Source organism: Limosilactobacillus antri DSM 16041, assembly GCF_000160835.1.
In the GTDB taxonomy this organism is placed as follows: domain Bacteria; phylum Bacillota; class Bacilli; order Lactobacillales; family Lactobacillaceae; genus Limosilactobacillus; species Limosilactobacillus antri.
In genome coordinates this window covers 1-57,215 of record NZ_GG700737.1, presented here as the reverse complement: position 1 = coordinate 57,215, position 57,215 = coordinate 1, and the positions used below count along the sequence as shown (strand labels likewise).

Below are 57,215 nucleotides of genomic sequence, written 5' to 3'. Positions count from 1 at the left end.
GTTAGCAACCCGGACCTTATTCATCAGTTCCATCATGCTGTCTGGGTGGTCAGCAAGCCATTTCTTGGCATTCTCCCGACCCTGGCCAATCCGTTCGTTGCCGTATGAGTACCAGGCACCACTCTTCTTGACTAAGTCCTGTTCGACTGCCATGTCGAGCAGTTCCCCGGTCTTAGAAATGCCTTCCCCGTACATAATGTCAACTTCGCACCGCTTAAACGGTGGCGCCACCTTATTCTTGACAATTTTGACCTTAGCCTTGCTCCCCACCACGTCGGTGCCGTTTTTAATCTGCTCCGCCCGGCGGATTTCCATCCGGATGGTGGAATAGAACTTGAGGGCCCGGCCACCGGTAGTCGTTTCGGGGTTGCCGAACATGACCCCGACCTTTTCCCGAATCTGGTTGATAAAGATCGCAATCGTCTTGGTCTTGTTAATTTCACCGGAAAGCTTCCGCAATGCTTGGGACATTAGCCGCGCCTGCAAGCCAACGTGGTGGTCCCCCATATCGCCATCGATTTCAGCCTGGGGAACCAGGGCGGCAACGGAGTCAATGACGACGAGATCAATTGCGCTGGTGGCAATCAGGGCATCGGCAATTGCCAGCCCTTCTTCACCGGTATCCGGTTGGGAAAGCAGGAGGTTGTCGACATCCACGCCGAGGGCCTCCGCATACTGCGGGTCTAAGGCGTTTTCGGCATCAATATAAGCAACGGTCCCGCCCTGACGTTGAACTTCCGCCACGGCATGGAGGGCCACCGTCGTCTTCCCCGAACTTTCCGGACCATAAATTTCTACAATTCGGCCGCGCGGATAACCACCAACACCAAGGGCCTTGTCGATCGCCAGTGAACCACTGGAAATCGTGGCGATCTTCATGTCGGCGGCATCACCCATCCGCATAATCGAACCCTTACCAAAGTCCTTTTCGATCTTTTGAAGTGCTTTATCTAATGCTGCTTTACGCTGGTCTGCCAAATTACTTCCTCCTTTATCGGACTTAATCTCTGTCAATTAACGATACCAGTTTTCCCCACAAAACTCAAGAAAAATGCGAACAGCGGTTCGCCTAGCCCTGTAACGCCCGGAAAGCCATTTGCAGGCCGTACTGGACACTCAAATTTCTGATTTCCTGGCGGCCCAGGTAAGCAGCGAGGTGGAGCTCCCTCGTTTGGCTTGGCTGGCCCCGCCGTGCCAGGCCGAGCCAAACCGTTCCTGCCGGTTGGCCCTCCAGGTCGTCTGGTCCGGCCACCCCGGTAAAGGACAGGCCGAAGTCGGCATCGAGCCGCTCCCGGCTCTTTTCTGCCATTTGCGCTGCGGTCTGGGCACTCACAACCCCGTGGCCGGCAATCACGGCCGGGTCAATTCCTAGAAGCCGTTCCTTAGCACTCGCCGCATAGGTTACAAACCCGCCCCTAAACACCGCGGAGGCTCCCGGGACTGAGCACACCGTGCTTTGGAAAAGTCCGCCCGTCAAGCTTTCGGCTCCGGTAATGGTTTTCCCCTGGGCCGTTAGCAGCTTCACGACTTCCCCCACCAGGGTACACTTATCACCAAAGCCAAAGAAGTATGGGCGCTCGACGGCCAAGATCGCAGCCGTCACCTTCTCCAGGAGGTCATTAGCCTGGGCGAGCGGCAGGTCATAAACGTTAATCCGTACCTGGATCTGGCTCGGCTGAACATAGGAGGTCACCGTCATATCCGAAAATTGCGCCGTTGCGGCCTCAATTTCGGCCATTAACTGCGTCTCGGGCCGCCCTAAAAAGTTGAGGGTCCGGCTGCTAATTCTCCTTCCGGTGCCGTACTTAGCAACTAGGCGCGGTTTGACACTTTTCTCCAGCATCGCCCGAAATTCCGCTGGGGGCCCCGGAAGAACCACCAGCTGTAAACCATCATGTTCGTACCAGCTTCCCAAAGCCAGGCCAACCGGGTTTGCCAACGGGGACCCGCCGGTCAGGTAGCGAGCCTGCTGAATGTTGTCCGGGAGCATTTTAATCCGGCGGGCCTTGAACGTTTCCTTAATCCACTCCCAGTGCTGGTCATCCGTCGTCAGGCCCGTTCCTAGCGCAATAGCGGTACTCTTTAAGGTAACGTCGTCGGTCGTGGGTCCCAGCCCGCCACAGACGAAAATAAGCGACGCCCGTTGTCGTGCGCTGTTAATCGCGGCAACAATCTGTTCCTGGTCATCCATGACGGTCACCTGGTGGGGCGCCTTGATATCCATCGCTGACAGCGTCCGGGCCAACAGCGGACCGTTGGTATTCGTCACCTGCCCTAAAACTAACTCCGTTCCGACCGCAATAATCTCTGCATCCATGTCAGGACCCTCCTATTATTTAAACACGGCTTTGCGCCGCAATTGCACGAAGAATTTCAGCAAAGGCAAAAAAGGAGTGGGCCAGAACTAGCCGTCCTAGTTCGGTATCCCGCTCCCGTCAGCGTCCGCTCAAGTCAGCAAGACGCGTCATTACATTAATTTGATTACTTAAAGCCGTCCGAGAAAACGCCCCGTCCCTGGACGAAGTAGTCGATCCCAGAGTAGACGGTGAAGAACAGGCAGATGTACAGCATAATCTGACCAAACGGGATGTTCCAGATGGCAAAAATAACGTTGTTTAGCAGTAAGAAAATGATCGCAATAAACTGTGTCGTGGTCTTAATCTTCCCCGGCATCTTAGCGGCGAGCACCGTTCCATCCTGTTCCACCAGCAACAGTCGTAAGCCGGTAACGGAAAGTTCCCGCCAGATGATAATCGTTGTGACCCAGGCCGGCACCACTTGACTACCGGTTAAGACAATAAAAGCGGTCATTACAAGCAGCTTATCTGCCAAGGGGTCGGTAAATTTACCGAAGTTGGTCACCAGGTGGTGCTTCCGGGCAATCCGGCCATCTAAATTATCGGTGATGGTGGCCGCGATAAATAAAATGGCCGCAATCAGCTGGGCCACCGGAATGGTTGCCCCCCAGAAGGTCACACTCCCCCAGCTAAAGGGAACTACCATCAGAATTAGGAAGAAGGGAATAATGATTAACCGAACAACGGTTAGCTTATTAGGTAAATTCAAAGTCTTATCCTCCCCGTATTAGCGCGTGCTTGTTTGCTGACCACCGTTAGTCGCAGCGGCTCCCTGATTGCTGGTCGTAGGGGCCGTCGTCTGCTGACGGTTAGTCGTCGTGGTATTCGTCGTCCCCGCGGTGGTAGTATTTGTCGTTGCCGACCGGTTTACCGAGCTGGCCGGATTATTCGTGGTCGTCCGCTGGCCATTATTTACGGTCGAATTGCCGGTGCTTGAAGAACTAGCGGTCTGACTGCCGAAGTTGATCGTAATCGTCCGGGTCGTTTGGGCCTTGCCGTTATTGGTAAAGTTAACCGTCCGGCCACCGAGTTTGATCGTCGTAACCGCCGGGTTGGTGACGGTAATTACCAGGGAAGTCGTCCCCTTGGCAACCTTAACGCTGGTCTTAGCATTAGCGGCCAGGGTCCGGTTTAAGAGGGTATTGGTGTTGTTGGCCACCGCCCGGACCGTTGAACTGCCGCTCGTCTGAATGTCTAAGGCCACTTCCTTGTTCAGCTTGCCCGCCGTGTAGGTAACGGCAGTGGCAGTCCGGCTCTGCTCCGTTAGCTTGACCTTGGCCGGACTAGTTTTGGCTGAGGCCTTCTTAGCAGAGGATGACTTCTTCCGGCTTTCCCCGGAAACGGAGACGGAACTGTTATCAATCCGGGTTGAAGAATCGCGGTGACTCCGGGCAATCGCGGTAATCCAGATTGCCGCCAGGACCACCACAATCACACAGGCGATGATAATCGTTGGCAGGTATTGGCGCGCCTTAGAAACACTATTGCTGACGGTCTTGCGCTGACTAGCCCGGGTTTCCACCGCCTGGGAGATATGGTCAGAATACTCTGCCGTCTTTGCCTCGGGCAGGTCATCATCATATTCCCGCAACAGTTCCTTGCCATCCAAGCCAACCGTGTCAGCATACTGCTTAATAAAGGCACGGACGTAAAAATCGCCCGGCAGTTCATCGAACTTTTCGTCCTCGATGGCGATCAGGTACCGCTTTTGAATCTTCGTGATTTGTTGAAGGTCGTCTAAAGTGTAACCCTTGGCTTGGCGGGCCTCCCGCAGCTTTTTGCCAATTTGAATTTGTTGTTCGCTGTCGTTTTCACTCATTATCTTATCTCCATTAATTGCTTAGTTTTACTCACTGGATAATTATATCATGCTAGCCGCAGGCTGAAAGTTAAGAAAAGGTTTCGTTACTGGTGCTGGGGAACGACTTGGTACACCGACATCGCTTGGGGTGCAAGCAGGTCATTCGCCGCCTGATGCAAATCAGCTAATTCAATTTCCCGCAAGAGCCGGATTTCATCCATCAGGTTGGCATTGTCGTACAAGCGGCCGGCATAGCGGTTGCCCACTGCTTCTGGAGAATCAAGCAGGCTAATCAGCCGGCCTAGTTCAGCCCGCTTGATCCCCGCAAAGCGCTCGGCTGCCTGGTTCAGTTCCTGGTCAGCCTTTTCCAAAATCGCCATGATTTCATCAGCAAAATCCTCCAAGCGGTCGGTATTGGTGCTGATTGCCGCAAAAGCAAAACCCCGTTGCAGGTCATAGCTATACCCGAAGGAATCGTCAATAATCCCCTGGTCATACAGACGCAGATAATTTGCTGAAGTGTCGTCCAATAATAGATCCAGCAGCAGGTCGACCGCCAGCTTATGTTTCAGGCGCTCGTGGCCGGTGGTAAAGACTTTCGTGCCCCGCACCCCGACCATGATTTTGGGCCGGGAAACGTTCATCGTCAACGACCGGAACGGAATCACATCGTGACCGGTGGCGTCATTCAGCTCGAACAGCCGCTGCGGCGCTTTTTGCGGCACGAACGACCGCCGCTCCTGGTTGGTCTTGACCCATGCCATCACCTGTGCTGGATTTAGCTTCCCCGCCAGCAGCAGGGTCATATTGCTCGGCTGATAAAAGGTCTGGTAGCATTCCATTAACGTGGCCGGCGTAATTTGACTGATTGACTCCACGGTGCCGGCAATATCAACCCGCATCGGGTCGTGCGGATAGAGGTTACCCAGCATTCCCAAATAGAGGCGCCAGCTCGGGTCGTCATTGTACATTTGAATTTCCTGGCCAATAATCCCCTGTTCCTTTGCCACCATCTGCTCCGTGAAGTACGGTTCCTGCACAAAGTCAAGGAGCACATCCAGGTTTTCGTGCAGGTGACTTGTCGTCGAAAAAAGGTAACTGGTCTGGGTAAAGCTGGTAAAGGCGTTGGAATCCGCGCCCAGCTCGCCAAAGAGGTCAAAGGCATCGTAATCCCGCTTTTCAAAGAGCTTATGCTCCAAGAAATGGGCCGTCCCGTCTGGCACCCACACCGGCTCATCCCCCTGGTAGGGAATAAAGTGATTGTCGATCGAGCCAAAATCGGTGGTCATGATCGCGTAGGTCTTGTTAAAGCCGGTCATGGGCATCAGCTCCACCCGCAAGCCGTTAGCCAGCGTTTCCCGGTAGACGGCCCGGTTAAATTCACGATAAAGATAGTTCTCCATTTAGTTTAATTCTCACCACTTAATAAGTATACCGCTTGCTTTTTCATCATCTTCGCCACCTTAACTACCTGGTCGCGAGTTACCGCATGGATCGCGGCTGCTTCGTCCTGGTTGGGCAGGCCTAGCAACCGGTTGGTCAGCCGTCGACCAAGGATGTTTCCGGCCAGGTCATTGCTCGACAGGTACTGGTTGGCTAGGCCGTTTTGCACTTCCGCAAACCGTTCAGCACTAAACCGGCCCGCTTGCAAGTCTGCCAACTGCTCATCAATCAGTTCCTCTACCTGGGCCGCCCGTCTTGAGTCAATCCCTGACTGCACGCTCACCAGGCCGTTAAACGGCATCAAGCGACTGGCCGCGTAATAGGCCAGGCCAGCCTGTTCACGAATATTCATGTACAGTTTAGAAAACGGACTGCCCCCAAAGAGGTCGTTAAAGACGAGCCCGGCATAGTACAGTTTCTCACCGCTATACACTGGCAGCTGGTAGCCAATGTTGAGCTTGGCCTGGCTGACCGGCTGGTATTCCACCTGCCGTTGGACCTGCCGGTAGAGCGGCTGCTGGTATAGAATCTCGGGCTGCTCCGCGGCATTTGGCCGGGGCGTAAACGGCAACTGGGCCAGCGCCCGCTCCACCTGGCCTTCATCAACGTTTCCCAGGAAGAAAATATCCACCCGGTCGTGGGCCATCATCTGCTGGTATGTCTGGTAGACGCTGGCGGGCGTGAGCTGGCTGATTGCCTGGGAGCGGCCAAAGCTCGGGACCTTCATTACCGAATTATCACGGTAGTAAAGGTCCAGCAGCCGGCGGGCAGCCCAAAATTGTTTATCATCGTAGTAGCCCTTAATGGTGCTCCGCAGGTTAATCGCCTGCCGGTTAAAGGTCGGCTCGTCAAAACGGCCGTTATCGGCAAGCGGGTTAAACAGCATTTCCTGGATCACCGCCACCAGTTGCTGGAACAGGTCCTCGTTTGCCAGCTCATTATTGACAAAGCTGGCTTTCAGGCGGACGCAGTGCAGCCGGCCGACCCGGCTGACCCCCATGTTGACGTATGCACCATACAAATTCGCTAACCGGTCGGCCAGCGCGGTTTGCGTCGGGTACTTCTTCGTACTGGTTTCGAGTAAATTGGCTAACAAGTTCCGCGCCGTAGCATTCTCCGCCGTTTGCGGCGTGGCAAAGTTAATTAGGAGCTGGTTCATATTAAATTTGTTCGTGGGAATTACTTCTAAATTGACCCCCGTGGTTAATTGATACCGCATCAAGATCATCCTTCCTGTCCAAAACACTCAATTCCATCCGGATTTAATGATACGTTATCTGTTCAGCAAATTCAAACCAGCGGTTACAGGCGCAGAAAGCGGCCTCCAGGATCAGTGGTTGCTGAGCGCTGGAGGTCGCCATTTAAAACCGGTGCGTTGTTATTCGCTATCTGGTCCGAGGAAGTTGCTGTCCCTCCCGAACCACTTCTCATTAATCTTGCGGAGCTGGCCATCTTTTTGCAGCCGGCCCAAGCCCTGGTTGATTTTCTTCTGGAGGGTTTTGTCACCCTTCCGCATCCCAACGCCGAAGTATTCGACCGGCAGTTGCTTGCTCTCATATACCTTGTAGGCGTTTTTATCCTTCTGGTGGTCAACATAGTAGTCGGCGTACACCTGGTCCATTAAGATTCCCTGAATCCGGTTGGCGTTTAGGTCGATAAAGGCGTCCGGGAAGGTATCGTAGAGGACCGCGGACTTGTTCTTAATCTTATCCTTTAATAACTTGGGTTTCGCGTCCAACACTGCCGCCCCGGTGGACCCATTCTGCACACCGAGCGACTTCCCAGCCATCCCGTTTAGGCCGTCAATGTGACTGCTCTTCTTCGTTACCAGGACCTGCCGGTTCTCCAAATACGGCCGGCTAAAGGCCACCTTCTTCTTCCGGCTCGGGTTCATGGAGTAACCATTCCACAGCAGGTCAATCGTACCGTTTTTCAACTCGGTTTCCTTCATTGACCAGTCGATCGTCTGAAAGTCAACCTTAATCCCGTACTGCTTAAAAACTGCCCGTGCCAAGTCGACGTCATAGCCGACCAGCTTACCGCTCTTTTCACGAAAGCCCATCGGCACAAAGCTGTCGTCGAGGCCAATCACCACTTTTTTGCGGCGTTCAATCCGCGACCAGGTATCCTGGGTATTTGCCCGGGTCGTGACGCTCTCGCAGCCCGCCAGCAAAACCGCGGGAACAAGCAGAAGCAGCAGTAGCCAGATTGCTTTAATCTTTTTCATATGCCTCTTCCCCTTTTCTTATTACGCGTTCTTCCCTAAATCTTCCACCTGGTCAACGGCCTTATCGAGGGCCTTCACCTTCAAAATATCGTCGGCAATCGTGTCGGCAAAGTCAAAGTCGTGGGTAACGACCAGTTGCGTCATCCCATCCTTTTTCAGCCCCAGGATAATTTTGGCAACCTCCTGGCGCAGGTTGGGGTCAAGGGCCGAAGTCGGTTCATCATAGCACAGGATTTTCGGCTTCATCGCTAGTGCCCGGGCAATTGCCACCCGCTGCTTTTGCCCCCCAGATAGCTGGTAGGGATAAAGGGCACCCTTGGTACTGAGGCCGAGTTCCTCCAGGAGCACCTTGGCGTCCTTGACCGCCGCCGCAGTATCCTTTTTCAGCACCATCGTCGGGGCCAGGGTGATGTTGTCCATCACTGACAGGTTGGGAAAGAGGTTGTAATCCTGGAAAACTACGCCGATTACCCGGTCGGTGTCCTCACTCCCCTGGGGATCAAAGGGCTGACCATCAATCAAGAATTGACCACTGTCCGCCCTTTCCAAGCCGGTGATGCACCGCAGCAGGGTGGTTTTCCCGGCACCGGAGGGACCAACAATGCTTAAAATTTCGCCATCCTTAACCGTTAAGTTAACGTTATCCAAGATGACCCGGTTGCCAAAACTCTTCGTTAAATTCTTAACTTCTAACATTGCAATTCCTCCTACTTAAAGTATGCGTAGCGTTGTTCAACCTTCCGCAGGATCAGCGTGCAGATCCCAACCAAAATCAGGTAAATCAAGCCGACTAAGAGCAGCGGCAACAGGGTGACGTCCCGTGAGGTAGCGACATTCCCGGCCCGGAGCAGGTCGCCCAGTCCGATCACATAGACCAGTGACGAGTCCTTTACCAGGTTAATTACTTCGTTCCCAATCGACGGGATCACAATTTTGACCACTTGGGGAATCACAATCTTGCGCAAGGTCTGCCAGTAGCTTAGCCGAAGTACCCGGGCAGCTTCAAATTGTCCCTCATCAATGGCCTGGAAGCCGCCCCGGAAGATTTCCGCAAAGTAGGCCGCGTAGTTTAAGATGAAGGCGACCAGCGCCGCGTCGTACCGCTGGAAAACGATGCCGATAATCGGCAAGCCATAGAAAACAAAGATTAATTGCAGCAGCAGCGGTGTGCCCCGCATCAGCCAAACGTAAATTTCCAAAATCCACTTGAGGGGGCGGATCTTAGAAATCAGCCCCAAGCTGACGAGGATTCCCAGCGGTAAAGAACCGATCAGCGTCCAAAAGAAGATCTGCAGGGTTAAGGACGCCCCCTGGAATAATGACGGTAAAATCGATGAAATATAAGACATATAGTTATCCTCCTTCTCGTGTTCAGCAAATGGCCCTAAACAAAAAGTCCTCTAGGATCCAGCTGGATCCTAGAGGACGAATCAATCGTGGTACCACCTCTGTTTGCGGCCGCTTCACAGCACCCGCCTCGGTAAGTTCATCAGTCTCGCACTCACAACGCTAGGTAAATAAAAACACCCCCGAGCCAAATTGGCTACGAGGGCGTTTCCGCGGTTCCACCTCATCTTGTCAACCCCTCACGGCAGCTGACCTTTGTGAGTTCATCTTGATAAACTCCGTGCTGTAACGGGCGACCCCGGACCAACCTACTAGGCTTCAGAAGGTCAACTCACAGATGTGATTCAGGTGCTTCAACAGGTCCTTTTCCACCAATGCGGACTCTCTTTGCTATTAAAAACACCTTACTAGTCTGTTCATTGTCATTTGCTTTATTGATTGTAAATGATACTACACTCATTGGATTTTAATGTCAAGCCAATTTAGACAGTTTTTTCCGTCGTCGCCCAGGAATAGAGGGCCCGGATCGGCCAGTAGAGGACGACAAAGTAAACGAGGTTTAACGCTAAGGTCGGGGCTAGTGAGAAGGCCAGGTAGTCCCCAAAGCCGACACTGGTAATTCCGACCAGCGAGTAGGCCCAGTAGTTGACCGTCGCAAACACCACGATATCAATAAAGAAGATCATGATGTTGGTCAAAAAAGACGGGTTAAAGTAGTGGGCCAGCAGCCGGGTTAAAGCGACAATGCAGGGGAAGAGGACCATGTACAAACCCAGGATCCCTGAAATGTAGACATCCGCGACCACGCCCGCCGCAATGGCAAACGGGATTAATGGAATCTCGATCCCGTTTTCAAAAAAGTAGGACAGCACCAGCCACAGAATTACCAGTTCGCTAGCCATCGAATACGGGTACCGGAAAAACAGCGGTGCCCAGACGTGACTAAGCGAACCATCCAGAAACAGGCAGACAAACAGGCCAATTGGGAAGACATACTTTAAGCGTGATAATCGATACATAGTAATCACTCCTGAGCAGTGCTTTCCGCAACGGTCACAATGTTGATGTCATTGAAGTTGCTAGCGGGGGTAATGTAGACCTTTTGGGCCAGGCCGTAATCATCCTTGCCAATCCGGGCCACTTTGCCGACATAGAGGCCCTTGGGGGTAACGCCGCCCATTCCACTGGTAACGACCTTCGTCCCCTTCTTGATCTTTGCCTTGGAACTGACCTGCCCCATCACTAGCTCGTTGCGGTCGGCATTATAACCGGTAATAATACCGTTTACCAGCTGGTCGTTGCTGCCGCCAATGGAAATCGCAAACCGGCTTGAAGCCTCATTAGTGTCACTGAGCAATTCAACCTTGCTGTTTGTCTTGTTGACTTCCACGATCCGGCCGACCAGCCCGCCGTCACTCATCACCGGCATATTCTTTTTGATCCCACTGGACTGGCCCTTGTTAATTACCAATTGCTGCTGCCATGAAGATGGTGTCCGCGTTAACACGGCGGCCGTCACGGTATCATAATCAGTCATCGATTTTCCCAGTTTGAGTTCCCGCTTTAATTGCTGGTTCTCGTGGGCCAGCGTCTGGTCCCGAACCTTCGTCTGTGCCAATTCCGTCACTTGCTGCTTTAATTCACGGTTCTCCGAGTAGGTATTCATTAAATCGTTCACCGAGCTGAAGCTGGTTTGCAGCCAGTTAACCGGCAACGCAACCGCACTATCAGCAAAGCCAACGATATCGTTGCCAAACTGCTGAATCAATGGCGGCGTATTCCGCCGGTTGCGGAGGGTAACTGATCCTGCCATAAGGCCAAAACAAACAACCAGAATTACCACAATGATCACCAACCGACGATTGGAAAAGAATTTTTGCATGCTAATCCTCCATTGTGGGCAAGATAATAAAAGGGGGCTAGACAAAACAAATCGTTTTGCGACCAGCCCCGCCTATCACTAGCCAAATCTAATGATATATATTTGACTGTCAATCGACAGCTATCTAAAAATCATTTCTCTTTGCTTACTTCTTCATTACGTCAATGCTCTTCAGCGATTCACCGGTCCCGATGGCAACACAATCCAGCGGGTCGTTGGCGATAAACACTGGCACCTTGGTAGCGTCCGCAATGACGTCTGGCAGGTGCTTCAACAGTGCCCCACCACCAGTGAGCACAATCCCGTGGTCAATCACGTCCGCAGCAATTTCTGGAGAAGTCTCTTCAAGCGTGCCCTTGATAGCATTAATAATGTTTTCCACAACGTCCTGAAGGGCGGTTGAAACATCCACGGCGGAGACCTCCATCGTCTTTGGCAGGCCCGTTACCAGGTCCCGGCCCCGCACTTCTGTCGTCCCCATTTCTTTGGCGGATTCAACGGAAGCAGAACCAACATCCCACTTCAGCTTTTCGGCCGTCCGTTCACCAATCAGTAGGTTCATGTTCTGCCGAACGTATTGGGCGATGGCATCGTTCATCTTGTCACCCGCCATCCGAATCGACCGGCTGGAAACAATCCCGCCCAGCGAAATGGTGGCAACGTCAGTCGTCCCACCACCAATATCAACAACCATACTCCCGGTTGGGTCCATTACTGGCAGGCCGGCACCGATTGCGGCCGCAAAGGGTTCTTCAATTACGTAGGCATCCCGGGCACCCGCAACCCGCGTAGCGTCGATTACGGCCCGCTTTTCCACTTCCGTAATCCCGCTTGGGACGCAGACCATCACGTATGGTTTGCCGTTCCCATTACCGAGGGCCTTGTTGATGTAATACTTCATCATCGCAACGGTGGTATCGTAATCGGCAATTACCCCGTCCTTCATCGGCCGAATTGCAACAATACTTTCTGGGGTCCGGCCGATCATGTCGCGGGCGTCGCTCCCAACAGAAATCACTTCGTTGGACTTCGCATTCCGTGCAACAACTGACGGCTCCCGGAGCACGATTCCCTTCCCCTCAAGGTAGACAATCGTGTTCGCGGTTCCCAGGTCGATTCCCAAATTTTTGGTTCCGATTCCTAGCACTCTGTTTCTTCCCTTCGTTTTCAAGACTAATAATCTTTTGAATTCAATATCGTGGATATTATACCATAGCCACGGATTACATACGAACATAAATATACATTATTAGCCGTCAGGGGTAAAACCCCACCAGGGAAATTAATTATTTCTTTACCTTTCGCCGTTGCTCTGCTGGCTTTCCCGCCAGCTAAAGTACCGTTCCTGGCCAACAATCAGGAAGTCCAGCAGCTGGATCCCCAGAATTCGGCTGCCCCGCTCAAGCCGCTTTGCAAAACGCAGGTCCTGGTCCGAAGGTTTGACGTCCCCGGACGGGTGGTTATGGACCATTGCAATGCCGGTCGCTGACTGCCGCAGCGCATAGGCGAAGATTTGGTCAGGGTACAGCAGGCACTCGCTATGCCCGCCCTTAAAAACCGTCTTATAGTCAATAACGTCATTATGCACATCGGTACAGGCAATCACCACGCTCTCCTGCTCGTCCCCCGCAAAGTAGTCAATCATCTGCTGGCCAAGGGTAACGCTGGAGTAGGCGTGACCGCAAATTTCCGGGTGGCTCTTCCCCACCAGTTGGCCTAGTTCAATTCCGGCAATCAAGGCCCGCATCTCTGGGCCCCACTCCAGGACCTGGGCCCGCTGTGTCCTTGACATCTGCTTGACCGCCACCGGGTTGGGAAACTGCTCCAAAAACTTCAGAAAGAGTTCCTCCCCCCGCTTGATCGTGGCAGCGGGAATACTCCGGACTAGCAAGTTAACGTACTGATCTTCCACTGAGTTAGTCATACTTATCATTCTCCTTTTCGGCTCTAAAGAATAAATACGACCAATCCCCTAATTTGCATCAAATAAGTGGCGAACTTCTGAAATAAAGTAGAGTGACCCGGTGACAATCATTACGTCCTCACTGCTCAATTCGCTGGCCACTTGCTGGAAGCCCGCTTGCCACTGCGCGGCGGTTTGAATCGGGTAGCGAGCCCGAATCTGGCGGGCTGCCGCGGCCAGGTCGGCACTCGGCCGCTTGGGGCCCGGGCCGGCAAAGTGGGTAACCGTAATGTGGACATTACCCAGGCTCGCCAGCTCGCCGAGCATCAGCTCGTATTGCTTATCAGCTAAGATCGCCACCAGCAGGTAGACGTCCCGGTCGGCAAAATCGTCACGGATGGTCTTGACGAGCGCCTGGACCCCGGGAAGGTTATGCGCCCCGTCCAATAGGACCAGCGGTTCCGTATTTACAACTTCCAGCCGGCCCGGCCAGTGTGTTTCCGCCAGTCCGGCAATTAAGGCGTGTCGGTCCAGGGGGTAGTGGCCCGCCTCAAGAAACAGTTGAACGGCCGTTAACGCCACCGCGGCATTTTCTACCTGGTAATCACCGCCAAGGCCCAAGCGTGCCCGGAGCCGGTGGACGGCCAGCCCAGAATAAATGATGGGAGCGAAGAAGCGGTGAGCGGCGGTCTTCTTAACCGTAAAGTCGCGGTCCAGCGCGTACAAGCGGGCGTCCTTGGCCGCCGCCGTCTGTTCAACCACGGTTGTGGCACTGGCCGGCAGGCGGCCAATTACTACCGGCCGTCCCTGCTTGATAATCCCCGCCTTCTGCTCGGCAATTGCCGCCAGGGTGTCGCCAAGGTATTTCATATGGTCCCAACCAACCGTAGTGATCACGCTTACTTCAGGAACGATAACGTTTGTCGAATCATAGAGGCCGCCGATTCCAACTTCCAAGAGGACCACGTCGGGCCGTTTTTCCGCCATGTATAAGAACATGATGGCCGTGTCAATTTCAAATTCTGTCGGCCCCCCTTCCGGCAAGAGCTGGTCGAGTTTCGCCACCACCCCCGCTACCTGGTCCGTTAACCGGACCAGGTCTTCGTCGCTAATCGGCTCGCCATCAAGCTCAATCCGCTCATTAAAGCGGGTGATGAAGGGCGAAGTAAAGCTGCCGACCGTTAGCCCGCTGGCAAGCAGCATCGACCGCATCATCGCCAGCGTCGACCCCTTCCCGTTGGTCCCGGTGACGTGGATGTACTCCAACCCTTCTTGGGGGTCGCCAAGCTCCTTTAGGAAGCGCCGCATCCGCTTGAGCGTTGGGATTTTCTTGAATTTCGTCCGCCCATGGATAAATGCCAGGGCCTCATCATACGTTGTAATCATCCTTGTTCTCCTTTAGTTAAAAGGGGCGGCCGCCAAGCCATTTGCTAGCTGGACGACCGCCCCTTGGGACAGCTCAATTCAGGTTAAGCATCTTGCAACGATGCCAAGCGGTCTTTTGCTGCCGCGAGTTTCTGCTGCCACTCAACCGCCTTTTGCTTTTCAGCTTCGACGACCTTGGCTGGCGCATTGTCAACAAATCTTTGGTTGCCGAGCTTCTTTTGGGAACGCTCAACTTCCTTTTCCAGCTTGGCAATCTCCTTTTCCATCTTAGCCCGTTCTTCATCCAGGTCGACCAACTCGGCCATCGGGATAAAGACTTCTGCTCCGGCGAGAATGCTGGACATTGCCAGCTTTGGTGCTGCCACGTCGGCACCGATCTTCAATTCTGCCGGGTGGCAGAAGCGGTCGATGTAGTCACGGTTGGCATTGAGCATTGCGGTGAGGTGGGTGTCCTTGGTCTTAACCAGAATGTCCACTGGCTTCGACATCGGCGCATTTGCCTCATTCCGAATGTTCCGCACCGCCTTGATCATTTCGATCAGGCTATCCATCTGTTCCGTCGCGGTTGGGTCGTTCAGGTCTGCGTTAGCCGTTGGGTATGCGGCCACCATGATCGACTCGCCATCGTGCGGCATCGACTGCCAGAGCTTTTCGGTCACGAACGGCATGATCGGGTGAAGGAGCTTCAGGGTTTGGTCCAGGACGTAGCCAAGGATGTTCTTAGTGTCGGCCTTTTCCTCGTCCGTTCCGTTATTCAGCTTCTCCTTAGTCATTTCGATGTACCAGTCACAGAAGTCGTTCCAGATGAAGTTGTAGAGGGCCCGGCCCACTTCACCAAATTCAAACTTCTCGGACATCTCGGTTACCTGCTCGATGGTGGCGTTCAGGCGGCTCAAAATCCACCGGTCGGCCAAGTCCCACTTGTCCTTGGCCGGCAACTGCGGTGCTGGCATCTCGCCAAGGTTCATAATTACGTAGCGGCTGGCATTCCAGATCTTGTTAATAAAGTTCCAGGCCGCGTCCATCTTGGTGTAGGAGAAACGAATGTCCTGCCCCGGTGTCGAGCCCGTAATCAAGAACCAGCGGAGGGCGTCGACCCCGTACTTCTTGATGACGTCCATCGGGTCAATCCCGTTCCCTAGGGACTTGCTCATCTTCCGCCCCTGTTCATCCCGGATCAAACCATGCAGGAGGACGTTCTTAAACGGTGCCTTGCCGGTAAATTCGAGTGACTGGAAAATCATCCGGGAAACCCAGAAGAAGATGATGTCGTAACCAGTAACCAGGGTGTTGGTCGGGAAGTAGCGCTTAAAGTCCGCGGAGTCGGTGTCCGGCCAGCCCATCGTGGAGAATGGCCAGAGGGCACTGGAGAACCAGGTATCAAGCACGTCGCTGTCCTGCTCCCAGTTCTCGGCGTCCTGTGGCGCTTCCATGCCCACGTAGACTTCCCCAGTCTGCTTGTTGTACCAGGCCGGAATCCGGTGACCCCACCAGAGCTGCCGGGAGATTACCCAGTCATGGATATTTTCCATCCACTGGGTAAAGGTATGCTCAAACCGTTCCGGAATGAAGTTGACCCGGTCGTCCGTCTGTTGGTTCTTGAGTGCCATTTCCGCTAACGGCTTCATCTTGACAAACCACTGGGTCGACAGGCGGGCTTCCACCTGAACCCCGGTCCGTTCGGAATGGCCAACCGAGTGGGTGATTGGTACGACCTTGAGCATGTAGCCCTGGTCTTCCAGGTCCTTAACGATTGCCTTCCGCGCTTCAAAGCGGTCCATGCCTTCATACTTGCCGGCGTTTTCGTTCATCGAGGCGTCCTCGTTCATCGTGTTCAGTTCCGGCAAATTGTGGCGTTTTCCGACCTTAAAGTCATTCGGGTCGTGGGCTGGCGTAATCTTCACCATCCCAGTCCCGAAGTCCGGCGTTACGTATTCGTCAGCGATGATTTCGATTTCCCGGTCAACCAGCGGAACCTTGACCTTTTTGCCGACCAATTCCTTGTAACGTTCGTCGTCAGGGTGGACAGCGACTGCTTCATCCCCAAACATCGTTTCCGGACGGGTCGTCGCAATTTCAATGTAGTCCTTGCCGTTGAAGGTCGTGCCATCGGTGAACGGGTACTTAACGTGGTAGAAAGCCCCCTGGTCGTCTTTGTGGACAACCTCGATGTCGGACAGGGCCGTCCGGGCTTGCGGGTCCCAGTTGATAATGTAGGTTCCCCGGTAGATCAAGCCCTTCTTGTACAGGTCAACGAAGACCTTCCGAACCGCCTTATTCAGCCCTTCATCCAGGGTAAACCGTTCCCGGTCATAGTCAACGGAAATCCCCAGCTTTGCCCACTGTTGGTGGATAATGTCGGCGTATTCGTCCTTCCAGTCCCAGACCTGTTGGACAAACTTTTCCCGGCCCAGATCATAACGGGAAATGCCCTGCTTGCGCAAGCGGGCTTCGACCTTTGCCTGGGTGGCAATCCCGGCGTGGTCCATCCCCGGTACCCAGAGGACGTCATAGCCCTGCATCCGCTTCTGCCGGATAATAATATCCTGCAGGGTCGTGTCCCAAGCGTGTCCCAGGTGCAGCTTCCCGGTAACGTTCGGCGGCGGAATCACGATCGAATATGGGTGGGCCTTCTTATCGCCACTGGGCTTAAAGAGGCCCTGGTCAATCCACCATTGGTAGCGGCCAGTTTCAACTGCCGCTGGATCATACTTAGTTGACATCTCTTTTGTCATCGTATAATCGCTCCTTTCACATTTTGTCCATTCCATCATCTTCGTAAGCACGACTAATAAAAAAATCGCCCCATCATTTCTGATAGGACGATTGCTCGCGTTACCACCTAAATTGAGCCAAGTGCCTTGACTCCCCTCGTTCATTGGGTAACGGTGATGAACCGGACCAGCCTACTATCAGTTCAGCCAGCCTGCTCCCGAGCTACGTTCGTCAGTCGGCAGCCGGACCCTTTCACCAACCGGCCCTCGCTAGGCACTGCTCAACTCACTACTCTTTCGGTCATTGCTTATTATGCTTGTATCATAGCTAAATAATTTTGCGGCGTCAAGCAGGAATTTACAGAAGTTCCGCGAAAACATCCTCGTTCTGGTTTAAAAAGTCTTCTCCCGGGTGAATTTCAGTAATCTTAATGCCCTCCAGGGAACGCTGAACCAGGCCCGCAATGTCGAGCCTCTGCTCGTACAGCCGGGCCTTCTTCACGCTCGGCTTGGTCTTCGGCGACGGCGGCGTGAAGACCGTGCAGCAGTCCTCATACGGCAGGATTGAGAGGTCATAGGTGTCGATGTCTTCGGCGATTTTGATAATTTCCGTCTTGTCGAAGGAGAGGACCGGCCGCAAGACGGGATAGTTGGTCACGTCTTCAATCGCCAGCATACTTTCCATAGTCTGGGAAGCAACCTGGCCGAGCGACTCACCATTAAAGATCGCTAGTCCGTGGCGCTTTTCCATAATCGCCGTTGCCAGCCGCAGCATCATCCGCCGCTGGACCGTCATCAGGTAGCCTTCCGGCACCTTTTCCTTCACGGTTTCCTGAATTTCGGTAAATGGTACCTGGATAAACCGAATGCTGCCGGAGTACTTAGCCAGCTTTTCCGTTAACTGTTTGGCCTTCGCAAGGGCCTGCGGACTGGTGTACGGCGGACTAAAGAAGTGGACCATTTCCATCGAAACGCCCCGCTTCATCCCCAGGTAGGCGGCCACTGGCGAGTCGATTCCACCGGAAAGCATCATCATTCCCTTACCAGCCGTTCCCACCGGCAAGCCGCCAGCACCCTTGATGGTTTCGCTGGAAAGGTAAATGCCGTCCAAACGGATTTCAACCCGGATCGTCAGGTCGGGGTGGTGGACGTCAACCTTCAGCTGATCCGGAAACTTATCCAAAAGGTCGCCACCCAGCCGGTTGTTCATCGCAAAGGTGTCAATTGGAAAGTGGTGGTCCGCCCGCTTGGTTTCGATTTTAAAGGTGACCGGCTTCGTCACCTGTTCCGCCACCATCGCTTCGGCCGCTTGAGCAACCGCTGCAAAGTCTTTGGCAACCTTAATTGACGGGGAAAAGGTTTGAATCCCGAAAACATCTTTCAAACGGGCCATCACGGCATCATAGTCGGCCCCGTTCAGTTGAACGTGGAGCCGGTCCTGCTGCGCGTGGACCTTAACTTGGCTAAATTGATGGAGGGCGTGGCGGACGTTCATCCCCAAGCGGTCAATAAATGATTTCTTATTGTGCCCCTTCGTGGAAAGTTCGCCGTAACGCACCATAATTTCAGTGTATTGCAAGTGGTTTCCTCCTTCGCTGCTAATCAATAATTTTTTGGAAGCCGGCATAGAGCTGGTCAAAGACGCGGTTAAATTCATCCGCGTCCGCCAGGGTATTCTGGTCACCGAGACTAATCCGGACCGCACTGGTGGCTTCGTTTTCCGGCACCTTCATGGCAGCCAGAGTCCCGGCTTCCGCATGCTTCTTGGAAGCGCATGCGCTGGTGGTTGAGATGTAGATTCCCTGTTCTTCAAAGGCGTGGACAATCGTTTCTCCCCGAACACCGACAATCGCAAAGCAGAGAACGTGCGGCGCAAAGCCAGTATCCCGGCCAGAGAAGATCCGGACATGGTCAAACTGCTTGAGGTGGTCGTATATCCGTTCCTTAATCGCCTGCTCGCTTTGCACGGTCGCCGCTTCCTTTTCCTTAACTAGGCGGATTGCCCGGGCCAGTGCCACATCACCAGGCGTGTTTTCGGTCCCGCTCCGCAGGGTCCGTTCCTGGCCACCACCGTCAATCAGCGGCGAGAGCTTCCGGCCACTCTTAACATAGACAAAACCGGTCCCCCGGGGAGCATGGAACTTATGCCCGGAGAAGGTTGCAAAGTCAACCCGGTCGCTGAAGACAAGGTCATCTAAGCCCTTGCCGATTGCTTGCACTGCGTCAACCATGTAGTGGACGTTGGGGTAATCCTTGAGAATTTCGCCAACCTCTTTAATCGGCTGGATGGTACCAATTTCGTTATTAACGGCCATGATGGATACTAAGATGGTATCGGAACGTAGGGCCGCCTCGACGTCTGCCGGATCAATCCGCCCCTCCTTGTCCACGGGGAGGTAGGTAACTTCAAAGCCCAGTTCTTCCAATTGGGCCATTGCATTCCGAACCGCCGCGTGTTCTACAGAAGTCGTAATAATGTGTTTGCCAAAGCGGTGCTTCGCCAGGGCGGTTCCCTTGATCACCCAGTTGTCACCCTCTGAGCCACCACTGGTGAAAATAATTTCACCCGGCTTGACACCCATTAGCTTGGCGATTTGCTGCCGGGCCTGTTCCAATAGGTTCCAGGCCTCTTCACCAAAGTTGTGCAGGCTGCTTGGGTTCCCCCAGATTTTTTGGCTAACCGTATCATAAGTAGCCAATACTTCGGGGGATACTTTTGTCGTCGCGCTATTATCAAAATAGATCATTGCATTTGCTCCTCTGATAATTTCATCTGACGGTCATCAACCGGTTTGCCCACCGGCAGGGTTGGTTCGACCCATTCTTAAAGCAACTTCATATTATAACAAAAAACAGCTGGGGAGCAAGCCTCCCAACTGCTAAGCACTCATTCTCAATTCTCGTACTATCCCTGCTGCCGGTGGCTTAGGAGCATCAAACTCTCTGACTGATGTACGTCTAGCAAATATGGATAAAGAAAAAGCCCGGTAAAGTAATCTTTACCGGACTAACCATATGCCCCAAACAGGATTCGAACCTGTACATGGAAACCCATACAACGACCTGAACGTTGCGCGTCTGCCAATTCCGCCACTGGGGCATCGCTATTTAGTTGTTATCAACCAGACAACAATAATTATTATACTGATTCCCAGAAAAATTGCAAGCATAATTTAGGATTAATTTATTATTTTTGCAAATTCCCCCTTTTAGTGGCTTCCTGCCGCCCCATTCAATCGCCATTTCGTAACCAGTTCGTGCTAAAACCGCGCGGGGCTCCTCCACCTGCTTCAGCAACTGCCACTTACCTTATATAGAATCAAAAAAGGGACGAGAACTTAAATCCTCGTCCCTTACTTATACGGAAGGAATCTCGCTACTTTGCACTGGAACTGATTAATTAACTATCTTTGATTCTAAACTTCCGCAAAGTCGCTTTTTAACCGCCCCATCAGCGCACCCCGGTGACCACGATGGTTAGATCTAAACCTTAAGCGATGTTTCTGGTCACACTTACGTTGCTTCTGCCTACTCCTTAACTTCCTTCGGCACTGAATCGGGTGGGAGAACTTCATGACGAATCATGGACTCATTTACTTTTCCTTCCACACCCATAATATACCATATTTTGTAAGCGATTACAATATTGAGCTAAAAAAATCAGCTCACTTCATATCCCAATCATGCGCGCTTAACTGGCTTGAATAATCTCCAGCATTTTTCGCCTACTCCGTCCCATTGCACTTTGCACCTGACGCTTTGTACACCGCAGCCGTTCTGCCACCTCGTCTGTTGAGTATCCCTGGTTATAGCTAATCAGTACCTGACGTTCAAAAGGCGAGCAGGCCGCGATTAATTGCCGCAAGCAGAAATGCCCATGAACCAGTTCCTCAGGCTGACGCCATGGCTGCTCTTGCAGCATTTCTTCAGATTCCGGCGTTAACGCCCCAATTTTTTCTGCCGGAATCCGCTTGTGAGCCTGCCGGGCCCGGTATAAGTCTAAGATGCGGTTAACTAAGCTCTGCTTTAAGAAGCCGCTAAACTGATCCTTACCGTCACCCCGGTACAGCTCCAAAACCCGAAGAATTACCGGTCTTGCTTCCTGTTCCCAGTCGGCTAGCTCAAGTCCGGAAACATAATATCGTTGCCAAAGCTTGATGATTAGCGGTCGATACCGCTGAAAAATCTCTTCTTGCTTTCCGTTACCGCCATCACGTCCCTGTGGTCCTTGTTTCAAACGCATTAATAAAAACTCCCTGATATTGTCTATTGACTCGTCACGATTTTTGATCTCCTTTATTTTTATTGATCCCCCCACCATGGTATTTGCCTTCCCCATGGTCTGGTGCGTAATTCACGCAAAATCCACGTGTCTGTTAACAATTTAGCAAAATCAAAGTGGATTAACAATCCTCTGCAAAACTTTGGCAAACCGCTAATCGAACGCTCCCCAGCCGGTTCCCATTCCAGCGCACTTCCTGTTTGCCAAATCCACGGCAAAAAATCGAAAGCGCTTTTATCGATTGGCCGATTGATAAGTGACCGCGAAAAAATCCCCGCTAAAGTGCAATTAAGGCCTTCTCCCGTATATTTAATAACAGGGATAAAAAATGGCAAGCAAGGCGCTCAGCCTCACTTGCCATTTCTAAGCGATCAATTACCGGCTAGCGACATCACCATCATCAGCATCGCCAGCAAATTATTAATCCCGTGAACCAAGATACTATTTTTTAAATTGCCAGACTGTCGGTAAACGTACGTCAGGACCATCCCCATGAAGCAATAAAGCAGGAAGCTGACAATCGTCGTACTCGTATGGGCTGCCGAAAAGACCAATCCCGATAAGACCATTTTAGACCAGAGAGCATTCCGGCGAAAAAAGAGGTTCGTCAGGATGCCGCGAAAAATTAGCTCCTCCGCAATCGGGGTCAGGGTAAACGACGATATAACAAACACCACCGTAATAATCCGGTTGTGGTTAAGCAGCTGCCGGATAATCTCATTATTCGCCGTGCTCGTCTGATGAAAAAGCCACTGGTTTAACCAGCCAAAAATCATCATCCCAACCAGCAAAGCAGCATAGCCGCCAACCACCAGGCGCCAATTAATCCCCTTTGTCACCGGCAGCTGGTTACAACGCCGGTAGACCCGGCGGGCCCCAGCAATGATGGCTAAAAACAGCACTACAAAGATGACGGCTAGGGTAATCGCCAGTTCCTGATTAGCCGGGTACCGGTTGGCAATTACCACTGCCATCGGCGGCACCTGGATCAGCAGGAAGAACACCGCAACAATGCCCACCCGATAAAACCAGTTGCCCAGCCTACTTGTCCGTATTTTTTGCATTTTTCTGTTCTTCCTTCATCCGCAGTTCACGCCGCCGCTGGTAACTCCACTTTGCCGTAATCTTTGTGACAATGAGGTTGGCAACCACAAAGCCGCCAATCCACAGTACATACATCAGCCAGCCGGAGATCAGCTTAGCAATCGTCAGGGCCACCAGGACCGCAAAAATAATAAACGGCGGTAAAATCACCTTGATTAGGTATTCTGCTTTCATTAGTCATTAACCTCGCTTAAAAACTAAGGAGACGTGGCATTAACTGCCGCATCCCCCATTGCGCGTTTAGTTTTGGCCTGCCGCCAAGATTTGTTCCTTCGTCGGAATTGATGGCAAGGCCCCCATCTTTTGAACTGCTAATGAACTAGCCCGTTGTGCGTAAACCAGGGCTTTTTCAATATTGCTCATATCCGGCTTGAGCTGTGACGATAGTGCCCCGATAAAGGTATCGCCAGCTGCAGTCGTGTCGACCGCGTTGACCTTAAACGCCGGAATAAAGTTATAACCGTCCTGCGTGCAGTAGAACGCTCCCTTGGCCCCGACGGTAATGATCAGGTTGCGGACCCCCATTTGGGCAAACTTAGCCGCTGAAATCAGCATTGAGGTCTCATCAGTAATGATCACCCCAGTCAATTCCGCACTTTCCGTTTCGTTTGGAATAATCAGGTCCGTCAGCTTCAAAACTTCCGGGTCAATCTTCTGGGCCGGTGCCGGATTTAAGATGGTGGCTACGCCATTTTCCTTTGCCAGCTGGAAAGCACGGAGAGTCGCAGCTTGGGGCGTTTCAAACTGGGCCACCACAAAGTCGGCTGTCGTAATCTTATCCTGCGCCGCTTCCACATCTGCGGGACTAAGCTGCTGGTTGGCCCCGCCATAAATCAGGATACTGTTTTGCCCATTTTCATCCAGCAAAATCGACGCGGTCCCGGTACCGACCTGGTCATTTTCCCGAATTCCGGCAACGTCAATCCCGTTTGCCTTCATTTCACTTAGCATCATCTGGCCGCTATTATCCTTACCGACTTCACCGATAAAGGCGGTCTGCGCGCCGGACCGGGCGGCCGAAACTGCTTGGTTGGCCCCCTTGCCTCCTGCGGCGCTGCTCTTGCCTTCCGCTGCTAAAGTTTCGCCAGGCAGGGGCATCCGCTTGATCCGCAACGTCGTGTCGACATTTAAGCTACCGACAATTGTTACTTTATTCATTTTGTAATCCTCCTCGTGTTCTGTACTAATACTATACCATACGATATGGTGCCGTGCTCTCCCGACGAACGAGCCGCACGGGGAAGTGCTCGACCTGCTCGGACTGCCGTTTGTGGTCAATTCGGTCCAGCAGGATTTTCGTTGCGCCAACCCCTAAGTCAAAAATCGGCTGGTGGATGGTGGTCAATGGGGGATAAATGTACTCATCCAAGGCAATATCATCGTAGCCCACCACGGAAATCTCTTCCGGCACCCGGACCTTCAGTTCACGCAACCCGCGCAACAGCCCAATGGCAACGTCGTCATTAACGGTAAAGACCGCCGTGGCACCGCTGCTGGCGACCGCTCGGGCCGCTTCGTAGCCCCCCTGACGGCTGAGGTCCGTACGTAAAACATCCTCTTCATCGTTAAAGGCCAACTGATTAGCCAATAAAGTGTCCTTAAACCCGGCTAAGCGCTGCTTAAAGTTTTCCGTCAGGTAGTTAACCCCCAGGTACAAAAACTTCTGGTGGCCCAGTTCAACAAGGTGTTGCGCAGCCAGCTGGCCACCATGGTAATCATCGGTCTGGACCCGGGTCCCGACCTGATCGTAATTTCGGTCAAACAAGATGTACGGGAGCTCCCGGTTCGCCAGGGCCTGGTTAATCATTTCGGTGGTCATCCGGGCGCTTGCGATAATCAGCCCATCAATCGACCGCTCCACCATCTGCTCCAGGTAGGCCTTTTCCAGCTTCGGGTCCCGGTTCGCACTGAAGATTAACGGGATCAGTTTTTCCTGCCGCGCGACCTGTTGAACCCCTTCAACAAAGCTTCCAAAAAATGGTTCGCTGACGTTCGGCACCAATACCCCGATAGTATTGATGTTCTCCTTCATAATCAGGCTTCGGGCATGGAAGTCCGGCACGTACTGGTACTCATCCCGCAGCTTTAGGATCTTCTCGCGCGTGCTCTTGCTAAAGCGGTTGCCCTTGCCGTTCAGCACCTGAGAAACGGTCGTTACCGACACTCCGGCCAGACGGGCAATATCTCGAATTGTTACTTTTTTTCCCATGGTATTCCTCTTTAAATTAACTTTAATATGAATGGTAAGCTAAATCTGACCAGCATGCAATTTAATTTTGAAAAAGGTCCCGCATTATTTGCCGTCCCGTAGCCGCCTGGGTACCCCGCACCCGGACATAGTCAATTTGGGCGAGTAAAATCTCATACGACCATAACGACGACAGGTCCCGTTCGTTGAAGTAGTGGAGGTCAAGCTTGACCCGGTCGCGCCGGTTAATTAGGCCGGTAAAGTCGTCAGCGCCCTTGTACTTTTTCGTGCCAATCACTACGGGCAGCTGGTGGGCATATGAATCATTCAACGCGTTGTTTAGCAGGTCCCCCTTGCTAAAAGCCGGGTGGCCATCGATAAACTCTTGTACCTGCCAGAGGTCAAAGTAGCCATGGCGGTGCGCCACCTTCGTCTTTTCCGAAATCGTCAACAAGTAATCAGTATCGCTTTTAATTTTTTCAATACTGCTGATGCGAATTACAATCAGGCCATTGATTTTGCCATCCCAATCAATACTGATTACCAGGCAAAAGAGCGGATCCATCGCCACAACAAAGCCAACGTTAAAGTATTCATCATGCGGGATATTATGAATTTCAACCAAGGTCCCTCGTTGACGGGCAATCACCAACTGGGCCCGAAGCTCGTTTAATTTTGCTTTTTCCATTTTGGTATTCCTTCCCCTATCATTCCTCTTCATTTATTTTCCCGGTTTTAGCAGTTTTTTTCAAACCTTTTTGCCCGCCGCTAACCGATCGCCACTAAAGCTGGTTGAATTTATGATGGGAATCCCCCGGCTTTTGTAGTAACATGGTTCTTGTGTTAAAAAAGTTAAAGAGGGGCCACTATGGTGATTATTACAGCAGGAATGATTGGTGTTGGGAAAACAACGTTAACGGGGAAGATTGCAGAACACCTCCATACGAAAGCGTTCTTTGAACCGGTTGGCGACAATCCCGTGTTGCCACTGTATTACCAAGACCAAAAGCAATACGGTTTTTTACTACAAATCTACTTTCTTAATAAGCGGTTTTCGATGATTAAGCAGGCCTTAGCCGATGATAACAACGTCTTAGACCGGTCGATCTATGAAGACGCCCTGTTTACCAGGGAAAACAACGCTGAAGGAAACATCTCCGACACAGAGCTTGAAGTGTACCTGACGCTCCTTGACAACATGATGAAGGACCTGCAGCAGCTGCCGAAGAAAGCACCCGACCTGATGGTGTATTCCGAAACCGACTTTGAAACGATTCTTTACCGGATCAAAAAGCGGGGACGGGACTATGAACAAATCGACCATAATCCAGAGCTGAAGGATTACTACTACAAGATGTGGAGTGCCTACAAGCAATGGTACCAAGACTATGATGCAAGTCCAAAGATGAAGATTGACCTGGAAACTTATGATCTGGAGGATCCAGAAAATGTCAAGACCGTCTTGGCAATGATTGATGACCGTTTGAAGACTATCCGTTAATGCACATATCAAGCCAGCCAAGCCGAAATGGGCCTGTGACAAAACTCTGTTTTGCCGCAGGCCCATTTTTCTATGCTTTAATCAGAAAACGCCGCAGTAAGCCTAGTGCTCCGGCTGAACCAGCCCCGCCAACAATTGAGAGCCAAGTTAAATGATGGGTCGGCTTATGAGGTCCGGTTGCTTGCTGCCCCCGCACCGTTGCTACCGGCTGCTGGGTTTGTGATTTCTGGTCACCCCGACTAGCTTTCCCCGCCGGGAGATCGGCGTCGTACTTGGTTAAGCCGTAACTAGCGATAATTTTATTTAGCTTCCGATCGTATTGGGGATCCGTTGCGTACCTGCCCAGCAGGGCGTGGGTCGCCGACCGGTAATTACCGGCTTGCCCCCGGTGAACACCCGCGTATAACGGGTCGGCCAGTGTTTCTGCGTAATCGCATAGCGACTGGTAGTCATTTTCATACCAGCGAAAATGATCGTTAATCTTTTGCTCATGTCCGTCATGAGTGTATTCCGTAGTCGGCTGAAGAACTGATTTCCCGTTAAAGGACCCCTTAACCCCAAAAAGGTTATGGTAAGGTTTCCGGGCTAGTTCGCTGCTGCCCCAGTTGCTCTCTAGCGCCGCCTGGGCGATGATCACCGATGGATACAGGTCATATTCCATTCCCACCTTCTGGGCACTCTTGGCAACCCGAGAAATAAACTTGGCTTGATCCGGTGAGGGTTCCTGCGCCGGATATTCCTGCTGGTCGGGACCGGATACCGGCTGTGCTGGGGCCTGCTCTGCCGGAACAGCTGGTACGGGAGGGTTCGCGGGCGCCGTTGCCGGCGGATCCGGCTGGCCGGGCTGGGGCTGGGGACGCAGCTGCTGCCCCCGCCGATAACCGCGCTGGTAACCCGCTTGTCCGACCCTGCTTCGCGTTTGCTGGCTCAGGCTTCCCTTCAGCCCATCGCTGACTCCCTGACGAAATGATTGTTCATAGTCCTGGCTCAACTGGCTAAAGGCCGTCAAAAAGGCACTGGTGTATTCTTCGCCCCGTTGCCGAATCTGTCCCTCGTCAAGCGGCTGCTGGTTGACAATTGCCTGTTCAGCGTCCCGGTACGCCCCGTTCAGGTCAACCCCGGCTGCTAATACCGGGCTCCCATTAGCAGCTAACAGCATTCCGGCAATAATCGCAGTTAAAATTTGTTTCTTCATCTTCTCACCTCTATGTAATATATACGGTAAGAAGGGGCAAACTCCTTTTTAAAACAAAAAAAATTGACCACGCAACGCGTAGTCAATTTTTTAGTTTAGTAGATTACTACCGGTTCGTTGATTTCCATATCGTGGTAGGCGGTTCCGGCATCGCTTGGGTGCATATTAGCACAACCGTGTGAGCCACCGGTCGTCGTCAAGTATTCGGTCTTTGACCAGTTATTCCGCCAACTGGCATCGTGGAAGCCACAACCGCTGTCGGTAAATGGTGACCAGTATTGGACCGGACTGCTGTACTTCGATCCATCATCATTTAAACCCCGCAGGGTTGCCGGCGACTGCTGGTACATGATATACCAAACACCCCTTGGCGTACGGTTGCCCGGCGTGTTGCTTCCCGTAACCACGTCCGCATCAAAGACGCACTTGCCGTCCTTGTAGAACCAAACGTGCTGGTCTGCTAAGGATAGCTCAACGTAGGTGTCGCCAATTCCGTCGTTGCTTGTGACCCCGTAGCCGGTCCCGTGGCGGTTGTAGCCGATGCCGTAAATATCATTCTTGGCACTAACACTCTTCTTGTTATCCGCCAGGGCATTAGCCAGGGTCTGCCCAGCAAGCTGCTCGCTGATCTTCCAACCATACGAACCCTTATCGCTAGTGGTAATTTCCTTTCCGGCGTGGGTCCTAAACTTAAACGACTTGCCCAGGGTGGCCTGCTTTTAGTTAATTTTGGCAATCCGCCCCTTTACCGCGCTCGTGTCAAAGCTGTACTTGCCATGCTGGTAGGTCGCCCGGGTAATTACATCATCGGCGGAAAAGTGATACGATTCCTTTTCCACCTTGTAGGTAACCTTCCGTTTACTCAGCGCTTCTAACTTTGCCTTTTCCTTTTGCACGGTTTTGCTGTCCGCCGTAAGCGGGTGGGTATGGTGAGCGGTTAACCGAATCGTTCCGTTGGCCCGTTGGCGATTAAACTGCTGAATAAGGTCCCGGACGTCATACTGGTTTCCCTTCTTCGCAGCTACCGTTGAAACCGTCCCGTTCTTCAGTTCAGCATAGGCATCAACTGGCGCCCGCCGGCCCTGGTTCATTTTTTCAGTTTCAGCGTAAACCGCCCGGCGCATGAGCGCGGTTTGGTCATCGTCCAGCTGGCTCGGCATTACGTTAACGTTTTGCTTCTTGCTGGACGGGAAGAAGGTCCGTTGTTCCTTTTGGGCAGCGGCAAACTTGCTTTTATCTGCGCTGGTGATCCCCGACGCACTGGCCTTGCCTTGGTAGACTAGCCGGCCGTTAATGTAGACCTGGTTTGCCCGCGTGCTCTCCTTGACCTTTTGATAGGCCTGGTCAACCGTCATTCCCCCGACTGCCACCCCATTAACAGTCGTGTTCCGGTTAAAGTGACCATGCTGGTGCCAACTCATTACTCCCAGTAAAACCACTAGGACAGCAATGACCGCAATAATATAGTTTCTTAGCTTCAATTGCATTTTCTAACTCCCTAGATTCAAGAATTTTGCTTTACCTAAATAAAGTTAACATTTGCATTATACCAGCATTTCACAATAATGATACCGTTAAGCAAGCAGATTTAAAAAACTTTGCTGGTCCCCTCATTACTCAAGGGCGCCAGCAAAGTTTCTGAACTAAATTTCTGGATAACTGTTCTTTTTGACGTCAATCTTATGATTATCAAGGTCCGTCTTAACAACGGTAACGTCACATGGGGCTTCCCGAATCGTATAGACCGCCGTTGAACCGACGATCAGACGCCCGACCACGTTTAAGCCGGTCGCGCCGATTAGGATCAGGTCAATTCCATTTTGCTTCGGGTAATTTTCAGCCAATTCTAGTTTGGCATTGCCGACCTCAACTGCGGTCACCACGTCGGTAATGCCGGCCGCCTGGGCCCGTTTTTCGTACTCAGCCAGCTTCTCCTTCATCGTTTCAATTGCCGGCTTATAAATGCTCCGGTCAACGAAGCCATAACCGTTCGGTCCCCCTGACGGAAGCCGCTCACCGTTAATCACACTGAGCAAGTAGAGCTTGGCACCATTTTGCTTAGCAACTTCAAGGGACTTGGCAAAGGCCATATCAGACTGCTTAGAACCATCAATCCCAACCAAAATTTTTTGATAACTCATTAGAAACCGCCTCCATAGTTTGTTTAAGCCTATTTTAGCATATCTTCAGCATTCATTAATCAGTAACCAGGTCATTAATTGCTTCCATGTAAATGGCCATTGATTTAATCAAGTCGGCGACCGGCTGGAACTCATTCGCCTGGTGCATCGTGTTTGGCGTGTTCGGCATCAGCGCACCAAAGGCGACTCCCCGCTTCATCAACCGGCCATAGGTCCCGCCACCGACAACCTCGGGCTTGGCAGCCTGGTCACCGGTCTGGTCAATGTACGCCGCCATCAGCGTCTTCACGATTGGATCATCAGGAGCAACGTAGTGCGGCGCTTGGGCCGGTCCCTGCTGCACGCTGATCCCCAGCGGGTCGGCAACCTTTCTTACGGTCGCTTCTAGCTGATCAGGCGTAATCCCCTTGGGGAAGCGGAAATTCATGTTGATATCACCGCCAGCCGCCGCGGTGAAGTTAAGGATTCCGGCATTCATGGTCAACTCTCCCATTACCGGATCAGTAAAGGCACCGTCAAACTTGTCCATCCGGGTATCAAGGTGGAGGTAGTGGCCAAGAAAGTGGACAAAGCTGCCGGCCCCGCCAGCAAAGTCATACTGGTCCAAGAAGTGGGCAAGGTAAGTGCCGGCATTAATTCCCTTTTCCGGTTCCATGCCGTGAGCTGCCTTCCCAATAACGGTCAGTTTCAGCCCCGCCGCCGTTTCCTCTGCTTCACCGGTAACCGGATTCTCCGCGATAAAGCGGGCGAAATCCTCCTTCACCTGCTGGGGATCGGCAACCTGAACCAGGGTCTCTGCCTCCCGGGGTACCATGTTAAAACGGAGCCCAGACTTGAAATACTTGAGCTGGGCGGCTCCTTCGTTAGTTGCCGGCGTTTTCAGCAGCAATGATACCTGGCCCTTTTCACCGTTGATTACCGGGAATTCGGCATCTGGTGAAAAGCCCATGGTCGGCGCAGGCTCTACTTCAAAGTAGCGGTGCATCCCCGTCCAGTTGCTTTCTTCATCGGTACCGACGATAAAGCGAACCCGCTTATTAAACTTTACTCCCTGATCCTTGAGGTACTTGAGGGCGTAGTAAGCGGCCATTCCAGGTCCCTTATCATCCGAAGCCCCCCGGCCGTAAAGGTTGCCGTCCTTAATTACCGGGTCAAAGGGGTCGGTATCCCAGCCCTTGCCGGCCGGCATTACATCTAGGTGGGCTAATATTGCCAGGGTTTCATCCCCCGCGCCACACTCCGCATAGCCAACCAGGTTATCGATATTCTTCGTCTTAAAGCCATCCTGGTCCGCCATCTCTAAAAAAGCCTTGAGCGCTTGCGCCGGCCGTGGGCCTAACGGATATTCATCAGTTGCGGCCTCGTCATCACGAACACTGGGAATCTTCATCAACGCCACCAGGTCGTTTAAGTAATCTTTCTCTTGGCTCTGGGCCGCTTGCAACCATTCTGTCATTTTTGTCCCTCCATCTAATCAATTAACTAAAATAATGATACCATTATTATAACGATTACAAAATCTAAAGGAGTTTTAAAATGGAAAAGTTAACCGATCAAATCCTGCACGAGGTCATTCAACCCCGTCCAGCAAATAGTTTTAAGGGAACCTTTGGCAAAGTAACCCTGGTCGGTGGCAACCGCAACTTTGGCGGTGCCATCATCATGGCCTCCACCGCCGCCGTCTGCGCCGGAGCCGGCCTCGTAACTACCGCGACCGCTGCCAGCAATTCAGGGGCCCTTCACGCTCAATTGCCGGAAGCAATGTTTGCCGACTTTACCGCCGACCAGCAGCTGGCCGACCTGGTAAGGGCCGCAACAACGGTCGTCGTCGGGCCGGGCCTGGGGGACGACGCTCAGAGCCTCCATATTCTAAAAAACGTTTTTAACCATGTCCGCCCCGAGCAAAACTTGGTAATTGATGGCTCAGCAATTACCCTGATGGCCCGTGAAGAGCTATCCGCACCAGCCGCCAATGTGATCTACACCCCTCACGAGATGGAATGGCAACGCCTTTCTGGGATCAAAATTGGCGAACAAACGGAGGCCCGGAACCGGGCCGTCCGTGATCAGCTCAACGCAACCGTTGTCCTCAAGAAACACCACACCGAAATTTACACCGCCGACCAGGTCTACCAGCTGACGATTGGTTCCCCCGCCCAGGCTGTCGGCGGCATGGGTGATACCCTTGCCGGGATGGTCGGTGGCTTTACCGCCGAATTTAACGACCAGCCGCAAAAAGCCGTTCTCGCGGCGGTCTATGCCCATAGTGCAATTGCCGACCAGATTGCGGAGAGCCAGTACATCGTCCTCCCCCACCAGATCAGCCGGGCCCTTCCCGCCTTCATGAAGAAAATGGAACAGGACCCCAACGAGCACCAGATTGGCTTTTTAAGTTAATTTCCCGGGAAATTTTATTTCATCTAAAAGGGGCTGGTGAGAAAACCGCGGTTTTCTCACCAGCCCTTGCTAGTTCTTAATTATTGTAAAGGTAACGTGGAAACCACCGGCGAACTCCCACCTTTTTAACGATTCCTAGCTAATCCGCAGCTTTTGCCGTAACGTCGCCGACCGGGGACCGATGATCCGGTCCGCTAGACGGTACTTCAACGCCAGGTAGGCAAAGACGCTGGCACCAATTGCGACCCCGAGCAGCAGGGCAAAGAAGGCGGTAAAGCGGCCGTACGGACTGATAAAGTGCCCGAGAAGCACCATTACCGCCTTAGTAACAGCGTACATAATCAACGAGAAGCAGAGAATTTGGTTGGTGGCCTTCGCCATCTGGTTAAAGTGCAGGCCAAATTCCATATTGAACGAATGAAGAATCAGGTAGTCAATCACAAACATTGACAGGCAGGTCGACAGCAGCGGCCCCATCCCCTGCAGGAGGAGGATACACGGGTACTGCAACGCCAGCTTGATGACAATCCCAATTCCGAGGAATTTCATCATCCGGCGGTTTTCCGAAATCCCCTGCATCATCGCTGCGGCAACGGTATACAAGCCCATAGGAATCGCCACAAAGGCCGCAAATTCCAGGATGACGATCCCGGCGTGGTCATAGCGGTAAAAGACCGTATACATCTGCTGGGCCACCGCGGCCAAGCCGAGTGAAGAAGGAATCATGATGAAGTAGAAGAGCTGCAGGACGTTTTCAATCTGCTTGCGCATCCCCAGCTGGTCATTTTGGGCCCGCGCTGTTGCCAACAGCGGAATCACCGTGGCCGCCATCGCGCTCGCTAAGGAAATAATAATCGTGTACAGCTTGTTGGCATTAAAGGCAAAGAGCGCGTAGAGGACGGTTTCCTGGTAGCGGGTAAATTGGCCGACCCGGAACAGGATCCAGGGGAAAGTATACTGGTCAATCAGCATAAAGATGGCCACCCCAGATTCAATCACGATAAACGGAATCGACTGGTAAACCATCTTGCCAATCAGACTGAGCGTCGACACCGACCGGTTCGGCTTCCCCCGGTTAACCAGTTCGTTCATTTCCCGCCGGTGGCGCAGCCAAAACCAGGCCAATACGGCGCCGGCGCCCAGGGCCCCGATGAAAGCCGCAAAGGTCGACTGAGTAACCGCATCGACCCAGCTCCCCTTTTGAATCTTCATAATCAGGTAGGTCGCGCCAAGCATATAAACCACCCGGAAGACCTGTTCGACAAACTGGGAAATCCCTGACGGGGCCATCCAATTATACCCTTGCAGGAAGCCACGGCTCATCGCCAGGGCCGGAATAATCAGCACTGCCCAGGCCAAGGACCGAATTACCGGCACCACGTTGGGATCGTGGTTTGACAGGCCCGGTGCCCAGGCCATCATGACGATTGCACAAACGATTCCCATTGCCAGTGCAACATACATACTGGAGTAGTATAGACGGCGACTGACGCCGTATTCATTCAGGCCATTATAGTGGGCCACCATCTTGGAAATTGCCGACGGCAGTCCGGCCGTGGCAATCGTCAAGAAGATATTATAAATGTTATAGCCCTGTGCATAAAGAGCGTTAGCTTCATTGCTATAAGCATCAAACCAGGTTACCCAGGGGATAACGTAAATCGCGCCGAGGATCCGGGAAGTGATGCTACCGACCGTCATCCAGGCCGAACCACTCAGCATCTTCTCCCGGGCATCCTTATTATCAGCCGCAAGCGGCGACCCGTTAGTGTGTTCTTCATTCATGATTCATAAATTTCCTGCCTTCTTCAAAAATAAGCAATCTTAATCATTTTAGCGTGAATCAGACCGGGGCGCAATTTCTTTTCGCCTTTTTTAGCTTTCCTTAATGCTAATACTGGTCGAGGTCGACCCGGACCTCCTGAACGGTTGCTCCCGGGTGGGCAGCGGCCACTTCCGCCAATGGACTGGCCGCGGGCGCCGCCTCAAAGTGGCCCAGCTTATCGTTAAGGGTGATTGCCAGCCCCAGCCGAGCAAACTCCATCGCCTCCGCCATCGTTTTCCCCTGGGTAAAGGCCTCCGGAAGATCGGGAAAGTCAACGAGAATTTGCCCATCCCGCGGGGTAAAAACGGCCGGATAAGTTACAATTTCCATTTTCAGGGTTCCTTTCTGAATAAAAAGGCCCGGGAAAAATCCACGGGACCTTTTGAAACTATTTACTTGGCAACAATGTTTACAATTTTGTTTGGCACCACAATTACTTTCTTAATGTCCTTGCCAGCCGTAAACCGTTGAACGTGTTCGTTGGCCAAAGCCCGCTGTTCGGCCTCTTCTTTGGACGTGTCCTTGGCCATCTTGACCTTCGCCCGGACCTTGCCGTTTACCTGGAGGATCATCTCAACTTCATTTTCTACCAACGCTTGCGGGTCGTACTCTGGCCACGGCTGGTAAGCGATCGTCTCACTGATCCCAAACTGGCTCCACAGTTCTTCCGCGACGTGCGGCATAATTGGGGAGATCATCTTGATAAAGCCCTGCATATATTCAGCTGGTAAGTCATCAACCTTGTATGCTTCGTTGACAAAGACCATCAGTTGCGAGATCGCCGTGTTAAAGTGCATCCGTCCGAGGTCTTCCGTGACCTTCTTGACGGTCTGGTTGTAAACCTTGGTCAGCTTACCATCGTTGAAGTTTGACACCCGGTCCCGGAGGTGGTTGTTGTCATCCATCAGCAAACGCCAGACCCGCTGGATCCACTTGTAGGAACCGTGCAGACCTTCTTCATCCCACGGCACGGACTCCGTCAGCGGCCCCATAAACATTTCGTACAACCGTAACGTGTCGGCCCCGTACTTATCAACAATATCGTCCGGGTTAACCACGTTGCCCTTGGACTTCGACATCTTTTCGTGGTTGGACCCCAAAATCATCCCCTGGTTAACCAGCTTCATAAATGGTTCCTTCGTCGGCACTAAGCCCAGGTCATAGAGAACCTTGTGCCAGAAACGGGCGTAAAGTAGGTGAAGGACGGCGTGTTCCGCCCCGCCGACGTACAGGTCAACCGGTGACCAGTAGTCTAAAGCCTCCTTAGAAGCAAATTCCTTGCTGTTGTGCGGGTCCGTATAGCGGAGCCAGTACCAAGAGGAACCAGCCCATTGCGGCATCGTATTGGTTTCCCGCAGGCCATGACGGCCGTTTTCATCGTAGACGTTGACCCAGTCCTCGACGTTTGCCAGCGGACTTTCACCGGTTCCCGATGGTTCGATATTGTCGGTATCCGGCAGCTTCAACGGCAGTTCATCTTCTGGAACCAGCGAGGTCGTGCCGTCATCCCAGTGAATGACTGGAATTGGTTCGCCCCAGTAACGTTGCCGGCTGAAGATCCAGTCCCGCAGGCGGTAGTTGACCTTCTTGTGACCGGCATCGTGTTCTTCCAGCCAGTCAATCATCTTCGCCTTGGCCTCCTTGATGTTCAGGCCATCCAGGAAGCCAGAGTTGATGTGCTTGCCGTCGCCGTCAAAGGCCCCTTCGGAAAGGTCAGCGCCCTCGATAATCGGCTTGATCGGCAGGTCAAACTTCTTGGCAAAGTCGTAGTCTCGCTGGTCGCCAGACGGAACCGCCATCACGCATCCGGTCCCGTAGGAAGCCAGAACGTAGTCGCTAATCCAGATTGGCAGCTTTTCGCCATTCACCGGATTAATAACGTAGGACCCGGTAAACACCCCAGTCTTTTCCTTGTTCAGATCGGTCCGTTCCAAGTCTGAACGGCGGGAAGCCTCTTCCTGGTACTGGGCCACCGCTTCCTTGTGTTCCGGCGTGGTCAGCTGGTCAACCAACTCCTGCTCCGGTGCCAAGACTACGTAGGAGGCGCCAAAGAGGGTGTCGGCCCGGGTGGTAAAGACCTCAATCTTCGTTTCTTCGTCACCGGCAACCGGGAAGAAGACGGACGCCCCCTCAGAACGGCCAATCCAATTCCGCTGCATTTCCTTGACGCTTTCTGGCCAGTCCACCAGGTCGAGGTCCTTGATCAGACGGTCGGCATAGGCGGTAATCTTTAGAACCCACTGCTTCATCGGCTTCCGGTAAACCGGGTAGCCGCCCCGCTTGGTCTTGCCGTCTTCCACCTCTTCGTTGGCCACCACGGTTCCGCCCATAAAGTCGGGGGCCCAGTTAACCATGATTTCACTTTCGTAGGCCAGCCCCTTCTTGTAGAGCTGTTCAAAAATCCACTGGGTCCACTTGTAGTATTCCGGATCCGTCGTGTTGATTTCCCGATCCCAATCGTAGGAAAAACCCAGCGCCTGGATTTGATCGCGGAAGTGGTCAATGTTCTTGTTGGTAAAGTTCTTCGGGTTGTGACCCGTTTTAAGGGCATACTGCTCCGCCGGCAGGCCAAAGGCGTCCCAGCCCATTGGGTGCAGCACGTTGAAGCCCTGCATCCGCTTCATCCGGGACATCACATCGGTCGCGGTATAACCCTCGGGGTGGCCGACGTGCAACCCCTGACCGGAGGGGTACGGGAACATATCAAGGGCGTAAAACTTTTTTTGGTCCTTGTTAATGTCCGCCTTAAAGGTTTGGTTCTTTTTCCAGAACTTTTGCCACTTTTTTTCAATCGTTGTGTGATCGTAAGCCATAGTCTGTCTCCTTTTCTTTACCATGATCGTAATAAAAAAGTCCCGCAGAAGCCTGCACTTCTCCGAGACGAAATCTAATCCGCGGTACCACCCGTTTTCTATGGATCTCCATAGCACTTTAAGCCTTAACGCGGTCAGACGTCACCACCTACTTCATTCAGCGGCAATCTTACCGGATGAGTTCACCAGATGGCTGTCCCTGCTTCACAGCACCAGCAGGTCTCTGTCGGCAGTCCATCCGGCTACTACTTCCGTTACGATCAAAATATTAATTGTATTCTAACTTCATCATCGACAATTTGCAAGCAGGGAATGAAATTAACCCAGAATCTGTTTTAATTCCGCAACCTTGTCCAGGTGTTCCCATGGCAGGTCAACGTCGGTCCGGCCGAAGTGGCCATACGCCGCCGTCTGCTTGTAGATTGGCCGCTTGAGGTCCAGCATCTCAATAATTCCGGCCGGCCGCAGGTCAAAGACCTTACGGACCGCCGCAATCAGTTCTGCCTCACTCTTCGTACCGGTCCCAAAGGTATCAATCGAAATTGACACCGGTTCCGCTACCCCAATGGCGTAGGCAACCTGAATCTCCAGTTTCTTGGCGTAGCCAGCGGCAACCAGGTTCTTCGCAATGTACCGGGCCGCGTAGCTAGCGGACCGGTCGACCTTCGTCGCGTCCTTGCCGGAGAAGGCCCCGCCACCGTGGTGAGCAGCCCCGCCATAAGTATCAACAATTACCTTCCGGCCGGTTAAGCCAGCGTCCCCCTGCGGGCCACCGATTACGAAGCGGCCGGTTGGGTTAATGAAGTACTTGGTTTGATCGTCAAGCAATTCAGCAGGAATCACCGCCTTGATTACTTGTTCCTTAACGTCGTGCCGGATTTGTTCCAGCGTAACGTCCGGATCATGCTGGGTACTCAGTACCACCGTGTCGACCCGGAGCGGCTTGCCAGCATCGTCGTATTCAACGGTTACTTCAGCCTTGGCATCTGGCCGCAAGTAGGAGATTGTACCTTCCTTACGGAGCTTAGCAATCCGCTGCATCAGCTTGTGGCTGAGCATTAAGGTCAACGGCATGTATTCTGGCGTTTCGTCGGTTGCGTAACCGAACATCAAGCCCTGGTCACCGGCACCAATCTTATCGAGCGGATCACTATCACCGGACCGTGTTTCCAGTGAATCGTCAACCCCCTGGGCAATGTCTGGTGACTGTTCATCTAAGGCGGTGATAACCGCACAGTTGTCCGCGTCAAAGCCGTACTTGCCATCGGTATAGCCAATCTTGCGAATGGTGTCCCGGACCACCTTTTGGATGTTTACGTAACCCTTGGTGGATACTTCACCAAATACCAGGACCAAGCCGGTCGTAACCGATGTTTCAACGGCCGCCCGCGCGTCCGGATCCTCCGTCAGCAGTGCGTCAAGGATAGCGTCGCTGATCTGGTCGGCAATCTTATCCGGGTGCCCTTCAGAAACTGATTCTGATGTGAAGAGGTGTTTTTCTGTCATCTTTATTAATTCCCCCATATTCTAGTCGAAACTCTAGTAGTAGTTTTGTAGTTGCGGTTACAAGGCATCTTCACAATTAAGTGAATCCTATCGGGAATTTGCTTCATAACGAAGACAATACTATCACATCATAACATTAATAATCAATTAAGAATTTATTAAAGGCGGGCATTTACCAGGCCGACCGCCGTCATGAACGAATAGACCGTGGTCGGCCCAACGAAGGCCAAGCCATCTTTTTTCATCTGACGGGCAATTTGCCGTGACTGGTCCGTTTGGGCAGGCAAGGCTTCCCCCGCTTTCACGATTAAACGCTGCGGCTGGTAATCGACAAAGTGCCAAACGTAGTCATCGAATGTCTGCCCAGCGGTGTGCAGTCCCGTGATTACCCGGGCGTTGTGAATCACCGCCTCAATTTTGCGACGGTTGCGAATAATTTCCGGATCATCCAGCAATCGTTCGACATCCTGGGCATTAAAAGCAGCAACTTCGTCAATTTGAAAATCACGAAACGCCCGTTCAAAGCCGGCGCGCCGCTGCCAAATCGTTGCCCAGCTTAGGCCGGCTTGGAACGCCTCCAGGCTTAGCATTTCAAATAAAAAGCGCTCGTCGTGAACGGGAAAGCCCCAGTAATGGTCATAGTAATCCTGCATGGCAACGGAAGCGTTTGCCCAGGCGGGACGGTTAATTTGCATCTTTCTTCCCTCCTTTTTAGTAAAGAGCCGCAGCTGGCGACTCAGCTCCAGCTACGACTCCCCTGTCATTTAAATACGGTTCTTAGCCTATTTTGCACCCTGGCGTTTGCTATCTTTAAGGAGCAATGCCAACCCAAGGCCGACCAATTCAATTACCACCATCATTACAAAAACCAAGTGGTAGCCGTGGAGGTTCGCTGCCAACGGCTTGCTTCCGGCACTCAGGGCGTGGGCACTAGCAACCGTCAGGACAATCGTCGCTACGGCCACCCCGGCAGAACCCAGGACCTGGCGAACCGTGGTAATCACGGCCGTCCCGTGGGGAACCAGTTCGTCGGGAAGGGCGTTCGCCCCAAGCGTCACTGCCGGCATCATCACGAAGGCGTTCCCGCCCTCAATAATCATTGCACATAAAATCATTGCCACCAGGCTCAACCGGTTGAGCAGCAGCAAGCCGGCCAGCCAGCCGCAGATAATCATGACCATGCCCACCAGCATCGTCGGTTTAAAGCCAATCCGATCGGCTAATTTTCCCGACAGCGGGTTGAGGATGCTTAAAAAGACCGCCCCCGGGACCAACGACATCCCCGAAATAAAGGGGCTGACGTGCAAGACGCCCTGGTAGTACAAGGGGAAAATAATCGTTGTAACGATCAGGGCAATGTAGGAAATGGAGGTCAAAAGAACCGCCAAGTCATAATTAAAGGTCTTGAGGACCCGCAATTCAAGCAGCGGTTCTGCCAGGTGCAGCTGCCGGTAGCAGAACCAGGCGACCGCCGCGAGGCTGACCGCCAGGATTCCCCCGTTGAGGACCCAATCGACGTCTTGCTTGGCGGCCAAATTGACCACGTACATAATCCCAATCAAACCGATCGACAGGAAAACGGACAGCCAGTCCAGCACCGTTTTGTGCCGGGGCATGACGTCCCTAATCAAACCGGTTCCCGCCATTACCATAATCAGGGTGATTACGATCATGAAAAAGCCAAACAAGCTCTTCCAGTCAAAGAATTTCAGAATAATCCCAGAAACGATCGGACCGCAGGCAAGGGCTGACCCCATTACCAGGCCGGCAATCCCCATGGTCGTCCCCCGTTTGTCCTTCGGCGTAATTTCCAAGAGCACCGACTGGTACGACGGGAAAAGGACCCCGACCGCAAAGGCCTCCAGTGCCCGGCCAACCATCATAAACCAAAAGCCGTTGCTTCCCCAGCTTGCCGGGGTCAGGACAATCATCAGGGAGCCAACGTCAAACAGCCCCAGCGCAACGATAAACATCGTTTTAAAGTTAAGGTTGTTCAGCATCCAGGGGCTAATCGGCATACTGACGCACATCACCAGCATAAAACCAGTTGTCAGCCACTGAACGGTATCGGCAGAAATGCCAAAGGCCCGCATTAGGGTCGGGTACGCCGTAGAAAGCGATGACTGGCTGATTGACATCGTAAAGGTCCCTACTAGCAAGGTACAAATGAACCAAAAACGACTGTAAGCCCGCCCGTTTTGGTCAATACTCTTCTCCATCTAATCTACTCCCTTTTTAGAACTATTATTATTTGCCAGTTATCAATTATATATTTTGAATCTATCCTTGTAAATGGTATAATATCAATAGATTATAACTATTTTAAATTAAGAAAGGAGAACTGCTCATGGCGGAAGCTGAATTTGACCGGGCACTCGACCTATTGCGCAAACACAAGGTTCGGCTAACCCCCCAACGAAAAACAATTCTGGACTACCTCATTAACCACCACACCCACCCCAGCGTAGAGATGATTTACGCCGACTTAAAAGACCAGGTCGACAATATCAGTATGGCAACGGTCTACAACACCATCAAGCTCTTCGTTGACTACAACCTGGTCATTGAGCTGAAAAACGGTGATGGCAGTACCCACTACGACTACTTTGGCCGTCCCCACTACCACGTTGTCTGTGACAGCTGCGGCAAGATTACCGACGTCTTTGACGAACACTTTTCTGAAATCACCAAGGAGCTGTCCGCAATGACCCGGGAAAAGACCCATTATCTCGTAACTGGTAGTAACATTGAGATTCATGGCTTATGTCCCGACTGCCAGCGCAAGCTTCATTTAAATCAGACCTTATAGGGGCTGGGCACCGACCCAGTCTTTCTTATTTTTAAACTAAAAACCAGCGGCGCAACGTAATCCACCGCTGGTTAGTCATTTTAATCGTTTTTCGTCCGGGACGGCTGGCTAAGCGAGGCCACCCCCAGGACGGCAAACCAAATCAGGGTCAAGAGCAGCGCAATCAGCGTCTGCTTTTCAAAGCAGAGCACGACCATCACGAAGGCGAGGAATAACAGGACCAGCCAATCCGTCACCGGCGCACCCGGCATTTTAAACCGGCGGTCAGTCGGGTGCAGCTTAATAAAGCGCAAGTGCGCGCCAATAATCGCCGCCCAGATAAAGAGAAAGCTGGTCGTCGCGATGCTGGAAACCAAAGTAAAGACCTCCCCCGGCATCGTTAAGTTAAGGATCGCCGCCAGACCAATCACCGCTGCCGAAACGGCCACGGCCCGGGCCGGTACCTGGTTCTTTGACAGGTGGGAAAGACGGCGGATGGCCGGCCGGTGGGCATTTGAGGTCAGCTCCGCCAGCATCCGGCCGGTCGTGTAGAGCGAGCTATTACAGGCGGAAGCCGCCGCGGTAATCACCACGAAGTTAACTAGGCTCGCCGCCCCCCGTAAACCCGCGTCACGAAAGACCAGCACGAAGGGACTGTTCGTCGGTGACAGGCGGTTCCATGGATAAATACACATAATTACCGCCAACGCACCGATATAAAAGAGCAGGATCCGGATGGGAATACCGTTGATCGCCTTTGGAATCACCTGCCGCGGGTTTTCCGCCTCCGCGGCTGTGACCCCCACCATCTCGATGCCGACAAAGGCAAAGACAACCATTTGAAAGGACATCACGAAGCCCTTCCAGCCGGTCGCGAAGAAGCCATTATAGGCAAAGAGGTTTGCCGGTGACGCCACGTAACCGCCCCGGGAGCGGAACTGGATGACCATCATAAAAATCCCCACGGCAATCAAGACGAGGATCGCAATAATTTTAATCAGGGCAAACCAGAATTCGATTTCCCCAAAGACGTTCACGGTGATCAAATTAAGGCATAAAAAGATCAGGAGGGTAATCAAGCCCGGCACCCACTGGGGAAGCTCCGGCAGCCAGATCTGGATGTAGAGCCCGATTGCAGTGATTTCCGCCATCGCCAGCGCGAGCCAGCAGGCCCAGTACGCCCAGCCGGTAATGAAACTAACCCGCCTGCCCAGGTAGTCCCGGATGGCTTCCATGAAGGAGCGGTACTTGAGGTTGGCCATCAGCAGCTCACCCAACGCCCGCATAATTCCAAAACAGATCATCCCCGTAATCAGGTAGGCTAGCAGAATCGCCGGACCTGCCATCCGAATCGCCTTTCCAGAACCCAGAAACAGTCCGGTCCCGATCGTTCCGCCTAGCGCCATCAGCTGGATGTGCCGGCTCTTGAGGCTCCTCTTCATCCCTTGTTGCTTATTCATCTTTGTAATTCTCCTATGGTTGTTACTTGGGGTTGCTTGAACCCGCATTTTTAACCCGTAAATTGTGAACCCTCATTGTATACCCAATTGCCACTCCTGCACAAGCGCTTTCCAGACATGACAAAGTAACCAGCTACCAGCAAAGAAATTCGCCGCACCAGGGAAAAGTCTGGTAAACTTAGGGACGAGGTGAGAGAAATGATTTCAAATGAACAACGTGCTCACGATATTGCGGTGGCCCTCGTCCAGGCCAATGCTAAAGACCTCGAACCGCTCGAAGCGTACCACCGCTACGTCAACTACCTGGTTCCCCTGCTCAAGGAAATCGACAAAGACTTTCCGCACGGGATCCGGGAACACCTGGGACAGCACGACGAATAACGATTGGGGAGCTGTGACGAAACCGCGTTTTGACGCAGCTCCCTGTTTTAGTTTTAAATATTATCAACCGTGAAAAATTATACCAAGTTGTTCTTCAGCAGGAAGTTTGTTTTAAAATATAATTTAGTTTATGATTAAACCGATTACACTAAGAAAGGAAGTTGACTATGTTTACTGAACACAAAAAGGGCTTCGACTGGTTCAGCCTGGTCCTCGGGATTTTATTCGTGATCGCTGGCATCGTCTCGTTTGCCCATCCCGATAAGACAATGCACCTGTTGGCAATCCTAGTTGGAATTGCCTTCATCCTCCGGGGAATCTACGAATTATGGTTCCGAAACTTCATCAACAATACCTTGGGCGAAAGCACCGGCTGGATTATCTTTATTGCAATTTTAGATATTATTTTAGGAATTTTCGTATTGGCCTGGCCTAATTTCGGGATCCTGTACTTGGCAATCCTCTTTGCGGTCTGGTTCATCATCGACTCACTGGCAATGATTCGTGGCGCCAAGTTCTTCAGGGAATTCCATCGCGGTTACGCTACCTGGTTAGTAATTTTAGGCATCATCAGCCTGATCCTGGGGATTATTCTCCTGTTTAGCCCGTTGCTGTCAGCAATCACCGTTGTTTGGCTAGTTTCCGTCATGCTAATGGTCTTTGGAATCATGCACATTATCCAAGCATTCTAGTGTCTGGGAGGTTGATCCAGCGCTAAGAATAAGAAGGGGGTCCAACGTTCGGCTTTGCCGGACGCTGGACCCCTTCTTGCGTATACACTATTACCGGGTCGCTTTATTCAATATCAATCCGCGTATCGTTCTTGTCACTGGCCTGCAGCTTTGGCAGGTCCAGTGTCAAAACCCCGTTCTCATACTGAGCCTTAACGGCACTCCGGTCAACATCCGGTAGCCGGTACTGCCGGCTCATCTGGCCATAACGGCGTTCCGTGTGGAGAATGTTGCCCTTTTGGTCGCTCTCGTCGGCAAAACTGTCCCGGTGGCCGGTGACGGACAAAATGTTATTAGCATAGTTAATGTGGATGTCTTTCTTATCAAAACCTGGCATATCAACCTTGACCGTGTAGCCATGGTCATTTTCGGCCACGTCGGTCTTCATATGGTCCGCGGCGGGAGTCAAGTCCGAGAAGAAGTCATCATTCATCCAGTCACGCATATTCATCAAATTGTCAAAAAGGTTGTTACGACGTTGAATTTCGTTAGCCATAATTGAATCATCCTTTCTCATTCCTTGATTACACCTTCATCATAGTCCTCTGGCCGGCGGTTGCAAGCGCCGATTAGCAGTTGGAGGTGGAAACTGCTAATTGTGTTTTGATTTTTACTGACCAATCATTATTTCCTTACTCGCCCAAGGAGTTTGTGCCGGTAAGATTTTCCACACCGTCTTTCCCGCGCGCTCTTTAATTTAAAACACATGTTAAAAAATACATATTTCATTAAGCGGGGACTATGCTAAAATGGGTTTGATTATTTTAAACCACAAGGGGTAAGCAAAAATGAGAATAAAGAAACTACTACTGCTGCTCGCAACTGGGTTCGCCGTACTCTGCTTTCTGGCTGTACCGGCGACCGCCAGCGCTGCCGACCATATGCGGACGCCAATCAACTATCGCAAGTCGTCCGAAACGGTCCCCTACCCCGATATTAACAAGCTGAAGGATCCCTGGATCAAGGTCAGCATTGCCCGAAACCGGGTCTACATCATGGATGGGCATAAGTGCGTCTACACCATGTACGCCAGCGCCGGCAAATACGAAACCAAAAACGGCAAGCGGGTCAGTACAACGCCAACCGGGACTTTTGCCATCCAAGACGCCCGAGGCGACAGCTTTTACAACCCGGCGGTCAAATGCGGTGCCAACAACTACGTTTCCTGGCACGACAACGGTTCCTACCTCTTCCACAGCGTACCAACCGATAAGGACGGTCACTACATCAAGGCAGAGGCGGCTAAGTTGGGGAAAAGCACCGCGCCGCATGGTTGCATCCGCCTCTCCGTCCCTGATTCTAAATGGATGATGAACGTTCCAGCCGGCACCAAGGTGGTTGTCCAAAAAGACTAGCCCACCATGCCCCCGTAGAACAGCACGTCAATAAGCTATTATCTAACAGCGGGCTGGCCGCCTCCGAAGTGGAGATGGTCAGCCCGCTGGTTCTATTCCCAAGGCTTATCAATCTTGATCGCTGCTAATAGCTCCCGCTGGTGGTCCCGGTTGGCAGCCCGCTGGTCCCGCCGCTGCTCATAACCGGCAATTAACGCCCGCTGTTCAGCGTTTTCCGCAACCAGCCCATCATACTTAACCGCTTCGGCCGGATCCTGGATCACGTAGGTCATAAAACAGGTAAAGCCCAAGAAGCGCTCACCCGTCCGGAGGTGCTCACCAATCACCTTCACAAACACTTCGAGTGAACGGTGCCCAATCCCGGTGACGTAGGCCTCCATACACATTGAATCTTGCAGGCGGAAGGGTTTGAGGAACTGGACATGGTCCATCGCCGCGGTCACCACCGTTGCCCGGGTCACCCGCATCGCTGCGACCGATGCTTCCCCATCTACCAATTCCAAGAGCCGGCCACCGAAAACCGTTCCGTGCTCATTTAAGTCGGCGTTAAAAACCCGGTGGATCGAGACCGATAGTGTTTCTTTACAATTTATTTTCATCCCATGAAACCCCTTCCACAATTAGTTACTACCTATTTTACCACAATGGGATAAATATGAGATTTTTCTCACCAGCTATTTAAAAGTAGCTTATAATAGAAGCAAGGCTATAAGAAAGGATTGAGACAAATGGCTAAGCAAGAAAAAGTTCAAACCCCATCGCTATACGTAAACACCGATGCGGGCGTCGCATTGTTAAATCTAAGTCAAGCATATTATAAGGACACCTATTCACTGGTCAACAGTGACGAATTATTGGAAATCATCAAGCTCTACCTCGATTCCAAGAACCCCGAGTACGATGATGACGCCTTCGATAACGCCACCCCAACCCAGTACGTAAGTGTCCTCAAAAAGATCCTGATCGACGACGACAGCGCTTTTGATAAGTACGATCCAAAAGATATTTTGGCCAGCGTCGAAGAATTATATTCTTTCTACCGGTCCCTGCTCCGGGTAACGGTAATTAACTACAACAATAGCAAGATTGCCGGTAACGAATTCAAGATGATCGACGGTCACCTTAACGACCTGATTCGGGAAGCCTACCGGGTCGTTGAAGAAAAGCTCCAGGGCTACCCTAACCAAACTTACCGGCAGGTTAACGCCGGCTCCAACGCCTCCATGCTGGTCCAGCCCCACGACTGGCCAATTCCCGCCGGCTATGACCAGCTGCGGGACATCGACTTCATCGATACCGTCATGCTCCGGCCGCCGATGATGATGCACACCAAGAGTAATAAGCGTGAAGGGGTTTTCTCCGCGGTGGACGAGAACCCGATCAAGCGCTTCCACGGGCAAAAGGGACAGTGGTACTGCTATCCAGCCAAGATTGGGGAAAGCCTGGCCTACATTTACTTCAACGTTGATTACTTGGTAAACGGAATCGCCCTTTCCAACCTCTTCCAATTAGCCCGGCCCGATGAAGTTCAGGGACAAAAGCCCGACTTGATCCTCCTCTTTGGCCTGAAAGAAACGGAAGGCATGGTTTCCCACTATTACCACGATACTGACAATGACATCTGGGTCGGCGAAGTGCCGTACACGGACAAGACTACCTACTTCGGCTATATGAAGAAGATGTGCCTGACCCTGCACAACCTGCACCAAATTTACAGTGGCCGCCTGCCAATTCACGGTTCCATGCTCCGGGTCCGCTTTACCAACGGCAAGGAAAAGAACGTGGTCTTCTTTGGCGATTCCGGCGCCGGCAAGTCCGAATCGATTGAAGCCATGCAGGAAATCGCCGACGACAAGATCGTCGACATGGAAACCATCTTTGATGACATGGGCAGCTTTGCGATTGGCGAAGACGGCAAGGTCTACGCCCAAGGAACCGAAACCGGGGCCTTCGTCCGGCTTGACGACCTGTCCAGCGCCGTCGCCTTTAACAACATGGACCGGGGGGTCTACCTCAATCCGGAGCTCTCCAACGCCCGGGTTATCATTCCCGCCGACACCTACGAAAACGTCATCAAACACCACCCGATTGATATGTGGGTTTACGCTAACAACTACGATGATAAGGTGGGGATCCACCGCTTTGACAACGAAGACGAAGCTAAGCAGGTCTTTGTTGCTGGTAAGCGGAAGGCCCTCGGAACAACTGACGAGGTGGGGATGAGTACCACCTTCTTCGCCAACCCGTTTGGTCCCGTTCAAGAGGAAGAAAAGACGAAGCCGATTATCGACAAAGTCTTTGGGAAGCTCTTTAACGACGGCGTTTACGTCGGTGAAGTCTACACCCACCTGGGGAACGACAAGTCTAAGGAGGCCCTGCACGAATCTGCTCGGGAACTGCTCGATGTCTTAATGAACAACTAGCATCGCTAAACCGGAAGAGCTGTTAAATATTCTAACTTAGGCTAAGGCAAGGCGCCGATATAATATCGGCACCTCGCCTTTTTGTTTATCCTTAATTTTTCCACCCCGTCCCCGTAAGCCAAATTAGTAAATTTTAATAAAATTTCAATAAACTATTTACTTATTCTTAATGTTCATGAATAATAAAGGGGTACTCAAAAGAAAAGGGAGGTTTTCGAGTATGAGTATGACAATTGCTGTTATTAAGGAACAAAAGGAAGGCGAAGGCCGGGTTGCTGCTACCCCGCACAACGTTGCGGAAATGGTTAAGGCCGGCAACACCGTTCTCGTAGAAACCAACGCCGGAGCTGGTTCAGGCTTTGACGATGCTGAATACGAGAAGGCTGGCGCCAAGATCGTTTCACACGAAGACGGTTGGAAGGCTGACCTGGTAATCAAGGTTAAGGAACCAGACGCCGAAGAATACAAGTACTTCCGGAAGGGCCAAGTTGTTTGGGGCTTCCAACACCTTGCATCTTCCAAGCCAACTGTTGAGGCTATGATGAAGGCGGGCACTACTGCCATTGGTGCTGAAACCATTGTTAAGGATGGCAAGCTGGAATTGCTTTCTGCGATGAGTCACATTGCGGGCCGGCGTTCCGTAATCATGGGTGCCTACTACCTGGAAGCACAGCACGGTGGTGAAGGGATCCTATTACCAGGAACCGCTGAAGTACCGGCTGGCAACGTTGTTATCTTTGGTGGTGGGAACGCCGCGATTGCTGCTGCGGACTTAGCACTTGGGATGAACTGCTCGGTTGTAATTATTGAAAAGAACCCCGAGCGGATTAAGGAACTGGAAAAGCAATACGCCGGCAAGAACCTGCGGGTGGTTGAATCGAACGAAGAAAACCTGGCTAAGGAAATCAAGGATGCCGACCTGTTTATTTCAACGATTCTGATTCCAGGTGCCCGTCCACCGAAGCTGGTTAAGGAATACATGGTTAAGTCAATGAAGAAGGGCAGTGTCATTGCTGACGTTGCCATTGATCAAGGTGGAACTGTTGAAACCATCGACCACCCAACTACCATTGATGACCCAGTATTTACCAAGTATGGCGTAATTCATTACGCTGTTCCTAACCAACCAGGTGCCGTTCCACGGACTGCTACGATGGCGCTGGCTGCTGGTAACTTGGACTACCTTCTGGAAATCGCTGACAAGGGTATTGATGAGGCTATTAAGTCTGATGAATCCTTGAAGAGTGGGGTCAACGTTTACGAAGGTAAGGTTACTAACAAGGGCTTGGCAGATTCTCTTGACCTGCCTTACACTGAGTTGGATCTTTAATCTTAGCTTGGCTGTCGCTTCGGTTTACTAATTTTGGAGGTTAGTATTATGGCTACAAACGATGTTGTCGCACAGACAGAAGACATTTTAAACATTAAAGATATTGAAGACGCCAAGGCTACTATCAGTAAATATGCTCGGAAAACACCTCTGATTCAATCAATGTTCTTGAGCCGGCAGGTTGCGGATGCCAACGTCTTCCTCAAACTGGAAGATATGCAGCTGACTGGTTCCTTTAAGTTCCGGGGAGCTAACAACCGGATGCAGCACTTATCAAAGGAAGAAGCAGAGCGTGGGGTTATTACTGCTTCTGCCGGTAACCACGCCCAAGGGGTGGCATTAAGTGGTAAGCTCTTAGGTATCGACACAACTGTTGTTATGCCAGATGAAGCACCAATGATGAAGCGGGCTGCTACTGCTGGTTACGGTGCTGAAGTTGATATTCACGGGGCTACCTTCGATGACGCACACGAATGGATGTTTGAACGTGCTAAGAAGGAAGGCAAGACCATCGTTGACCCGTTTAACGACAAGTACGTAATGGCTGGTCAAGGGACGATTGGTCTGGAAATCCTTGAAGACCTGTGGAACGTTGACACCGTCTTGGTTCCAGTTGGTGGCGGTGGCTTGATGGCTGGGATCGTTACGGCCCTCAAGTCCTTCAACCCTGGGATCCACGTTGTCGGTGTCCAATCCGAAAACGTCCACGGGATGGCCGAATCGGTTAACAAGGGCAAGCTGACCTATCACCACGATGACTTCACCCTGGCTGATGGGACGGACGTTGCGATGCCGGGATCGCTGACCTACCCAATCGTTGACAAGCTAGTCGACGAAATTGTCCTGGTCAGCGAAGACGAGATCGCGCAGGCGATGAAGGACTTGATGCAACGAACTAAGATCTTCGCCGAAGGGGCCGGGGCATTGCCAACCGCCGCTCTTGAAGCACACAAGGTTGATGATAAGTACATCAAGGGGAAGAACGTGGTTGGCCTGGTATCCGGTGGTAATGTTGACCTGGACCGGGTATCCCACATTATCGATCAGTTCCTAACGCCGGCTGAGAAAAGCGTTGGCTAATCGACAGGCAAAGCGGATTGCTTTAATTGCTGCTGGCACGACGCCGTGTCTGCCAGCTTATCGTTTCCTGAGCTCTTTCGAGATTTTACTGAGGAGCCATTTCGTTCAAATTGACCCCGAGTGCGGCACAGTCGCGCTCGGGGTCATTAATATTTTCTGCCTGCTCACGAAGTCCCGTTACTCCGTCCAGTGTTCCTGGCGAAATTGGGCCCGCCCGGCCGCCTCCTCCGCGGCAAAACGCTCTGGGTTCTTCTTATAGAACTGCTGATGGCCGTCCTCGGCCAGGTAGAACGGCTGGGCAGCTTCAATCTGGGTAACGATGGGCTCGGCAAAGCGGCCGCTCTCTGCCAAGCGTTTCTTTGAGGCTTCAGCGATCCGCCGCTGCTCCTGATCCTTCACGAAGATTACCGGCCGGTAGTTGTCACCCCGGTCTTGAAACTGTCCCATCGCGTCCGTTGGGTCCGTCTGCTGCCAGTAAATGCTTACCAAGTCGTCGTAGGAGACCACGGCCGGATCAAAGCTAATCCGTACCGCCTCCGTGTGCCCCGTCGTCCCGGACTTAACCTGTTGATAGCTTGGGTTCGGAACGTGGCCGCCGGTATACCCTGATTCTACCTTGATAATTCCCGGATACGTGTCGAAGGGCTGGACCATGCACCAAAAGCACCCGCCCGCAAAAATTGCTGTCTCGATACTCATTGTTAGTTCCCCTTTCGTTCCTTAACTATGACTACACATCGGCTGATTCACGGTTTGGCTGACCTGCCTCCTCTGCACCGTCCCCTTTCCTAACAAAAAACGTCCCGAAAAGCAGTGCTCACCTGCTCTTCGGGACGTTAAATTCAACGTGTTACCACCCGGGTTTAACTGGGCCTCACAGCCCACTCCTCATTGAGTACTAGCATACTCAGACCTGATATCGAGGTCACCCCGCACGGTCGCTTGCCAACTAACTCACCACCGTGAATCGCTCCCAGACCATCTTCACTATCCCTAACCGGACGGGCTCTCACCGCCCCCCGCTCTCTGGACCAGTCAATGAATAGCTACTCATCTTTTCTCAGCGTTTTATAATTTGATTGTCATCATCATATAACAAAGTCGGCGGAGGGTCAACTCTATTTAACAAAAAGAGGACGGCACAGTGCCATCCCCTTGCAATTAATTTTCAAGTTAATTAGTTAATTTTAGTACCAGCCGTGTGATTGCCAGAATGCCTGTGCGGCAGTCCAAGAACCGTAGCGGTTTGCGACGTACTGGTCAGCAACCCGTTCCTGGTTGGCGGCTGAGTAGTCTCCGTTCAGGTAGGAAGCGGATAATTGGTACTTACCAATGTATTGACCATTGGTTGCGCCGTAGTTGCCACCAGATTCACGAGCAGCGATCCAGGCCTTTGCCGCAGCGTCACTACCAGCTACACTAGAAGTGTAGTTAGAAGCAGCGGCATTCGCGGACTGGGTCGTAGCAGTGGCCGGAGCGGCTTGTTGAGCCTGACCCGCAGCCTGCTGTGCTTGGCCCGCAGCCGGTGCCTGACTTGCAGCAGCCTGGTTGGTGCCGTTAGAACTTGGCAGGGTCGCAATTTCTGCTTGCGTTGCCGGTGCCACTTCACCATTATCCTTCACCACTAACTTTTGCCCGACGTAAATCAGGTTCTTGTTAGCAATGTTGTTAGAAGAAGCTAAAGTGTCGACAAAATTCAAATCATGACCGAACTTGTAGGAAATTCCTGATAAAGTATCGCCACTTTGCACCGTGTAAATTGAATCTGCATTTGCAGTCGTCGCGGTAGCAATGGTTCCTAAAGCAACGGCACCAGCAACAGCAGCGGTAATTTTTGCGATGTGTTTAGATAACTTCATAGAGATAAAATCCCATCCTTTTCAAATTTTTGCTTTCGACATATTTTCTAAGAAACGATTGATATCAATCAACAGTTAATACTATAACGCTTCGAGGTTACACCACAATTACCCCCAATTTTCAATTTCTGCTCACTGGTAATAATCCGTAATATAGGCCATTAAAAGCGGGTCGCAGACGCTGACTAAGTGCGCCAGCACAGCCTTTGCGGCACCCGCTGGCATGGCAGGGATCTGTAATAAAGGCGCGAAAAAAGTGGTAAAAATCAGTTGGAAACGCTGATTTTTACCACTTCAAATACTTAATTGACAGAGTTTGTAACACAGCAGTAACAATTAATAACTGCCGATCCGTGATTGCGGCCAATTTGCCGCCGTTGATTTTTTAATCACCGTACTCTTCAGGGGGAGCGGTTCTCCAGAGCTGGTCTGAAATGGGGCCAGTTTAACCCGTCCCCGTCCCTGGTCATTGACGTAGGTCGTCATGTCGGCACGGCTGCCCCGACCAAAACCATCGGCAACCGGGCGCCAGTCAATCTGACCGGTTCTGCCAGGATCAAGCACAGCCGTCGTTGTCCAAGTGCTGGCATCCCCATCGAGGAAGTCACTGGCGCTAACCGTGACCGCCCCCTCGTTGGCCACCACCAAGTTAAGCTTCAGTCTGGCCGCGTGGGCCTGGTAGGCATGGAGCGCCGTGTAGACCGCTGGCGCCCGCAAGTCGTTAGCCTGGCGGTAATCCACTACAGCACCCGCCCCCAGCAGGACTTCGGTAGCGGCAAACAGGCCCTGGGCGCTTTTAATCATTAGCCGTTCCTCAATGGTCACCCGGCTCCGGGCACCCACGATAATCACGTTATGCGGATTGGTTAAACTTCCCCGCCCCGTAAGCTCAATCGGTGCGGTTAAACGGCAGTCGTCAGGTACGTAGATGAACTGGCCGCCATCAATGTTTGCAAGGTGGCCGGCAAAGAGCTGGTTGCCCTGCCAGCGAAGCGCCTTTTCCATTAAGTTTTCCTGCAAAAGTTCGGAATAGTCGCGAACCGCCGCTTCCAGGGGAAGGGCCGTATAAGTTCCCCGGTGGTGCAGCCAGCCCTCCCCACCTTGGTCAGGCTGGGTGGTCTTTTGCCAGGGCAGCCACTTTTCTTGCCCCGGGAGTACGGGGAACCGCTTCTGTAAAAGCGAGGCCAGCTGACGCTTTTTCTGCAGCCAGCCGGGCTCCGCTCCCCAATTCTGCTTGCTTGTCATCCAGCGGCCTCCCTAGTGAACCAGCTTATCCCAGAGCACAACCTGCCCCTGATCCAGTGACTTGGGGACGTCAATGATCCGCTGGTTGGCACTCCCCCGAAACTGGAGGGTTAAGTCCTTTTGGGCCAGCAAGAAGCGGCCGTCGACAAGGATATCGATGTTATGCAGCAGCTCCAGCTTATCAGCGGACTCCTTTTGCAGTTCTTCCCAAGTATAGCCCGACCAGGACCAGATATCCTTGTGGTGCCCAAACTCCTTACGCAGGCGGTGGACCAGCTTGAGACAGACCTGGGTGTTGAGGAAGGGTTCGCCCCCCAGGAGGGTCAGCCCCTGAACGTAGCTTTGCGACAGGTCTTCCATAATCTGGTCTTCCAGCTCTGGCGTGTAGGGCTGACCATAATGGAAGTTTTGGGCGGCCTTATTGTAGCAGCCCGGGCAGTTAAACAGGCAACCGCTGACGTAAATGCTGCACCGCACGCCTTCACCATCAACAAAGTTAAAGGGTTTATAGTCAGCAATGTATTGCAGGGAATGCTCCGCTGCGAGCCATTCCTGCGGCTGGGGATTTCGCGGTAACCGTTGGCGTTTTTGTTCTTCCATCGAATCCCCTCCTGCTAAATCTGCTGACCCTTAATAGCAGCGTGGTCCGCCCGCGAGTCGCACTGCCGGGCCGCTTCAAAGGCTGCCGCATGTTTAATCATCGACGGACTCATGTGCTTTTCCCGGTGGACAATTTCCTCGTGCCGGCCGTGAACCATTGGCCGGGCCTGCGGGTTGCCGAGGTAGCCGCAAGTCCGTTTAACCACGTCACAGGTTGCCGGGTCGGAGTTACCACACTGGGGACACTTAAAGCCGCGCGCGGTGGCTTTAAATTCACCCTTAAAGCCGCACTTGAAGCACTGGTCGATTGAGGTATTGGTACCGAGGTAGCCGACGTGGTCGTAGGCCCAGTCCCAGACCGCTTCTAGCGCCTTCGGGTTTTGCCGCAGGTTCGGGTACTCGCAATAGTGGATAAAGCCCCCGGCCGCCTGGTAGGGAAAGTCCTCTTCAAATTCCAGTTTTTCAAACGGGGTCGGGTGCTTCCGGACATCGTAGTGGAAACTATTCGTGTAGTATTCCTTATCGGTGACGTTGGCGACCCGGCCAAACTTCTTAAGATCATCCTGGCAGAAGGTGTCGGTCAAGGATTCTGCTGGCGTGGAATACAGGCTAAAGTGGTAGCCCTCTTCGTCCTCCCACTTGGCACAGAGGTCGTGCATCGTTTTGGTAATTGAAACCGCAAAGTCATGGGCCTCCTGATTGTGCTCCCAGTTGGGACCATAGAAAGTCGTGCAGACCTCATAGAGCCCGATGTAGCCGAGGGAAATCGTTGCCCGGCTGTTCTTAAAGACTTCGTCGACGCTATCGGTCTTCTTCAGCCGCTTGCCAAAGGCCCCGTACATATAAAGCAGGGGGGCGTTTTCCGGCTTAGCCTGCTTGGTCCGCTTAATCCGGTAATCCAAGGCCAGTTTGCAGAGCTTCATCTTTTCTTGGAAGATTTCCCAGAACAGCCGCTTGTCACCGTGAGCCTCTAGGGCAATCCGCGGTAGGTTAACGGTAACGACACCCAGGTTGAGCCGCCCGGAGTTTACCTCCTTGCCGGTGTCCGGGTCCGTCCAGCCTTGTAAGAAGGAACGGCAGCCCATCGGCGTCTTGAAGCTCCCCGTGATCTCCTTGATCTTGTCGTACATCAACAGGTCAGGGTACATCCGCTTGGTGGAACATTCCAGGGCCAGCTGCTTGATATCGTAGTTCGGGTCCCCGGGGTTCAAATTAAGTCCCCGTTTAATGGTAAAGATCAGTTTAGGGAAGATCGCCGTCCGGTGTTCCTTGCCCAGACCCTTAATCCGAATTTGCAAAATCGCCCGTTGAATTTCGCGGGAAATCCAGGACGTCCCCAGGCCAAAGTTAATGGTGGTAAACGGGGTTTGCCCCTGGCTGGAATAGAGGGTGTTAATCTCGTATTCCAGGGCCTGCATCGCGTCGTAAATGTCCTTCTTGGTCTTTTCCCGGGCGAATTCTTCCCGCTTGTCCGGAGCAATCCACTTTTTCGCGTCCGCCATGTGCTTTTCATAGTTGATCTTGGCGTAAGGTTCTAAGAGCTGGTCAACCCGGTTGGCAGAGCAGCCCCCGTATTGCAGGGAGGCCACGTTAGCGATAATCTGCGACATCTGGGCCGTCGCGGTCTGGATTGACCGGGGGGAAGAAACCCAGGCGTTGCCAATCTTGAAGCCGTGCTTGAACATCTCGTCAAAGTCAATCAGACAGCAGTTGGTTTCCGGCGTAACCGGGGAGTAGTCCAGGTCGTGCCAGTGAAGATCGCCACGGAGGTGAGCCTTCGCAACCACTTCCGGCAGCATCCGTAAACCGAGGGCTCGGCTGACGACCCCCGCCTCGAGGTCCCGCTGGGTGTTGAAAACCCGGCTGTCCTTATTGGCATTCTCATGGACAACCGTGTCTTTCCGCCCAAAGAGTTGCTCCAGCTTGTACTGTGGATTCGTGGCCTCGGCAAAGGCTTCTTCGTCCGCCTGCCGATAATCACGGTACTGCTTGGCCAGGTCATCGTGGCCAGCCATCCGCAGTCCTTCTACAAACAAATCGGCAATCGTGGTGGTCCGAACCTCCTTGTTCCCCATCAGAGCATTGAAAATGGCTAGGTCAACGCTGTGCCGTGTTTGTTCGTCGGCATCCAGGGCGTCTAGGACCAAGTCGATTTTGTACGCGTAAAAGGAGCTGGGGGTCCCGTCCCGCTTGATAACCTTCAAATCCGCCAGGTTATTTAAATCTTTTTTATCAATTATTTGGACCTTCATTGTGCCGTCTCCCTTCAAAAGTTAACAGTTTATATACTAGCACAAATACAATTGGTAGAAAGGATTGACATTTTCACCCCTATATGTTGTGGTTAGTATTCAAATCACCCAGGATCCTGGTTAAACCGGTTAACTAAGTTGCACGATAAAATGAACAAATCCCCTTGGCATGGTCGATTGACCAACCACCACTCTTTTCCTGGCCGTCCCAAATTAACTTTTGCTTTATCGTTAGATATATCGAATTTTAATTTTCCCTCACATGAAAGAAACATCATTTTTTGGCAAAATAAGGGGCTAGGGGCCGCTTTTTCTGGTTTACGACAATGCTTTGGCTGACTGTTCAAACACTCACTGCGGCCCTATTTCGTAATATCAGCACCAAAATATTTGTGAGAGAGCTACTTGACCATGGCCATGGCACTGGCGAGGCCCCCATTTGGCGTCAGGGTTGCCTGATGCTTTTTAACCACGCCAGCATTGTTGGTTCCGGTCCGGCAACGATCTGTCCACTGTCCGGTGTCACCTGCGCCTTACGGACTGTTTCCGTTTATCTTAGCAAGTACCTAATCAAAGGTAAGCACGCCAAATAGTGGGTCGCATAAGACTGATCCACCACAACTAGCAGCTGCGTTGACGAAGTGCAGGTTGTTCATGACGTGTTCCTCCTAAATTTACTATGTTGAAATAATTTATTTAATCTTGGGCAATCTCTGATAATGATATACAAAAATGTACCAGCATAAATAAATTTTAAAATAAAAAACAAGCTCAAACGCTGTTACACCAGCAATTCGAGCCTGTTTAATATTAGCTGAATCAGATCTGTAAAATGCCTCCGGTGGGGGTCGAACCCACACTCCCTCAACGGGAACTGGATTTTGAGTCCAGCGCGTCTGCCAATTCCGCCACAGAGGCTTCAGCCAACTAAAAGGTGGTAATCGGATTTGAACCGATGATAAAGGTTTTGCAGACCTCTGCCTTACCACTTGGCTATACCACCAAATAGTTAAGATTGAACAGGATTAACCCTCATGTTCAACCATAAGGGCGGTATGTGGGATTTGAACCCACGCGTGCCGGACCCACAAACCGGTGTGTTAACCAAACTTCACCAATACCGCCAAAATATTCAGTTAAGCAGGGATAGTAGGAATCGAACCCACAATGACGGTTTTGGAGACCGTAGTTATACCGTTTAACTATATCCCTATAAATGGAGGAGGGTGGATTCGAACCGCCGAACCCGAAGGAACGGTTTTACAGACCGTCGCGTTTAGCCAGACTTCGCTACTCCTCCATAAATGGCGCGGGACGGAATCGAACCGCCGACACACGGAGCTTCAATCCGTTGCTCTACCAACTGAGCTACCGAGCCATCGTATATGGGTAACAACTATTTAGTTGTTAATGGAGGATACAGGGCTCGAACCTGTGACCCTCTGCTTGTAAGGCAGACGCTCTCCCAACTGAGCTAATCCTCCAAAAGTGACCCGTGCGGGATTTGAACCCACGATACCAGCGTGAAAGGCTGGTGTCTTAACCACTTGACTAACGGGTCATAACGGAGAGTAAGGGATTCGAACCCTTGATACAGGCTTTAACCCGTATACAGCATTTCCAATGCTGCTCCTTCGGCCAACTCGGACAACTCTCCAGTATCCGAACCCCGGCACAAAGCCAGGTGCCAAAGTCCGTC

The 57,215-nt window shown here is 52.2% G+C and carries 50 protein-coding genes, 10 tRNA genes, 1 pseudogene, 1 riboswitch and 3 other annotated features (1 of these 65 running past the window's edge); of the genes and pseudogenes, 10 read left to right on the top strand and 51 right to left on the bottom strand.

The annotated features are described in order from the left end of the window. The 24 genes from recA to HMPREF0494_RS09195 form a co-directional block, all read right to left on the bottom strand. Window positions 1–978, bottom strand: the 5' portion of a protein-coding gene (gene recA / locus HMPREF0494_RS09310; RefSeq protein WP_040459029.1) for a recombinase RecA. It extends 96 nt beyond the left edge of the window; only the first 978 of its 1,074 coding nucleotides appear in the window; it begins with the start codon at window positions 976–978; its stop codon lies off the left edge, out of view. 91 nt (window positions 979–1,069) lie between these two features. Further along, window positions 1,070–2,317 carry a competence/damage-inducible protein A gene (locus tag HMPREF0494_RS09305; RefSeq protein WP_007124704.1) on the bottom strand — a complete coding sequence of 416 codons (1,248 nt, stop codon included), beginning with the start codon at window positions 2,315–2,317 and terminating at the stop codon, window positions 1,070–1,072. Window positions 2,318–2,481: 164 nt separating this feature from the next. Continuing rightward, a complete protein-coding gene (gene pgsA / locus HMPREF0494_RS09300; RefSeq protein ID WP_040459028.1) occupies window positions 2,482–3,066 on the bottom strand; it encodes a CDP-diacylglycerol--glycerol-3-phosphate 3-phosphatidyltransferase in 585 nt (194 codons plus the stop codon). Between the two features lie 18 nt (window positions 3,067–3,084). Beyond that, window positions 3,085–4,176, bottom strand: a complete 1,092-nt coding sequence (locus HMPREF0494_RS09295) for a helix-turn-helix domain-containing protein (RefSeq protein ID WP_007124702.1) — start codon at window positions 4,174–4,176, stop codon at window positions 3,085–3,087. Between the two features lie 86 nt (window positions 4,177–4,262). Then, window positions 4,263–5,561 (bottom strand): EF-P 5-aminopentanol modification-associated protein YfmH, encoded by a 1,299-nt coding sequence (yfmH, locus tag HMPREF0494_RS09290; protein ID WP_007124701.1) that lies wholly within the window; start codon window positions 5,559–5,561, stop codon window positions 4,263–4,265. A 5-nt stretch (window positions 5,562–5,566) separates the two neighbouring features. Further along, window positions 5,567–6,820, bottom strand: a complete 1,254-nt coding sequence (gene yfmF, locus HMPREF0494_RS09285; RefSeq protein ID WP_040459027.1) for an EF-P 5-aminopentanol modification-associated protein YfmF — start codon at window positions 6,818–6,820, stop codon at window positions 5,567–5,569. 159 nt (window positions 6,821–6,979) lie between these two features. After that, window positions 6,980–7,828: an amino acid ABC transporter substrate-binding protein gene (locus HMPREF0494_RS09280; RefSeq protein ID WP_007124699.1), complete on the bottom strand. Its 849-nt coding sequence runs from the start codon at window positions 7,826–7,828 to the stop codon at window positions 6,980–6,982. Between the two features lie 21 nt (window positions 7,829–7,849). After that, window positions 7,850–8,524, bottom strand: a complete 675-nt coding sequence (locus HMPREF0494_RS09275) for an amino acid ABC transporter ATP-binding protein (RefSeq protein WP_007124698.1) — start codon at window positions 8,522–8,524, stop codon at window positions 7,850–7,852. Window positions 8,525–8,535: 11 nt separating this feature from the next. Beyond that, window positions 8,536–9,177, bottom strand: a complete 642-nt coding sequence (locus tag HMPREF0494_RS09270) for an amino acid ABC transporter permease (protein WP_003714449.1) — start codon at window positions 9,175–9,177, stop codon at window positions 8,536–8,538. Between the two features lie 195 nt (window positions 9,178–9,372). Beyond that, window positions 9,373–9,604, bottom strand: a binding site (T-box leader). 53 nt (window positions 9,605–9,657) lie between these two features. Continuing rightward, a complete protein-coding gene (gene mreD / locus HMPREF0494_RS09265; RefSeq protein ID WP_040459026.1) occupies window positions 9,658–10,194 on the bottom strand; it encodes a rod shape-determining protein MreD in 537 nt (178 codons plus the stop codon). A 5-nt stretch (window positions 10,195–10,199) separates the two neighbouring features. Next, window positions 10,200–11,057: a rod shape-determining protein MreC gene (mreC, locus tag HMPREF0494_RS09260; RefSeq protein WP_007124696.1), complete on the bottom strand. Its 858-nt coding sequence runs from the start codon at window positions 11,055–11,057 to the stop codon at window positions 10,200–10,202. Window positions 11,058–11,202: 145 nt separating this feature from the next. Beyond that, window positions 11,203–12,204 carry a rod shape-determining protein gene (locus HMPREF0494_RS09255; RefSeq protein WP_040459025.1) on the bottom strand — a complete coding sequence of 334 codons (1,002 nt, stop codon included), beginning with the start codon at window positions 12,202–12,204 and terminating at the stop codon, window positions 11,203–11,205. Between the two features lie 147 nt (window positions 12,205–12,351). After that, window positions 12,352–12,981, bottom strand: a complete 630-nt coding sequence (locus HMPREF0494_RS09250; RefSeq protein ID WP_040459024.1) for a JAB domain-containing protein — start codon at window positions 12,979–12,981, stop codon at window positions 12,352–12,354. A gap of 48 nt (window positions 12,982–13,029) precedes the next feature. Further along, entirely contained in the window at window positions 13,030–14,346 is a 1,317-nt protein-coding gene (locus tag HMPREF0494_RS09245; protein WP_007124693.1) for a bifunctional folylpolyglutamate synthase/dihydrofolate synthase, read from the bottom strand. An 83-nt stretch (window positions 14,347–14,429) separates the two neighbouring features. Further along, window positions 14,430–17,081, bottom strand: coding sequence for a valine--tRNA ligase (locus HMPREF0494_RS09240; protein WP_007124692.1), 2,652 nt, complete (start codon window positions 17,079–17,081; stop codon window positions 14,430–14,432). A gap of 80 nt (window positions 17,082–17,161) precedes the next feature. Continuing rightward, window positions 17,162–17,374 (bottom strand) — a binding site (T-box leader). A gap of 44 nt (window positions 17,375–17,418) precedes the next feature. Further along, a complete protein-coding gene (thiI, locus tag HMPREF0494_RS09235; RefSeq protein WP_040459023.1) occupies window positions 17,419–18,639 on the bottom strand; it encodes a tRNA uracil 4-sulfurtransferase ThiI in 1,221 nt (406 codons plus the stop codon). A 19-nt stretch (window positions 18,640–18,658) separates the two neighbouring features. Next, window positions 18,659–19,807 carry a cysteine desulfurase family protein gene (locus tag HMPREF0494_RS09230; RefSeq protein WP_007124690.1) on the bottom strand — a complete coding sequence of 383 codons (1,149 nt, stop codon included), beginning with the start codon at window positions 19,805–19,807 and terminating at the stop codon, window positions 18,659–18,661. Window positions 19,808–20,076: 269 nt separating this feature from the next. Beyond that, window positions 20,077–20,160 (bottom strand) — tRNA-Leu (locus HMPREF0494_RS09225). A 591-nt stretch (window positions 20,161–20,751) separates the two neighbouring features. Next, window positions 20,752–21,303 carry an RNA polymerase sigma factor gene (locus tag HMPREF0494_RS09220; protein ID WP_040459047.1) on the bottom strand — a complete coding sequence of 184 codons (552 nt, stop codon included), beginning with the start codon at window positions 21,301–21,303 and terminating at the stop codon, window positions 20,752–20,754. 410 nt (window positions 21,304–21,713) lie between these two features. After that, window positions 21,714–22,406, bottom strand: a complete 693-nt coding sequence (locus HMPREF0494_RS09215; protein ID WP_007124687.1) for a CPBP family intramembrane glutamic endopeptidase — start codon at window positions 22,404–22,406, stop codon at window positions 21,714–21,716. Continuing rightward, complete coding sequence (locus HMPREF0494_RS09210; protein ID WP_007124686.1) at window positions 22,384–22,620, bottom strand: hypothetical protein; 237 nt, start codon at window positions 22,618–22,620, stop codon at window positions 22,384–22,386. Before HMPREF0494_RS09210 ends, HMPREF0494_RS09215 begins: the two co-directional genes overlap by 23 nt. Before the next feature lie 66 nt (window positions 22,621–22,686). Further along, a complete protein-coding gene (gene rbsK, locus HMPREF0494_RS09205) occupies window positions 22,687–23,604 on the bottom strand; it encodes a ribokinase (RefSeq protein ID WP_007124685.1) in 918 nt (305 codons plus the stop codon). Between the two features lie 31 nt (window positions 23,605–23,635). Then, on the bottom strand, window positions 23,636–24,655 hold the full coding sequence (gene rbsR, locus HMPREF0494_RS09200; protein ID WP_007124684.1) for a ribose utilization transcriptional repressor RbsR: 1,020 nt from the start codon (window positions 24,653–24,655) through the stop codon (window positions 23,636–23,638). Window positions 24,656–24,716: 61 nt separating this feature from the next. Beyond that, complete coding sequence (locus HMPREF0494_RS09195) at window positions 24,717–25,322, bottom strand: hypothetical protein (RefSeq protein WP_040459022.1); 606 nt, start codon at window positions 25,320–25,322, stop codon at window positions 24,717–24,719. Window positions 25,323–25,502: 180 nt separating this feature from the next. Here HMPREF0494_RS09195 and HMPREF0494_RS09190 point away from each other — a divergent pair, with 180 nt between their 5' ends. Next, window positions 25,503–26,135, top strand: a complete 633-nt coding sequence (locus HMPREF0494_RS09190; protein ID WP_007124681.1) for a deoxynucleoside kinase — start codon at window positions 25,503–25,505, stop codon at window positions 26,133–26,135. A gap of 70 nt (window positions 26,136–26,205) precedes the next feature. Here the strand turns inward: HMPREF0494_RS09190 and HMPREF0494_RS09185 are convergent, their stop codons facing one another. The 4 genes and pseudogenes from HMPREF0494_RS09185 to pepV form a co-directional block, all read right to left on the bottom strand. After that, entirely contained in the window at window positions 26,206–27,330 is a 1,125-nt protein-coding gene (locus HMPREF0494_RS09185) for a glycoside hydrolase family 73 protein (RefSeq protein ID WP_007124680.1), read from the bottom strand. 95 nt (window positions 27,331–27,425) lie between these two features. After that, window positions 27,426–28,817, bottom strand: a pseudogene (locus HMPREF0494_RS09180) (L,D-transpeptidase). Window positions 28,818–28,973: 156 nt separating this feature from the next. Beyond that, complete coding sequence (locus tag HMPREF0494_RS09175) at window positions 28,974–29,471, bottom strand: universal stress protein (RefSeq protein ID WP_007124676.1); 498 nt, start codon at window positions 29,469–29,471, stop codon at window positions 28,974–28,976. A 55-nt stretch (window positions 29,472–29,526) separates the two neighbouring features. Beyond that, the gene (gene pepV / locus HMPREF0494_RS09170) at window positions 29,527–30,927 is read right to left on the bottom strand and encodes a dipeptidase PepV (protein WP_007124675.1); all 1,401 of its coding nucleotides are present in this window, start codon (window positions 30,925–30,927) and stop codon (window positions 29,527–29,529) included. A gap of 80 nt (window positions 30,928–31,007) precedes the next feature. Between pepV and HMPREF0494_RS09165 the strand changes: the two genes are divergently transcribed. Further along, window positions 31,008–31,868, top strand: a complete 861-nt coding sequence (locus HMPREF0494_RS09165; protein ID WP_007124674.1) for an NAD(P)H-hydrate dehydratase — start codon at window positions 31,008–31,010, stop codon at window positions 31,866–31,868. A gap of 135 nt (window positions 31,869–32,003) precedes the next feature. On the opposite strand, the gene HMPREF0494_RS09160 is transcribed toward HMPREF0494_RS09165, so the two are convergent. The 6 genes from HMPREF0494_RS09160 to HMPREF0494_RS09135 all read right to left on the bottom strand — a co-directional run bounded on the left by HMPREF0494_RS09160 (window position 32,004) and on the right by HMPREF0494_RS09135 (window position 40,231). Beyond that, window positions 32,004–33,653, bottom strand: coding sequence for a putative polysaccharide biosynthesis protein (locus HMPREF0494_RS09160; protein ID WP_007124673.1), 1,650 nt, complete (start codon window positions 33,651–33,653; stop codon window positions 32,004–32,006). Between the two features lie 106 nt (window positions 33,654–33,759). Then, window positions 33,760–34,023 (bottom strand): type II toxin-antitoxin system HicB family antitoxin, encoded by a 264-nt coding sequence (locus HMPREF0494_RS09155; RefSeq protein WP_007124672.1) that lies wholly within the window; start codon window positions 34,021–34,023, stop codon window positions 33,760–33,762. Window positions 34,024–34,085: 62 nt separating this feature from the next. After that, the gene (gene leuS, locus HMPREF0494_RS09150; RefSeq protein ID WP_040459021.1) at window positions 34,086–36,506 is read right to left on the bottom strand and encodes a leucine--tRNA ligase; all 2,421 of its coding nucleotides are present in this window, start codon (window positions 36,504–36,506) and stop codon (window positions 34,086–34,088) included. Between the two features lie 60 nt (window positions 36,507–36,566). Next, window positions 36,567–36,776 (bottom strand) — a binding site (T-box leader). Window positions 36,777–36,824: 48 nt separating this feature from the next. Continuing rightward, window positions 36,825–38,012 carry a methionine adenosyltransferase gene (gene metK, locus HMPREF0494_RS09145; protein ID WP_040459020.1) on the bottom strand — a complete coding sequence of 396 codons (1,188 nt, stop codon included), beginning with the start codon at window positions 38,010–38,012 and terminating at the stop codon, window positions 36,825–36,827. Beyond that, a riboswitch (SMK box riboswitch) is annotated at window positions 38,013–38,121 on the bottom strand. A 49-nt stretch (window positions 38,122–38,170) separates the two neighbouring features. Beyond that, window positions 38,171–38,707: a DNA-3-methyladenine glycosylase I gene (locus tag HMPREF0494_RS09140; protein WP_007124668.1), complete on the bottom strand. Its 537-nt coding sequence runs from the start codon at window positions 38,705–38,707 to the stop codon at window positions 38,171–38,173. An 87-nt stretch (window positions 38,708–38,794) separates the two neighbouring features. Beyond that, a complete protein-coding gene (locus tag HMPREF0494_RS09135) occupies window positions 38,795–40,231 on the bottom strand; it encodes an MFS transporter (protein ID WP_007124667.1) in 1,437 nt (478 codons plus the stop codon). Between the two features lie 128 nt (window positions 40,232–40,359). Between HMPREF0494_RS09135 and HMPREF0494_RS09130 the strand changes: the two genes are divergently transcribed. Continuing rightward, on the top strand, window positions 40,360–40,821 hold the full coding sequence (locus HMPREF0494_RS09130; protein ID WP_007124666.1) for a Fur family transcriptional regulator: 462 nt from the start codon (window positions 40,360–40,362) through the stop codon (window positions 40,819–40,821). A gap of 80 nt (window positions 40,822–40,901) precedes the next feature. On the opposite strand, the gene HMPREF0494_RS09125 is transcribed toward HMPREF0494_RS09130, so the two are convergent. Further along, window positions 40,902–42,260, bottom strand: coding sequence for an amino acid permease (locus tag HMPREF0494_RS09125; protein ID WP_007124665.1), 1,359 nt, complete (start codon window positions 42,258–42,260; stop codon window positions 40,902–40,904). Window positions 42,261–42,458: 198 nt separating this feature from the next. Here HMPREF0494_RS09125 and HMPREF0494_RS09120 point away from each other — a divergent pair, with 198 nt between their 5' ends. Then, complete coding sequence (locus HMPREF0494_RS09120) at window positions 42,459–42,641, top strand: hypothetical protein (RefSeq protein ID WP_003713855.1); 183 nt, start codon at window positions 42,459–42,461, stop codon at window positions 42,639–42,641. 167 nt (window positions 42,642–42,808) lie between these two features. Beyond that, window positions 42,809–43,333 (top strand): HdeD family acid-resistance protein, encoded by a 525-nt coding sequence (locus tag HMPREF0494_RS09115; RefSeq protein ID WP_007124664.1) that lies wholly within the window; start codon window positions 42,809–42,811, stop codon window positions 43,331–43,333. A gap of 103 nt (window positions 43,334–43,436) precedes the next feature. Here HMPREF0494_RS09115 and HMPREF0494_RS09110 read toward each other — a convergent pair whose 3' ends face one another. Further along, window positions 43,437–43,868: an Hsp20/alpha crystallin family protein gene (locus HMPREF0494_RS09110; protein WP_040459045.1), complete on the bottom strand. Its 432-nt coding sequence runs from the start codon at window positions 43,866–43,868 to the stop codon at window positions 43,437–43,439. 292 nt (window positions 43,869–44,160) lie between these two features. Here HMPREF0494_RS09110 and HMPREF0494_RS09105 point away from each other — a divergent pair, with 292 nt between their 5' ends. Then, on the top strand, window positions 44,161–44,727 hold the full coding sequence (locus HMPREF0494_RS09105) for a L,D-transpeptidase family protein (RefSeq protein ID WP_007124662.1): 567 nt from the start codon (window positions 44,161–44,163) through the stop codon (window positions 44,725–44,727). A 92-nt stretch (window positions 44,728–44,819) separates the two neighbouring features. Here HMPREF0494_RS09105 and HMPREF0494_RS09100 read toward each other — a convergent pair whose 3' ends face one another. Continuing rightward, a complete protein-coding gene (locus HMPREF0494_RS09100; RefSeq protein ID WP_007124661.1) occupies window positions 44,820–45,326 on the bottom strand; it encodes an acyl-CoA thioesterase in 507 nt (168 codons plus the stop codon). A gap of 129 nt (window positions 45,327–45,455) precedes the next feature. Here HMPREF0494_RS09100 and HMPREF0494_RS09095 point away from each other — a divergent pair, with 129 nt between their 5' ends. The 3 genes from HMPREF0494_RS09095 (at window position 45,456) to tdcB (ending at window position 49,560) form a co-directional block, all read left to right on the top strand. Next, entirely contained in the window at window positions 45,456–47,150 is a 1,695-nt protein-coding gene (locus HMPREF0494_RS09095) for a phosphoenolpyruvate carboxykinase (ATP) (protein ID WP_007124660.1), read from the top strand. Window positions 47,151–47,376: 226 nt separating this feature from the next. After that, a complete protein-coding gene (locus HMPREF0494_RS09090) occupies window positions 47,377–48,480 on the top strand; it encodes an alanine dehydrogenase (RefSeq protein ID WP_040459044.1) in 1,104 nt (367 codons plus the stop codon). Between the two features lie 48 nt (window positions 48,481–48,528). Further along, complete coding sequence (gene tdcB / locus HMPREF0494_RS09085; protein ID WP_007124658.1) at window positions 48,529–49,560, top strand: bifunctional threonine ammonia-lyase/L-serine ammonia-lyase TdcB; 1,032 nt, start codon at window positions 48,529–48,531, stop codon at window positions 49,558–49,560. A 177-nt stretch (window positions 49,561–49,737) separates the two neighbouring features. Here the strand turns inward: tdcB and msrA are convergent, their stop codons facing one another. From msrA to nrdD, 5 genes are all read right to left on the bottom strand, one after another. After that, window positions 49,738–50,259, bottom strand: coding sequence for a peptide-methionine (S)-S-oxide reductase MsrA (gene msrA / locus HMPREF0494_RS09080; protein WP_007124657.1), 522 nt, complete (start codon window positions 50,257–50,259; stop codon window positions 49,738–49,740). Between the two features lie 488 nt (window positions 50,260–50,747). Further along, on the bottom strand, window positions 50,748–51,419 hold the full coding sequence (apf, locus tag HMPREF0494_RS09075; protein ID WP_007124656.1) for an aggregation-promoting factor: 672 nt from the start codon (window positions 51,417–51,419) through the stop codon (window positions 50,748–50,750). A gap of 336 nt (window positions 51,420–51,755) precedes the next feature. Next, complete coding sequence (locus HMPREF0494_RS09070) at window positions 51,756–52,664, bottom strand: SufD family Fe-S cluster assembly protein (protein WP_007124655.1); 909 nt, start codon at window positions 52,662–52,664, stop codon at window positions 51,756–51,758. Between the two features lie 12 nt (window positions 52,665–52,676). Next, complete coding sequence (gene nrdG / locus HMPREF0494_RS09065) at window positions 52,677–53,264, bottom strand: anaerobic ribonucleoside-triphosphate reductase activating protein (RefSeq protein ID WP_007124654.1); 588 nt, start codon at window positions 53,262–53,264, stop codon at window positions 52,677–52,679. Between the two features lie 14 nt (window positions 53,265–53,278). After that, on the bottom strand, window positions 53,279–55,516 hold the full coding sequence (gene nrdD, locus HMPREF0494_RS09060) for an anaerobic ribonucleoside-triphosphate reductase (RefSeq protein WP_007124653.1): 2,238 nt from the start codon (window positions 55,514–55,516) through the stop codon (window positions 53,279–53,281). A 392-nt stretch (window positions 55,517–55,908) separates the two neighbouring features. Between nrdD and HMPREF0494_RS11505 the strand changes: the two genes are divergently transcribed. Next, the gene (locus tag HMPREF0494_RS11505; protein WP_148466477.1) at window positions 55,909–56,109 is read left to right on the top strand and encodes a hypothetical protein; all 201 of its coding nucleotides are present in this window, start codon (window positions 55,909–55,911) and stop codon (window positions 56,107–56,109) included. A 240-nt stretch (window positions 56,110–56,349) separates the two neighbouring features. Here the strand turns inward: HMPREF0494_RS11505 and HMPREF0494_RS09050 are convergent. The 9 genes from HMPREF0494_RS09050 to HMPREF0494_RS09010 form a co-directional block, all read right to left on the bottom strand. Beyond that, window positions 56,350–56,434: transfer RNA gene (locus tag HMPREF0494_RS09050), tRNA-Leu, on the bottom strand. 14 nt (window positions 56,435–56,448) lie between these two features. Next, window positions 56,449–56,519: transfer RNA gene (locus HMPREF0494_RS09045), tRNA-Cys, on the bottom strand. 46 nt (window positions 56,520–56,565) lie between these two features. Further along, window positions 56,566–56,640, bottom strand: a tRNA-His gene (locus HMPREF0494_RS09040). A gap of 17 nt (window positions 56,641–56,657) precedes the next feature. Next, window positions 56,658–56,728 (bottom strand) — tRNA-Trp (locus HMPREF0494_RS09035). A gap of 5 nt (window positions 56,729–56,733) precedes the next feature. Then, window positions 56,734–56,816 (bottom strand) — tRNA-Tyr (locus HMPREF0494_RS09030). Between the two features lie 5 nt (window positions 56,817–56,821). Further along, a tRNA-Phe gene (locus HMPREF0494_RS09025) sits at window positions 56,822–56,894 on the bottom strand. A 33-nt stretch (window positions 56,895–56,927) separates the two neighbouring features. Beyond that, window positions 56,928–57,000 (bottom strand) — tRNA-Val (locus HMPREF0494_RS09020). 5 nt (window positions 57,001–57,005) lie between these two features. Continuing rightward, window positions 57,006–57,077: transfer RNA gene (locus tag HMPREF0494_RS09015), tRNA-Glu, on the bottom strand. A gap of 4 nt (window positions 57,078–57,081) precedes the next feature. Then, window positions 57,082–57,173: transfer RNA gene (locus HMPREF0494_RS09010), tRNA-Ser, on the bottom strand. Window positions 57,174–57,215 lie beyond the last annotated feature (42 nt).

Coding starts and splice junctions, on each gene's coding strand:
- HMPREF0494_RS09305 (WP_007124704.1), bottom strand. CDS start 2,317: ATGGATGCAGAGATTATTGCGGTCGGAACGGAGTTAGTTTTAGGGCAG.
- HMPREF0494_RS09295 (WP_007124702.1), bottom strand. CDS start 4,176: ATGAGTGAAAACGACAGCGAACAACAAATTCAAATTGGCAAAAAGCTG.
- yfmH (WP_007124701.1), bottom strand. CDS start 5,561: ATGGAGAACTATCTTTATCGTGAATTTAACCGGGCCGTCTACCGGGAA.
- yfmF (WP_040459027.1), bottom strand. CDS start 6,820: ATGCGGTATCAATTAACCACGGGGGTCAATTTAGAAGTAATTCCCACG.
- HMPREF0494_RS09280 (WP_007124699.1), bottom strand. CDS start 7,828: ATGAAAAAGATTAAAGCAATCTGGCTACTGCTGCTTCTGCTTGTTCCC.
- HMPREF0494_RS09275 (WP_007124698.1), bottom strand. CDS start 8,524: ATGTTAGAAGTTAAGAATTTAACGAAGAGTTTTGGCAACCGGGTCATC.
- HMPREF0494_RS09270 (WP_003714449.1), bottom strand. CDS start 9,177: ATGTCTTATATTTCATCGATTTTACCGTCATTATTCCAGGGGGCGTCC.
- mreD (WP_040459026.1), bottom strand. CDS start 10,194: ATGTATCGATTATCACGCTTAAAGTATGTCTTCCCAATTGGCCTGTTT.
- mreC (WP_007124696.1), bottom strand. CDS start 11,057: ATGCAAAAATTCTTTTCCAATCGTCGGTTGGTGATCATTGTGGTAATT.
- HMPREF0494_RS09250 (WP_040459024.1), bottom strand. CDS start 12,981: ATGACTAACTCAGTGGAAGATCAGTACGTTAACTTGCTAGTCCGGAGT.
- HMPREF0494_RS09245 (WP_007124693.1), bottom strand. CDS start 14,346: ATGATTACAACGTATGATGAGGCCCTGGCATTTATCCATGGGCGGACG.
- HMPREF0494_RS09240 (WP_007124692.1), bottom strand. CDS start 17,081: ATGACAAAAGAGATGTCAACTAAGTATGATCCAGCGGCAGTTGAAACT.
- HMPREF0494_RS09230 (WP_007124690.1), bottom strand. CDS start 19,807: ATGATCTATTTTGATAATAGCGCGACGACAAAAGTATCCCCCGAAGTA.
- HMPREF0494_RS09220 (WP_040459047.1), bottom strand. CDS start 21,303: ATGCGTTTGAAACAAGGACCACAGGGACGTGATGGCGGTAACGGAAAG.
- HMPREF0494_RS09215 (WP_007124687.1), bottom strand. CDS start 22,406: ATGCAAAAAATACGGACAAGTAGGCTGGGCAACTGGTTTTATCGGGTG.
- HMPREF0494_RS09210 (WP_007124686.1), bottom strand. CDS start 22,620: ATGAAAGCAGAATACCTAATCAAGGTGATTTTACCGCCGTTTATTATT.
- rbsK (WP_007124685.1), bottom strand. CDS start 23,604: ATGAATAAAGTAACAATTGTCGGTAGCTTAAATGTCGACACGACGTTG.
- rbsR (WP_007124684.1), bottom strand. CDS start 24,655: ATGGGAAAAAAAGTAACAATTCGAGATATTGCCCGTCTGGCCGGAGTG.
- HMPREF0494_RS09195 (WP_040459022.1), bottom strand. CDS start 25,322: ATGGAAAAAGCAAAATTAAACGAGCTTCGGGCCCAGTTGGTGATTGCC.
- HMPREF0494_RS09190 (WP_007124681.1), top strand. CDS start 25,503: ATGGTGATTATTACAGCAGGAATGATTGGTGTTGGGAAAACAACGTTA.
- HMPREF0494_RS09185 (WP_007124680.1), bottom strand. CDS start 27,330: ATGAAGAAACAAATTTTAACTGCGATTATTGCCGGAATGCTGTTAGCT.
- HMPREF0494_RS09175 (WP_007124676.1), bottom strand. CDS start 29,471: ATGAGTTATCAAAAAATTTTGGTTGGGATTGATGGTTCTAAGCAGTCT.
- pepV (WP_007124675.1), bottom strand. CDS start 30,927: ATGACAGAATGGTTGCAAGCGGCCCAGAGCCAAGAGAAAGATTACTTA.
- HMPREF0494_RS09165 (WP_007124674.1), top strand. CDS start 31,008: ATGGAAAAGTTAACCGATCAAATCCTGCACGAGGTCATTCAACCCCGT.
- HMPREF0494_RS09160 (WP_007124673.1), bottom strand. CDS start 33,653: ATGAATGAAGAACACACTAACGGGTCGCCGCTTGCGGCTGATAATAAG.
- HMPREF0494_RS09155 (WP_007124672.1), bottom strand. CDS start 34,023: ATGGAAATTGTAACTTATCCGGCCGTTTTTACCCCGCGGGATGGGCAA.
- leuS (WP_040459021.1), bottom strand. CDS start 36,506: ATGGCTTACGATCACACAACGATTGAAAAAAAGTGGCAAAAGTTCTGG.
- metK (WP_040459020.1), bottom strand. CDS start 38,012: ATGACAGAAAAACACCTCTTCACATCAGAATCAGTTTCTGAAGGGCAC.
- HMPREF0494_RS09140 (WP_007124668.1), bottom strand. CDS start 38,707: ATGCAAATTAACCGTCCCGCCTGGGCAAACGCTTCCGTTGCCATGCAG.
- HMPREF0494_RS09135 (WP_007124667.1), bottom strand. CDS start 40,231: ATGGAGAAGAGTATTGACCAAAACGGGCGGGCTTACAGTCGTTTTTGG.
- HMPREF0494_RS09130 (WP_007124666.1), top strand. CDS start 40,360: ATGGCGGAAGCTGAATTTGACCGGGCACTCGACCTATTGCGCAAACAC.
- HMPREF0494_RS09125 (WP_007124665.1), bottom strand. CDS start 42,260: ATGAATAAGCAACAAGGGATGAAGAGGAGCCTCAAGAGCCGGCACATC.
- HMPREF0494_RS09120 (WP_003713855.1), top strand. CDS start 42,459: ATGATTTCAAATGAACAACGTGCTCACGATATTGCGGTGGCCCTCGTC.
- HMPREF0494_RS09115 (WP_007124664.1), top strand. CDS start 42,809: ATGTTTACTGAACACAAAAAGGGCTTCGACTGGTTCAGCCTGGTCCTC.
- HMPREF0494_RS09110 (WP_040459045.1), bottom strand. CDS start 43,868: ATGGCTAACGAAATTCAACGTCGTAACAACCTTTTTGACAATTTGATG.
- HMPREF0494_RS09105 (WP_007124662.1), top strand. CDS start 44,161: ATGAGAATAAAGAAACTACTACTGCTGCTCGCAACTGGGTTCGCCGTA.
- HMPREF0494_RS09100 (WP_007124661.1), bottom strand. CDS start 45,326: ATGAAAATAAATTGTAAAGAAACACTATCGGTCTCGATCCACCGGGTT.
- HMPREF0494_RS09095 (WP_007124660.1), top strand. CDS start 45,456: ATGGCTAAGCAAGAAAAAGTTCAAACCCCATCGCTATACGTAAACACC.
- HMPREF0494_RS09090 (WP_040459044.1), top strand. CDS start 47,377: ATGACAATTGCTGTTATTAAGGAACAAAAGGAAGGCGAAGGCCGGGTT.
- tdcB (WP_007124658.1), top strand. CDS start 48,529: ATGGCTACAAACGATGTTGTCGCACAGACAGAAGACATTTTAAACATT.
- msrA (WP_007124657.1), bottom strand. CDS start 50,259: ATGAGTATCGAGACAGCAATTTTTGCGGGCGGGTGCTTTTGGTGCATG.
- apf (WP_007124656.1), bottom strand. CDS start 51,419: ATGAAGTTATCTAAACACATCGCAAAAATTACCGCTGCTGTTGCTGGT.
- HMPREF0494_RS09070 (WP_007124655.1), bottom strand. CDS start 52,664: ATGACAAGCAAGCAGAATTGGGGAGCGGAGCCCGGCTGGCTGCAGAAA.
- nrdG (WP_007124654.1), bottom strand. CDS start 53,264: ATGGAAGAACAAAAACGCCAACGGTTACCGCGAAATCCCCAGCCGCAG.
- nrdD (WP_007124653.1), bottom strand. CDS start 55,516: ATGAAGGTCCAAATAATTGATAAAAAAGATTTAAATAACCTGGCGGAT.